The sequence below is a fragment of the Variovorax sp. GW823-FHT04F07 genome (assembly GCF_058795995.1).
On sequence record NZ_JBXAIG010000003.1, the window covers coordinates 226,050 to 280,229 of the forward strand.

Consider the following 54,180-nt stretch of genomic DNA (forward strand, 5'->3'; position numbering starts at 1 on the left):
TTCGTGCTCGACGTGCCCGGCCAGGGCACCACGCACATCTACCGCAGCCCGTTCGTGCGCAGCAGCGGCGTCGTCAACCTGCGGACCGAGCGCCTGGCGCCGGCCGAGAGCGGCGCGGGCGCGGTGGTCGTCTTCACGCGCCCGCGCGGCTACTTCGATGCACAGCGCGACACGATGAACTTCGACGGCCAGAGCCCGCCGCCCGGCGTGCCGGCCCAGGGCGCGGGGCAGTCGAACTCACGGCTGCGCATTGCGGCCGGCGCGCCGCAGCGCACGGTCAGCGCCGAGTTCAACGGCGAGCGCCTCACCGGCCAGAGCTGGCCCGCCGCGCAAGGGCACGCGACGGTGCTCGAGCTGACGTACTGAACGGCCATGAACGACACCGCCCCCTTTGTCCTGACGGCACGCGACGCGCGCGGCGTGGTCACGCTCACGCTGAACCGCCCCGCCGCCTTCAACGCGTTGTCCGAAGGCATGCTCGGCGCGCTCGAGCAGGCACTCGGTTCCATCGCCGCCGATGACACGGTGCGCGCCGTCGTCATCGCCGCGGCGGGCAAGGCCTTCTGCGCGGGCCACGACCTGAAGGAGATGCGCGCCGACCCTTCGCTCGGCTACTACCAGCAGCTGTTCGACCGGTGCGGCGCGATGATGCTGTCGATCCAGCGGCTGCCCGTGCCGGTGATCGCGCGTGTCCACGGCATCGCGACCGCGGCGGGCTGCCAGCTGGTGGCGGTGTGCGACCTCGCGGTGGCCGCCAGCGACGCGCGCTTTGCGGTCAGCGGCGTCAACGTGGGCCTCTTCTGCGCCACGCCCGGCGTCACGCTCTCGCGCAACCTCGGGCGCAAGGAAGCCTTCGAAATGCTGGTGACGGGTGAATTCATCGGCGCCGAGGAAGCGCGCGAGAAAGGCCTGGTCAACCGGGTCGCACCGCCCGAGGCGCTCGACGCCGCGGTCGAGGCACTGGTCGCCAGCATCGTCGCCAAGCCCCGCACGGCGCTCGCGCTGGGCAAGGCGCTGTTCTATCGCCAGCTCGAGACCGGCATCGAGGCCGCACTGGCCGACGCCAGCCAGACGATGGCCTGCAACATGATGGACGAGAGCGCGCTGGAGGGCGTGCAGGCCTTCATCGAGAAACGGCCGCCGGCCTGGAAGGGCTGAAAGAAAAAAGGAGGCCGAGGCCTCCTTTTTTCTTGCGTGTCGGGTGTCAGATGTCGTGCAACCGGGACGACTGCGGCAGGTGCGCCATCAAGAACTCCATCTGGTCCGCCAGGATGCGGCGGTTGCGCAGGATGAAGTCTTCCCACAGGCTCGGCACATAGGGCGCGTACAGCAGCGGCATGTTCGCCTGCTCGGGCGTGCGGCTGCTCTTGCGGTGGTTGCAGGGCTTGCAGGCCGTGACCACGTTCATCCAGGTGTCGATGCCGCGCTGCGCGAACGGAATGATGTGCTCGCGCGTGAGTTCGTCTTCGTGGAAATGGCCGCCGCAATAGGCGCAGATGTTGCGGTCGCGCGAGAACAGCTTGCTGTTGGTGAGGCCCGGGCGCTGCGCGAAGGGGTTGATGCGCGGCACGCCCTTGGTGCCGATGATGCTGTTGATCGCGATCTGCGACTGCTCGCCCGTGATCGCGTTGTGGCCGCCACGGAACACGGCCACCTGCGCGCCCACTTCCCAACGGACTTCGTCCGCTGCGTAGTGGATCACCGCCTGTTCCAGCGATATCCATGACTGGGGCAGCCCTTGGGCCGACAGCTTCAAGACCTTCACACACGCCTCCTCGAAACGAGAAAAACACGCAGAGACCAGAGACTCGGAATGCGTCGGCGACTCACGCCAACCCACCCACTGCGTCACAATATACCGGCTTTGTGACAAATCGGCCTGATTTGCCCATACGACGGGCGTCAGGCGCTATCAAAAAGATACTCTCCCATGCAGGTTTTCCGCGGCTTCCGACACCCGGGCGTAGCTCCGGCCTGCGCCCTCACGATCGGCAATTTCGACGGCGTCCACCGCGGCCATCAGGCCATGCTGGCGCTGTTGCAGACCGAGGCCCGCCATCGCGGGCTGCCCAGCTGCGTGCTGACCTTCGAGCCGCACCCGCGCGACTACTTCGCCGCCGTCACCAAGAAACCCGACCTGGCGCCGGCCCGCATCGGCACGCTGCGCGACAAGCTGACCGAGCTGGCGGCCTGCGGCGTCGACCAGACCATCGTGCTGCCCTTCGACGGCCGGCTGGCCTCCCAATCGCCCGAGGCGTTCATCCAGAACGTGCTGATCGACGGCCTGGGCGCGCGCTACGTGCTGGTGGGCGACGACTTCCGCTTCGGCGCCAAGCGCGCGGGCGACTACGCCATGCTCGACGCGGCCGGTGAAGCCCACGGTTTCGACGTCGCGCGCATGAACAGCTACGAGGTGCACGGCCTGCGGGTGTCCAGCTCGGCCGTGCGCGAGGCGCTGGCCGAAGGCCGCATGGCCGACGCCCACACGCTGCTGGGCCGCCCCTACACGATCTCGGGCCACGTGGTCCACGGCCGCAAGCTGGGCCGGGCGCTGGGCGCGTCGTCGCCGGGCAAGGACGACGGTTTTCGCACCCTCAACCTGCGCTTCAAGCACTGGAAACCGGCCGCCAGCGGCATCTTCGCGGTGCTGGTGCATGGCCTGGCCGACCAGCCGCTGCCGGGTGTCGCGAACCTCGGCGTGCGACCCTCGCTGGACGCCAACGACGTCAACGCGGGGCGCGTGCTGCTGGAGACGCATTGCCTGGAGTGGCCCTCGCATCTGGGGGCCGAAGGGGCCTACGGTAAAATCGTGCGCGTGGAACTCCTGCACAAACTGCACGACGAATTGCGCTACACCAGCCTCGAAGCCCTCACTGCGGGCATCGCGAAGGATGGCCGCGACGCACGCGCGTTCTTCGCATCGACCCACGCCGAGACCCACCGCCAGACCACGCGCGACCGAATTTAGCCCTGCACGCCCCGTGCTGCCGCCCTTCGACAAGCTCAGGGCGAACGGCTATATCTTCCGCACCGACCGCTCAATGCAGTTCGGGCTGAGCCTGTCGAAGCCCCTCTGTTTCGCCGCACCCCAACATGTCTGACGCTGCTTCCCCCAAAGATTACCGTTCCACGCTGAACCTGCCCGACACCCCCTTCCCGATGCGCGGCGACCTGCCCAAGCGCGAACCGGGCTGGGTGAAGGAATGGAACGACGAAGGCCGCTACCACCGCCTGCGCGACGCCCGCCACGGCGCGCCCAAGTTCATCCTGCACGACGGCCCGCCGTACGCCAACGGCCAGATCCACATGGGCCACGCGGTGAACAAGATCCTCAAGGACATGATCACCAAGGCGCGCCAGCTCGAAGGCTTCGACGCGCTGTACGTGCCCGGCTGGGACTGCCACGGCCTGCCGATCGAGAACGCCATCGAAAAGCAGTTCGGCCGCAACCTGAGCCGCGACGAGATGCAGGCCAAGAGCCGCGCCTACGCCACCGAGCAGATCGCCCAGCAGATGGTCGACTTCCAGCGCCTGGGCGTGCTGGGCGAGTGGGACCATCCCTACAAGACGATGGACTTCGCCAATGAAGCCGGCGAGTTGCGCGCGTTCAAGCGCGTGATCGAGCGCGGCTTCGTGTACCGGGGCCTGAAGCCCGTGTACTGGTGCTTCGACTGCGGCTCCTCGCTGGCCGAATTCGAGATCGAGTACGCCGACAAGAAGAGCCAGACCATCGACGTGGCCTTCAAGGCGCACGAGCGCGAGAAGGTGCTCAAGGCCTTCGGCACCGACCACACGATCCTGGGCGACATCTTCGCCGTGATCTGGACCACCACCGCGTGGACGATCCCCGCCAACCAGGCGATCAACCTCAACCCCGAGCTCGAGTACTCGCTGGTCGACACCGAGCGCGGCCTGCTGATCCTGGCCAACTCGCTGGTCGAGATGTGCATGACGCGCTATGCGCTCGACGGCAAGGTGCTGGCCACGGTCAAGGGCGAGGCGCTCGGCGGGCTCGAGTTCGAGCACCCACTGTACGACGTGGATGCGGGCTACCAGCGCCTGTCGCCCATCTACTTGGCCGACTACGCCACCGCCACCGACGGCACCGGCCTCGTGCACTCCTCGCCCGCCTACGGCGTGGACGACTTCAACTCCTGCATCGCCCATGGCGTGGCGTACGACGACATCCTGAACCCGGTGCAGGGCAACGGCAGCTACGCGCCCGACTTCCCGCTGTTCGGCGGCCAGAACATCTGGAAGGCCGTGCCGGTCATCATCGCCGCGCTGCGCGACGCCAACCGCCTGCTGACCACCGAGACCATCACCCACAGCTACCCGCACTGCTGGCGCCACAAGACGCCGGTGATCTACCGCGCGGCCGCGCAGTGGTTCGTGCGCATGGACGAGGGCGAAGGCGTGTTCACCAAGGACAAGGCGCCCAAGACGCTGCGCCAGACCGCGCTCGACGCCATCGAGCAGACCAGCTTCTACCCCGAGAACGGCAAGGCCCGCCTGCACGACATGATCGCCGGCCGGCCCGACTGGTGCATCAGCCGCCAGCGCAGCTGGGGCGTGCCGATCCCGTTCTTCCTGCACAAGGATTCGGGCGAGCTGCACCCGCGCACCATGGAAATCCTCGACCAGGCCGCCGACATCGTCGAGAAGGGCGGCATCGAGGCCTGGAGCCGCGTCACGGTCGAAGACATCCTGGGCGCCGAAGACGCACCAAGCTACACCAAGAGCACCGACATCCTCGAGGTGTGGTTCGACTCGGGCTCGACCTTCTCGCACGTGCTGCGCGGCACGCACCCCAACGTGCACCACGAGACCGGCCCCGAGGCCGACCTGTACCTCGAAGGCCACGACCAGCACCGCGGGTGGTTCCACTCGTCGCTGCTGATCGCCTGCATGCTGGAAGACCGCGCACCGTACAAGGGCCTGCTCACGCACGGCTTCACGGTGGATGCCAAGGGCATCAAGATGAGCAAGTCGCTCAAGAACGGCATCGACCCGCAGGAAATCAGCAACAAGCTGGGCTCGGAAATCATCCGCCTGTGGGTGGCCGCGAGCGACTACTCGGGCGACATCGCGGGCGACGACAAGATCCTCGCGCGCGTCGTCGACGCCTACCGCCGCATCCGCAACACGCTGCGCTTCCTGCTCGCGAACACCAGTGACTTCGACATCGCGAAAGACGCGGTGCCGCTCGACCAGCTGTTCGAGATCGACCGCTACGCCATGTCGCGCGCGGCGCAGTTCCAGGCCGAGATCCTCGCGCACTACCAGGTGTACGAGTTCCATCCGGTGGTGGCCAAGCTGCAGATCTACTGCTCGGAAGACCTGGGCGGCTTCTACCTCGACATCCTGAAGGACCGCCTCTACACGACGGCCCCGGGCTCGCTCGCGCGCCGCAGCGCGCAGACCGCGCTGTGGCACATCTCGCAAGCCATGCTGCGCTGGATGGCGCCGTTCCTGAGCTTCACGGCCGAAGAGGCCTGGAAGATCGTGGGCACCGGCAAGCCGGGCGAGTCGATCTTCACGCAGACCTACAGCCAGTTCGCCGCACCCGACGAAGCACTGCTCGCCAAGTGGGGGCGCATCCGCGAGATCCGCGACGGCGTCAACAAGGACATCGAGGCGGTGCGCGCCGAAGGCAAGGTTGGCTCGTCGCTGCAGGCCAACCTGCAGCTGAACGCACCGGCCGACGACCTCGCGCTGCTGGGCTCGCTGGGCGACGACCTGAAGTTCGTGTTCATCGCCTCGGCCGTGGCGCTGGCGGCGGGCGACACGCTGTCGACCGTGGTCACGCCCAGCACCGCACAGAAGTGCGAGCGCTGCTGGCACTACCGCGAGGACGTGGGCCACGACCCGGCGCACCCGACCATCTGCGGCCGCTGCACGAGCAACCTGTTCGGCGCGGGCGAATCGCGCAGCGTGGCCTGATGGCGACCGCACGCTCCGCCTCGTCGGCCTCGCGTTCGCGCGGCGCCAGCATCTGGCCCTGGCTCGGGCTGGCGACGATCATCGTGATCATCGACCAGTTCACCAAGACGCTGATCCTGGGCTACTACAAGCTCGGCGACGCGACCTACGTGACGAGCTTCTTCAACGTCGTGCGCGCGCACAACACGGGCGCCGCCTTCTCGTTCCTGGCCGACCACTCGGGCTGGCAGCGCTGGTTCTTCACGGTCATCGGCGTGGCGGCGGCGATCTTCATCGTCTGGATGCTGCGGTCGCACGCGGGCCAGAAGCTCTTCTCGTTCGCGATGGCCTGCATCTTGGGCGGCGCCATCGGCAACGTGGTCGACCGCATGATGCACGGCTACGTCGTCGACTTCCTGAGCTTCCACTGGGGCAACTGGTACTTCCCGGCGTTCAACGCGGCGGACAGCGCCATCACGCTCGGGGCGATCTGCCTGATCGTCGACGAGATCCGGCGGGTGCGCCGGGGCAAGTAAGCCAGTTCTAGACCAAAGGGGCCCACGGGCCCCTTTTTCTTTGGGCCGCACGCTGCACCAGCGGCCCCGGGGTTCTCCCCACTTCCCTGCCCTGTCATCGCGAAGTCATACTGCGGCGGTCCAATGTAATCGATTACATGAACCCCACCACGGACCCCGCACGATGAGCATCCAAGCCGTAGCCGCCCAGGCCGGGGTCTCCGTGGCCACGGTCTCGCGCGCCTTCAATTTCCCCGACAAAGTGACGCCGGCCACGCGCGAACTGGTGGAGCGCGTGGCGCGCGAACTCAACTACCTGCCCAACGCCAGCGCCCGCACCCTGCGCACCCAGCGCAGCCGCACGCTCGGCGTGGTGCTGCCCACGCTGCTGAACCCGACCTTTGCCGAATGCCTGCAGGGCATCGCGCGTGCGGCCGTCGCGGGCGGCTACGCGATCCTGCCGGTCACCACGGGCTACCGGCTCGACGAGGAAGAGCGCGCCGTCCAGCTGCTGCTGGCGGGCAACGTCGACGGGCTGATCCTCGTGGTGTCGAACCCGTCCACCTCGGCCGCGCTGCAGCGCCTGCAGGCCGCCGGCGTGCCCTACGTGCTGGCCTACAACCGGCACGCCGACCATCCCTGCGTGTCGGTCGACAGCGAAGGCGCGGTGGCCGACGCGGTCACGCGGCTCGTGCTGCTGGGCCACCGGCGCATCGCGATGGTCAGCGGCACGCTGGCCGCCTCGGACCGCGCGCAGCAGCGCTACCGCGGCTACCAGCGCGGCATGGCCGAAGCCGGCCTCGATGCGCCGCCGCTCGTCGAAGTGCCCTTCGTCGAGACCGCCGTCGATGCGCTATGCGCCGAATTGCGCCCGCGCAGCCGCCCCACGGCGCTGATGTGCTCGAACGACCTGCTCGCCATCCGCAGCATCCGCGCCGCGCACCTGAGCGGCCTGACGGTGCCCGACGACCTCAGCGTGGTCGGCTTCGACGGCATCGCGCTGGGCGAAGACCTCACGCCCGCGCTCACCACCATCGCGCAGCCCAACAGCGACATCGGCCGCCACAGCGTCGAGCTGCTGGCGCAGGCGATCGCCGGCGGCCGCGCGCTGCAGGCCGATGCGAGCCTGCTGCTGCCCCATGCCTTCCGAGACGGCGAGTCGTGCGCGAATGCGCGCGAAGACAACGACGCCGCACTGTCCTGACCTCACCACCCCTCCCAGGAGTTTTTCCATGTCCCTGCGCTTTCACCGCCTCGCCCGCCTCGGCGTGCTGGCCGCCGCCCTCGTCACCGCCGGCGGCGCCATGGCCCAGACCGCCATCTGCTACAACTGCCCGACCGAATGGGCCGACTGGGGCACCCAGCTCAAGGCCATCAAGGCCAAGACCGGCATCACCGTGCCGGCCGACAACAAGAACTCGGGCCAGTCGCTCGCGCAGCTGGTCGCCGAAAAGGCCAGCCCCGTGGCCGACGTCACCTACCTCGGCGTGACCTTCGCGGTGCAGGCCGCGAAAGACGGCGTGGTCGAGCCCTACAAGCCGGCCGCCTGGAAAGACATCCCCGACGGCCTGAAGGACCCGGCCGGCAACTGGTTCACCATCCACTCGGGCACGCTCGGCTTCATGGTCAACGTCGACGCGCTCAAGGGCAAGCCGGTGCCCAAGTCGTGGGCCGACCTGCTCAAGCCCGAATACAAGGGCCTCATCGGTTATCTCGACCCCGCCTCGGCCTTCGTGGGCTACGTGGGCGCCGTGGCGGTGAACCAGGCGCGCGGCGGCACGCTCGACAACTTCAAGCCGGCCATCGACTACTTCAAGGCGCTGCAGAAGAACGAGCCCATCGTGCCCAAGCAGACCTCGTACGCGCGCGTGCTGTCGGGCGAGATCGCGATCCTGCTCGACTACGACTTCAACGCCTACCGCGCCAAGTACAAGGACAAGGCCAACGTCGCCTTCGTCATCCCGAGCGAAGGCACGCTGGCCGTGCCCTACGTGATGAGCCTGGTCGCCAAGGCGCCGCACGCGGCCGATGCGAAGAAGGTGCTCGACTTCACGCTCTCCGACGAAGGCCAGGCGATCTGGGCCAAGGCCTACCTGCGCCCGGTGCGCGCCAGCGCCATGCCCAAGGACATCGAAGCGCAGTTCCTGCCCGCCAGCGACTACGCCCGCGCCAAGACCGTCGACTACGCCCGCATGGCCGACGCGCAGCGTGGCTTCTCCGACCAGTACCTGAAGGAAGTGCGCTGATCCGGCGCCGCGCGCGATGACACGCAGCACCACCACCTCCTCCAACGCCTGGAACCCGCGCTGGCGATTGCTGGCCTGCGTCGCGCCGGCGGCCGTCTTCTTCGCGGCCTTCTGGCTGCTGCCGGTGGTGCGCCTGCTCGCGCTGCCGGCCGACAAGGGCGCCGCCACCTACTTCGCGGTGCTGACCGACGCGCGCTACCTGCACAGCATGGCCAACACCGTCGCGCTGTCGGTGGCGGTGACACTGGCCACGCTGGTGCTGGGCGCGGCGGTGGGCATCTACCTCGCGCGCCATGCCTTCCCCGGCAAGCGGATGCTGCTGTCGCTGCTCACGCTGCCGCTGTCGTTCCCAGGCGTGATCATCGGCTTCTTCGTGATCCTGCTCGGTGGGCGCCAGGGCGTGGTGGCCGACCTGAGCGACAGCCTGTTTGGCGAACGCATCACCTTCGCCTACGGCCTGCTCGGCCTCTTCCTGGCGTACCTGTATTTCTCGCTGCCGCGCGCCATCGCCACCTACGCCGCGGCGGCCGAGTCGATGAACACGCAGCTCGAAGAAGCGGCGCGTTCGCTCGGCGCCTCGAAGCTGCGCGTGGCGCGCGACGTGTGGATGCCCGAGCTCGCGCCCACCACGCTGGCCTGCGGCGCCATCCTGTTCGCCACCTCGATGGGCGCCTTCGGCACGGCCTTCACGCTGGCCAGCAAGTTCGAGGTGATCCCCATCACCATCTACAACGAGTTCACCAACTACGCCAACTTCGCGCTCGCCGCGTCGCTGTCGATCTCGCTGGGCGTCGTGACCTGGCTGGTGCTCTTCGTGGCGCGCCGCTTCGGCGCCAACCCGGTCGCCCGATGATGAAGACCCCTTCGCAATCCCGCACCCCCTTCCTGCTCGCCATCACGGTGATCGTGAGCCTCTTCATGATCGCGCCGATGCTGCTGTCGGTGATGGCCGGCCTCGTCAACAACTACAGCGCGGGCCTCAAGAGCGGCCTCACGCTGCGCTGGCTGAGCGAGGTGTGGGAGAACTACGGCGGCACCGTCGGCTGGTCGCTCGCGCTGGCCGTGGCCTGCGTCGTGTGCACCGTGCTGATCGGCGTGCCCTGCGCCTACACGCTGGCACGCAGCCGCTCGCGTGCGGCGCGCATCTTCGAAGAGCTGCTGACCTTGCCCGTTGCGGTACCGGGCCTGGCGACGGCGCTCGCGCTCATCCTCGCCTACGGCCAGCTCACGGCCTTCCGACAGAGCTTCGCCTTCATCCTCGTGGGCCACATCGTCTTCACGCTGCCCTTCATGGTGCGCACCGTGAGCTCGGCCTTCCAGCGCGACGACCTGCTCGCGCTCGAAGAGGCCGCGCGCTCGCTGGGCGCGAACTTCCGCCAGCGCTTCATGGGCATCCTCGTGCCCGCCGTGTTTCCGGCCATCGTGGCCGGCAGCCTGATGGTGTTCACGCTGTCGGTGGGCGAGTTCAACCTCACCTGGATGCTGCACACGCCGCTCACGCGCACGCTGCCCGTGGGCCTGGCCGACAGCTATGCCTCGATGCGCATCGAGATCGGATCGGCCTACACGCTGGTCTTTTTCGCAGTGATCCTTCCCGTGCTGTGGGGCCTGCAGTACCTTGCCAACCTGATGCAGAAACGCCATGGAACTTGAACGCATCCCCGTCGACATCTCGAACTGCGCGAAGACGTATGCCGACGGCACGCGCGGCCTGCAGCCCACCAACCTCAAGGTGGAAGCCGGCGAAGTGCTCGCGCTGCTCGGCCCCTCGGGCTGCGGCAAGACCACGCTGCTGCGGCTCATCGCGGGACTCGAAGCGCCGGACGACGGCAGCCGCATCGTCTTCGGCGACCAGGACGTCACGCAGCGCCCGGTCGAGCACCGCGGCGTGGGCATGGTGTTCCAGAGCTACGCGCTCTTTCCGCAGATGACGGTGGCGGCCAACATCGGCTACGGCCTGCGCATCCGCGGCGTGTCGCCCGAGGAAGAAAAACGTGCCGTGGGCGAACTGGTCGACCTCGTGCGCCTGGGCGGCCTGGAGAACAAGCGCCCCGCCGAACTCTCGGGCGGCCAGCGCCAGCGCGTGGCCCTGGCGCGCGCCGTGGCCGTGCGCCCGCGCGTGCTGCTGCTCGACGAGCCGCTGGCCGCGCTCGACGCCAAGCTCAAGGAATCGCTGCGCGACGAGCTCGCCGAGCTGCTGCGCCGCCTGCACATCACGGCCATCCACGTCACGCACGACCAGCAGGAGGCGCTGGCCATCGCCGACCGGCTCGCGGTCATGCGCGCCGGGCGCATCGTGCAGGTCGGGCGCGGCGAAGACCTGTACCGCGCGCCCGCGCACCCCTTCGTGGCCGAGTTCCTGGGCCGGGTCAACCGGCTGGAACGCGCGGCCGACGCCATCGCGCAGGGCGTTGTCCGACTCGGAGGGTCGTCGCTGCCCTGCCCCGCGCCCTGGCAGCAGCATGCGACGCTGCTGGTGCGGCCCGAAGACATCGAGGTCGGCGCGCCCCCGCCCGGCGAGGCGCCCGGCTGGGGCCGCGCCACGGTCGAACGCCGCACCTTCCTCGGCGACCGCGTGCAGCTGCACCTGCGCCTGCAGGACCAGCCCGTGCTGGTGGCCGACGTGGGCCGCGACAACCCCTTCGGACCGGGCGACGCGGTGGGCCTGCGCATCCCGGCCGACCGCCTGATGACCTCGCAGGAAACCCGCGCATGACCACGACAACGAACCCCAACACCTTCCTGGTCCAGCTGACCGACCTGCACATCCGCGAGCCCGGCCGGCTGGCCTATGGTCGCATCGACACGGCGCCGTACCTCGCGCGCGCCGTGCAGTCGGTGCTCGCGCTGCGCCAGCCGCCCGACGCGGTGGTGATCACCGGCGACCTGACCGACTTCGGCCGGGCCGCCGAGTACGACCACCTGGCCGCCCTGCTCGCGCCGCTGACGATGCCCCTCTACCTGCTGCCCGGCAACCACGACGACCGCGACCAGCTGCGCCGCAGCTTCCCCGGCCACGCCTACCTGGGCACGGGCGCCGACACGCACGGCTTCGTGCAGTACTCGGTGCGCGTCGGCGCGCTGCGGCTGCTCACGCTCGACACCTGCGTGCCCGGCGCCAGCCACGGCACGCTGTGCGAGCGGCGCCTGGCCTGGCTCGAAGCCCAGCTCGACGCCTGCCGCCACGAGCCCGTGGTGGTCGCCATGCACCACCCGCCCTTCGAGACGCTGATCGGCCACATGGACGAGATCGGCCTGCTCGAGGGCGCCGACGCGCTCGAGGCCCTACTGCGCCGCTACACGAACGTCGAGCGCGTGATCTGCGGCCACCTGCACCGCGCCATCGACGTGCGCTTCGGCGGCACCATCGCCTCGACCTCGCCGGCGCAGGCGCACCAGGTCTGCCTCGACCTGGCGCCCGACGCCGCCTCGGCCTGGACGCTGGAGCCGCCCGCCTTCCGCGTGCACGCCTGGTCCGCAGCCGGGCGCCGGCTCGTCACCCACCTGGCGGCCTCCGGCAGCTTCGAAGGGCCTTATCCTTTCCACGACAACGGAGCCCTGATCGACTGAAGCGTCTACTTGTGGAAAATGGGGCTGAAACGAATCAAAACGAAAACAAGAGAAAGGTCAGACCCCGCCTTCCATGAAGCACCTTCTGAATCTGCTTGCGGCCGTCGCCCTGCTGGTGTGGGGCACGCACCTCGTGCGCACCGGCGTGCTGCGCGTCTTCGGCGCCAACCTGCGCAAGATCCTCGTGCAGAGCATGCGCAACCGCTTCACGGCCGCGCTCTCGGGCATCGGCGTCACGGCGCTCGTGCAGTCGAGCACGGCCACGTCGCTCATGACCTCCTCGTTCGTGGGGCAGGGCCTGGTCACGCTGCCGGCGGCGCTGGCGGTGATGCGGGGCGCCGACGTGGGCACGGCGCTGATCTCGGTGCTGTTCTCGGCCGACCTCTCGTGGCTCTCGCCGATGTTCATCTTCGTGGGGGTGGTGCTGTTCATCACACGCTCGGCCACCGTGGCGGGCCGCGTGGGGCGGGTGCTGATCGGGTTGGGGCTGATGCTGCTGGCGCTGCAGCTGGTGGTCGCGGCCACCGAGCCGCTGTTCTCGTCGCCGGCCGTGCGGGCGCTGCTGGCGTCCATCACCAGCGATGTGCTGCTGGAGATCACGCTCGGTGCCGCGCTGGCCATCGTGGCCTATTCAAGCCTGGCGGTGGTGCTGCTGGTGGCGGCCATGGCGAGTTCGAACGTGGTGCCGCTCGACGTCGCACTGGGCCTGGTGCTCGGTGCCAACCTGGGCAGCGGCCTGCTGGCGGTACTGACCACGGCGCGCTCGGCCGTGTCGGTGCGGCAGGTGACGGTGGGCAACCTGCTGTTCAAGGCGCTGGGCGTGGCGCTGGTCACGCCGTTCGTGGGGCTGTGGGTGCGCTACGTGCAGCCCCAGCTGCCGAACCAGACGCACGGCGTGGTGCTGTTCCACCTGGCGTTCAACATCGTGATCAGCGTCGGCTTCATCGGCCTCACGCAGTGGGTCGCCAAGCTGGTGACGCGCATGCTGCCCGTGCCGCCGCAGCCCGTGGGCACGAGTCGGCCGCACCACCTCGATCCTTCGGCGCTGTCGACGCCTTCTCTCGCCATTTCGAACGCGGCGCGCGAGGCGCTGCACCAGGCGGACATCGTGGAGACCATGCTCATCGGCACGCTCGACGTGATCCGCAACAACGACCTGCGGCTGGCGCAGGAGCTGCGGCAACTCGATGACACGGTGGACGAGCTGTACTCGGCGATCAAGTACTACATGACGCGCATCTCGCGCGAAGCGCTGGGCGAGGAGGAAAGCCGGCGCTGGACGGACATCATCAGCTTCACGATCAACATGGAGCAGATCGGGGACATCATCGAGCGGGTGATCATCGATATCGAGGACAAGAAGATCAAGCCGCAGCGCAACTTCTCGGAAGCGGGGATGGCGGAGATCGTCGAGCTGCATCAGCGGCTGGTTGCCAATCTGCGGTTGAGCATGAGTGTGTTCCTGAACGGCAATGTTCGCGACGCACAGAAGCTGCTGGAAGAGAAGGCGCGGTTTCGGGATCTGGAGCGGGCCTATGCAACAACCCATCTGGATCGGTTGTCGGATCGGACTACTTTGAGCATCGAGACGAGTTCGCTGCACATTGATCTGATCAGTGATTTGAAGCGGATCAATTCGCATATCTGTTCTATTGCTTATCCGATTCTGGAGTCGGCGGGGGCGTTGGCGCCTAGCCGGCTGCGGGAGTCTCGGTTGGGGAAGATCGAGGGTTAGTCGTTTGGGGGGCTGAGGCCGGGTCTCGCCCCGGCGGGCGACTCACTTTCTTTGCTTCGCCAAAGAAAGTAAGCAAAGAAAGGCGACCCTGCTGTCTGCGTCCCTCCGCTTCGCTACGGGCAACCTGCGGTGCTCACGTTTCGCGGGGTCTCGCCCAAACTCGCTTCGCTCAAACAAGGGCGAGCCCTGATCCGCGAAACGCTGCGCTCCTCGGCGCATACAGAAGGGGTGGGGATACCGGGCGGGCCTTTGCTTCGCTCGGCCTGGGAACGCGGCAGGGCTCTGCCTTGTTTACCAGAAGTCTCCTAAAAGGCCGGCAATGCTCGGGGCTTCGAAGGAGTTCGACATGACCATTGTTCTGCCGCAAAGCGCGGTCGCCGCGTCGCTCGGGGTGCAGCAGCTCGCCACGGCGTTCAGTCCGGCGTTTTCGCATCTGCGCATTCTTCGCAACCTCATCATCCCGATGCCTTCCGGTTGCGTGGTGCCCACGGCACGCATCGATGCGGTGATCGTGTGCGAGACGGGTGTCTACCTGTTCGAGATCAAGGCCTGGCGCAATGCGTTTGTCTATCGCAAGAAGTCCGACGAGGCGCCGCCGCGCTGGTTCCTGCGGCTGCATGGCTGCACGCGGGCGCGTGAAGTGAAAGACCCGGCCTGGCAGGGCGGGCGCAAGACGACGCAGTTGCGCAGCCTGCTGCCGGACGACCTGCGGCTGCAGTACTTCGTGCTGCTGCCGTGCGAAGGCGTGGAGCTGGAGGGCGTGATGCCTGCAGCGGTGATCACGCAGCAGGACCTGCCGTACATCGCGCGCCTGGTGCGCAACAACGGGCGCACGGCGCGCACGTACCCGCTGCTGGACGCGCAGGCGGTCGATCGCACGGTGCAGCGGCTGCTGGAGATCCAGGGCGACCTGTCGCTGGAGACGCATGCGCAGAACTGCCGCGAACGCATCGAACGGCCTGCGGTGGCGTGGCCGGCGGTGAACGCGATGGGGTTGCAGTAACGACTGCTCACCAACCGGCCCTGGGCGCGGGAGGGCGTCCCACATTCCTCCGACATTGGTGAAGACCATGCGGTGATGACGATTCATCCCAAGTCTCTCGCAGCCCTTGCCGCGCTGTGCCTCGCGATGGCAGCCTGCCCGGCACAGGCCGCCGACCCGTTCACCGTGCAGGACATCCGCCTCGAAGGCCTGCAGCGCGTCGAAGCGGGGACGGTGTTCGCGACCCTCGGCCTGAAGGCCGGCGACACGTACAGCGACGACCGCGGCAGCGCGGCCATCCGCGCACTGTTCGACCTGGGGCTGTTCAAGGACGTGCGCATCGACGTGAACGGCCGGGTGCTCGTGGTCATCGTCGAAGAGCGCCCCACCGTGGCCGATGTCGACTTCGCGGGCACCAAGGAGTTCGACAAGGCGGCGCTGCAGAAGGCGCTGCGCGACATCGGGCTGGCCGAAGGCCGGCCCTTCGACAAGGCACTGGCCGACCGCGCCGAGCAGGAACTCAAGCGCCAGTACATCGGCCGCAGCCTCTACAACGCGCAGGTGGTCACCACGGTCACGCCGCTGGAGCGCAACCGCGTCAACCTCACCTTCAGCGTGACCGAGGGCGAGCCGGCGCGCATCACGCGGGTGCGCGTGGTGGGCCAGCAGGCTTTCGACGAACGCACGCTGCTCGACCTGTTCGACCAGGACAGCGGTGGCTGGCTGGCGTGGTACACGAAGTCGAACCAGTACGCGCGCGCCAAGTTCGACGCCGACCTGGAAACGCTGCGCGCGTTCTATCTGACGCGCGGGTACCTCGAGTTCCGGATCGAGTCGACGCAGGTCGCGATCTCGCCCGACCGGCAGACGCTGGAACTCACGGTGAACATCAGCGAGGGCGAGAAGTTCGCGGTGGCCGGCGTGAAGCTGGCGGGCAACTACCTGGGACGCGAGGACGAGTTCAAGTCGCTCGTCACCGTGCGCCCCGGCGCGCCCTACAACGGCGAAGACGTGGCGGCCACCACCAAGGCCTTCGCCGACCACTTCGGCACCTTCGGCTACGCCTTCGCGCGCGTGAAAAGCGAGCCCGAGATCGACCGCGCCCTGCGCCGCGTCGTGATGGTGCTGAACGCCGAGCCGGGGCGGCGCGCCTATGTGCGGCGGCTGAACATCGGCGGCAATGCGCGCACGCGCGACGAGGTGATCCGGCGCGAGTTCCGCCAGTACGAAGGCGCCTGGTACGACGGCACGAAGATCAGGCTGTCGCGCGACCGCGTCGACCGGCTGGGCTTCTTCACCGACGTGAACGTCGAGACCGCCGAAGTGCCGGGAAGCAACGACCAGGTCGACCTGAACGTCACCGTGGCCGAGAAGCCCACGGGCTCGCTGCAACTCGGCGCGGGCTACTCGTCGACCGACAAGGTCTCGCTGAGCTTCGGCATCACGCAGGAGAACGTGTTCGGCTCGGGCAACTACCTGGGGCTGCAGGTCAACACCAGCTCGTACAACCGCTCGGTGTCGCTCACGGCCACCGACCCGTACTTCACGAAGGACGGCATCTCGCGCACCTTCAACCTGTTCCACACCACCACGCGGCCCTACTACGAGGCCGACGGCAACTACAAGCTCGCGAGCGACGGCGGCTCGGTGCGCTTCGGGCTGCCGGTGAACGAGCTGGACACGGTGTACCTGGGCATCGGCGTGGAGCGCTACTCGTTCACGCCGGGCACCAACGGCTCGTACACGCTGGTCAACGGCTCGTACGTCTACACGGCCACGCCGCAGGCCTACCTCGACTACTTCCAGTGCACCGGCACCGCGCCGAGCGTGGTGTGCGCGGGCAGGAACGTGGTGGGCATCCCGGCCACTGTGGGCTGGTCGCGCGACGACCGCGACAGCGCCCTGGTGCCCACGCGCGGGCGCCTGCAGAGCGCCAACCTCGAGCTGGGCGTGGGCAGCGAGTTGCGCTACCTGAAGACCAACTACCAGTACCAGCAGTACGTGCCGCTGTCCAAGCAGTACACGCTGGCCTTCAACGGCCAGCTCGGCTATGCGAAGGCGCTGGGCGGCAGCAGCTTTCCGATCTTCAAGAACTTCTACGCAGGCGGGCTGGGCTCGATCCGCGGCTTCGAGCAGAACTCGCTGGGCCCGACCGATGCGGTCACCGGCGGTTCGCTGGGCGGCACGCGCAAGGCGATCTTCAACATGGAGCTGACCACGCCCTTCCCCGGCGCGGGCAACGACAAGTCGCTGCGGCTTTACACCTTCTTCGACGCGGGCAACGTGTTCGCCGAACGCACGGCCAGCATGACCGACGCGCAGTGGAAGGCGCAGAACCGCCTGCGCGCCTCGGCCGGCCTGGGCATCAGCTGGATCTCGCCGCTGGGGCCGCTGCGCCTGGCGTACGCGGTGCCGATCGTCTACCAGAAGGAGGACACGGCCAACGGCATCGCGGCCGACCGCACGCAGCGCTTCCAGTTCCAGATCGGCACGTCCTTCTGAACCGGCCCGCACGCCCCATGAGCCGCATCCTGCTGGTGGAAGACGGACGCGAGATCGCGTCGCTGCTGCTGGGCCCGCTGCAGCGCGCAGGCCACGAGGTGGAGCAGCTGGGCGACGGCGCCGCCGCGCTCGATCGCATCCTGCATGCGCCGCCGGCGCTCACGCTGCTCGACGTGGTGCTGCCGCGCATCGACGGGCTGCAGGTGATCGCGCAGGTGCGCGCGCGCAGCGACCACCCGATCATCGTGCTGACGGCGCGCGCGCACGAGGCCGACCGGCTGCGTGGCTTCGACCTGGGCGCCGACGACTATGTCTGCAAGCCCTTCTCGCCGCGCGAGGTGGTGGCGCGCGTGCACACGGTGCTGCGCCGGCGCGCGCCGCCCGACCTGAGCGTGGGCATGGCCTCGCCGGCCGTGGCCTTCGACAGCGCGATGGGCCATGCCTGGCTGGAGGGGCGGGCCCTGGCGCTCACGCGGCGCGAGCTGCTGTTGCTGCGCGCGCTGTCGCGCGAACCGGGGCGCGTGTTCACGCGCGCCAGGCTGCTCGAAGCGGCATTTCCCGAGGCGCTCGACGTGAACGAGCGCGCGGTCGACGGGCACATCAAGAACCTGCGGCGCAAGCTCGCGGCCGTGTCGCCCTCGCACGGCTGGATCCGTTCGGTCTACGGCGTGGGGTTCAGCTTCGCGCAGCGGCCGGGCTGAGGGCGGGCCTGGCCTTGCACGGGCCGTGGCCGCGCGATGTGCTGCTTTCACTGCGCCTTTGCATGATCGGCGCCAGCGTCGACAGGCTGGCATTGCGCACGGCGGCCTGCCGCGCCTCCACGCAGGCGCCGCGTGCCGCGACGCTGATGCCCAACGCCAGGCTGCAGAACGCAAGACAGCCCGCGCAGGTGTGCGCCAGCGCGCGCATCGCGGCGCGCGGCGTCATCCGCCAATCGGCAGGTGCAGCGGACGGGAGCGGCATGCGCAGCACCGCTCAGCCTTCCGTGCGCGGCGGCACCAGCGCGCGGATGCGGGCAAGGCCCTCGGGCGTGCGCGGCCGCATCGGCCGCAGGCCGCCCGCCGGCATGGGGCCCCTGCCGGGCGGCGGCGGGCGTTCGGTCAGCGGGCGCGCGGCGGGGTCGACCACCAGCGTGAGCAGCGCGACATAGCGCCGGCCCTCCTCGCGCACCGCGCCCAGCACCGTGTCGCCGGCTCGCAGCGCGATGCCGTCGGCGCTGTTGAGCGTGTCGCGCAGCCGCGCGCGCTGGTAGCTGGAGACCTGCGTGTAGAGGAACTCGCTGAGCGCATCGGGCAAGAAGAACTGCGTCGTGAGCACGGTGCGCTCGCGGTGGTGCACCTTGACGTGGATGTGCGTGGTGCGCCCCGCATACCAGCCCGGGTAGAGCGTGGCGAACGTGGCCTGGCCGTCGCGGTCGGTGCGCTGGCTGCCGCGCAGGAAGGCCTGGCCTTCGAAGCCGCGCGTGCGGCCGTCGCCCTGCCCGCCGAAGCCGGAGTAGTTGCCCTGCGCGTCGCAGTGCCACAGGTCGGTGCGCAGGCCGCGCAGCGGGCGCCCGGCGGCATCGAGCACGCGCAGGCGCACATCGAGCGGCACGCCCTCGCGGCCGTCGGTCAGGTCGGTGCGGAAGTTCGCGAGGTCCAGGTAGTACGGGCCCTCGGTGGTCTGGGCGGTCAGCGGGAGCTTCTGCGCTGCTGAAGCGGCCTCGGGGGCGGACGCGGCCAGGCCCGCCGCACCGATCGCGGCCAGCAGGCCCCGGCGCCCGATCGCTTCATCGGCCATGGGCCACCTCCCCCGTCTTCGCCGGTGCCTGCGCGCCGGAGGCCCGGGCCTCAGCCCAAACCACGAGCAGCGTCCACACATGCGCGACGCCCCAGAACAGCGCCGCCAGCAGGAACAGCAGCAGGTCGATGTCGGTGTCGCCCGGGGGCGTGGACGGCGGCGCGGCGTGTCCCGGCGGGGCCCAGGCGAGCGCGGCGGCGGCCAGTGCGCGGAAGGCGGAGGTGGGAAGGGCGCGGTGCGTGTCCGGTGTCATGCCGGGCATCGTGCGATCCGAATCGGGAGAAATGTGGGAGAGGCACGCAAGGACGCGTCTCCCAGATTCCTCCCCAATCGGGCGCCATGATCGGCGGCTTGCCCATGCCATCCCCGCCCCCGAAACGCATGCCGCAGAATGCGGCCATGCCTCCGCCGCCGAGCCCATGCCGCGCCTGACCCTCTCCCGCAAGATCTTCCTGGCCCTGGCCGCCCTGCTGATCGTGCTGCTGCTGAGCTTCGTGGGCTTCTCGATCGTCGCGCTGCAACGGGGCCTGGGCGCCTACGTGGCCGAGATCGAGATCCGCCGCATGGACTGGCTCTCGCAGCTCCTGCTGAAGCACTACACCGCCAATGGCGACTGGAAGAAACTGCGCGACAACGACGACGCCTGGCACCGCCTGCAGCTGGGCCAGTCGGCGATGGTGATCGACGGCGCCGCCACGCCCGACGACCGGCGGCTGCCGCCCTGGTACGAGCGCCGTGCGCCCGGCACACAGGGCGACGGCGCGCCGCAGCCAGAACCGTCCAGCGGGCTCTCGCCCACCGCCTCGCCCCAGCCGCCGCAGCTCGACCTGCTGCCCCGCCGCTTCCTGATGCCGCCCCCGGGCTTCTTCCCCGGCCTGGCCGGCCCGCCCGACTCGATCTTTCGCCGCCTCGCCGTGCTCGATGCCCACGGCGCGCTCGTGGTCGGCGCGACCATCGACCCGGAGAACGCCGCGCGCCGGCCGATCCGCCACGGGCGCACCGTCGTCGGCTACCTCGCGCTCGCGCCGATGCAGGGCCTGGAGAGCGAGGCCGACCGCGCCTTCCTCGCCCGGCAGTCCGGCGTGATCGCGCTCACCGGGCTGTGCGGCCTGGCCTTTGCGCTGGTGCTGTCGTGGCTGCTGGCGCGCCGCTGGTTCCAGCCGATCGACGCGCTCACGCAGGCCGCGCAGGACGTGGCGCGCGGGCGGCTCTCGACGCGCGTCGCGGTCCACGGCTCGGACGAACTCGCGCTGCTGGGCAAGACCTTCAACGACATGGCGCAGCGCCTGGACACGGCCGAGGCCTCGCGCCGCGCCTGGCTGGCCGATGCGGCGCACGAGCTGCGCACGCCGCTGGCGGCCATGCGCGCGGAGATCGAAGCGCTGCAGGACGGCGTGCGCAGCTTCGACGAACGCACCGCGCTGCGCATGCACCGGCAGGTGATCCGCCTCGGCCAGCTGGTCGACGACCTGCGCAGCAGCATGCGCGAGCCCCAGAGCGACCTGCTGAAGGCGCCGGTGTATCCGCTGTCGCTGCTGAAGGAGGCGCTCGACCACACGCGCGACCGCTTCGCGCAGCGCGGCATCGCGCTCGACCGCGACGCCCTCGACCGCATCGCCGCCTCGGCCCAGCCGGTGATCGACGGCGACGCGCACCGGCTGCACCAGGTCTTCATGAACCTGCTGGAGAACACGCTGGCCTACACCGACGCCGGCGGCCAGCTGCGCATCGGCGTGAGCGTCGAAGGCGCATGGACCGGCCATTGCCTCACGCTGGTGTTCGACGACAGCGCACCCGGCGTGCCCGAGGAAGAGATTCCGCGCCTCTTCGACCGCCTGTTCCGCGGCGAGACCTCGCGCAGCCGCGCGCTGGGTGGCTCCGGCCTGGGCCTGTCGATCTGCCGCGCGACCCTCGAGGCGCACGGCGGCAGCATCGAGGCGGCGCCCTCGCCACTGGGCGGGCTGCGCATGACGATCACCCTTCCGCTGGCGGCTTCCGCATGACACGCATCGTGATCGTCGAAGACGAACTCGACATCGCCTCCGTGGTGCAGGACTACCTGCGCCACGCCGGCTACGACACCGAGCATTTCGCCGACGGGCAGAGCGCGCTCGAGCGCATCGTCGCCGCACCGCCCGACCTGACGCTGCTCGACATCATGCTGCCGCGCCTCGATGGCATCGAGGTGCTGCGCCGCGCGCGGGAGCACACGGCGCATCCGATCATCATGCTCACCGCGCGCATCGAGGAGGTCGACCGCCTGCTCGGCCTGGAGCTGGGCGCCGACGACTACGTGTGCAAGCCGTTTTCGCCGCGCGAGCTGGTGGCGCGGGTGCGCGCCGTGCTGCGCCGCACCGCGCCGCCCGTGGCGGTGCAGGTCGCGCCGGGCGACGCATCGGGTCTCGTGCTCGACGACGTGCACTGGCGCGCCTCGCTCGACGGTACGCCGCTGAACCTCACGCGCCGCGAGTTCGGGCTGCTGCAGGTGCTGTCGCGGCACCCGGGCCGCATCTTCTCGCGCGCCCGACTGCTGGAGCTGGCCTACGACGACACGGTGGACGTGACCGAGCGCGCCATCGACAGCCACGTGAAGAACCTGCGCCGCAAGCTCGGCGCGGTGACGCCCGCGCACGACTGGATTCGGTCGGTGTATGGCGTGGGCTTCGCGTGGGAAGCGCCGCCGCCGGCCTGAGCGGCCAGGCTAGTTTTGTCGAGGGGCTGCCGCGCGAATTTGCGTCGCCGTCTTCGCCCAGGTCTTTTCCAGCATCCGCGAAAGATAGGACGTCGACTCCCAGCCGACCTGCAGCGCGATGGACAGCACCGAGTCCCGCGTGGTCTGCAACAGGTACACGGCCCGTTCGATGCGCTGGCGCTGCAGGAACTCCAGCGGCGAGATGCCGTGCTTCGCGCGAAAGATCCGCTCCACCTGCCGGCGCGACAGCCGGTGCTGTTGCGCGAAGGCGTCGAGCGACAGGGGCTGCGCCAGATCGCGCAGCATCGTTTCGGCCAGCAGCTCAGCCACCCACAACGCCGGCGAGGCGTCGCCCTCCGACAACGGGTTGGCGCTCAGGCGCGCGGCCTCCATCACGAGCGCGCCGCACAGCACGTAGTTCTCGCTGTCGCCCGCGCGGGTCGATTCGAACATCCGCTGCGACAAGGCGCCCAGCGCGGTGCTGCCCGCGCGCATGCCTTGCGGGGGCCGCACGACGCCCTGCGCCTGCAAGGCCGTGGCCCACAGCGCCGGATCGACGTAGACCGCGACATGGCTCTGGCCGGCGGTGAGCGTGGTCGTCGAATGCGCGCTGCCCGCCGCGAACCAGACGAAGTGGCCGGGCCCGAGGCGCAGTGCCTCGCCCTGCGCATCGCCCACGCTGAAGCGGCCTGCGATGGGCACGAACAGCATGTCGCAATCGTGCACGTGCGCGTCGGTGGCGTAGTGGTCACTGGTGTTGGCGACCATCGTCGCCTGGTGAGACAGCCGTTCGACGAACAGCGATTGGCGGGGCGGCGGGTGGCTGGAAGTCAGTGGCATGGCCATTCCTTGTCGCATTCGAAGCCGCGCATGTCGCAATCGGGCGCACGCGTTGGCGCGCGCTCCACAGAATCGGAAGGACCACTCCTGCAAGAAGACCCCATGACTACTCAACCTCTGCGCCGCGCGCTCCTGGGCCTGGCCGCCGCCGGTGCCCTGTACGGGCCGACCGCCTCGTGGCCGGCCTCCGATCCGGCCTACCCGGTGAAGCCGATCACCATCATCGTACCCTTCCCCGCCGGCGGCGGAACGGACGTGATCTTCCGTTCGGTGCAGCTGCGGCTGCAGGCTGCGCTCGGTGTGTCGGTCATCATCGACAACCGCTCGGGCGCGGGCGGCACCGTCGGCACGGGCTTCGGCGCGAAGGCGAACCCCGACGGCTACACGCTGGTGGCCAGCACCACGACCACCATCGCCTCGGCCGATGCGGTGTACCCCAAGCTCCCGTACGACCCCCTCAAGGACCTGGTGCCGATCGGCACCATCGGCACCACGCCTTTCGTGCTGGTGGTCACGCCTGCGCTGGCGGCGCGCACGGTGAAGGACTTCGTCGGCTACGCCAAGGCCAACCCGCAGGCGCTCAACTACGGCAGCATCGGCAACGGCAGCCTGAGCCACCTGGCGGGCGAACTGTTCAAGCAGCGCACCGGCATCGAGATGACGCACGTGCCCTACCGCGGTGCCGCGCCCGCGCAGGCCGACCTGATGGCAGGCCAGATCCAGGCGCTGTTCGACAACCCGCCCGCGCTGCTGGCGCAGGTGCGCGGCGGCCGCATGCGGGCGCTGGCCATCAGTGAACCGTCGGCGGGTTTTGCCGACCTGCCGACCTTCGAGGCAGCCGGCATCAAGGACTTCAAGCCGCAGCTCTGGTACGGCCTGATGGCACCGGCCGCCACGCCGCAGCCGGTGGTGCAGCGCCTGCGCGCCGCACTCGACACCGCGATGAAAGACCCGGCCCTGCGCGCCGACATGCTGGCCAAGGGCGTGACGCCGTGGAGCGTGCGACCCGAGGTGTTCGAGGAGCACATCCGCAACGACATCAAGCTCTGGGGCGGCATTGCGCGCTCGGTCAACGCGAGGGCTGATTGACGATGGCTGCGATTTTTTCTGCGCCCGGTTGCCGGAACATCCGCGTGTTCGTCGGCCCCGATCCATCCGTCGGCGGCAACCCCGCGCCGGTCTGGCTCGATGCTGACGCGCTCTCCACCGCACGGATGCAAGAGCACACCCGGCTCAGCGGCCATGAGTCCGTCTTCGTGCTGAAGCCGACCACACCGGCGCACCGGCTGCGCATGCGCTACTTCGTGCCGAAGCACGAGATGGAAATGTGCGGCCACGCCACGGTCGGCGCGCTGTGGCTGCTGCACCGGCGCGGCGAATGGGACGGTGCGCCCGTCGCGATCGAAACGCTCAGCGGCACCGTCACGGGCCGGCGCGTCGATGGCACGGTGCAGATCAGCCAGCCGCGTGCCACGGTGGAAGAGGTGACGCAACAGCGGCTGGTCGAAGACATCGCGCAGTGCCTGGGCATCGAGGTCGGGCAGATCGTGGGGCCAGTGCTCAACGCCGCCACCAGCCGGGTCAAGACGCTGGTTCGCCTGGCCGACACCGCGCAGCTGCACGCCTTGCGCGTCGACTTCGCACGCGTCGAATCGCTGTGCGAACGTCTCGGGTCCACCGGGCTGTATCCCTATGCCATGTCACGGGACGAGACCGACACGGTCAGCGCGCGGCAATTTCCGAAATCTTCCGGCTACCCGGAAGACGCCGCCACGGGCATCGCCGCCGCGGCGCTGGCCTGGGGCCTGCGCCACCTCGGGCTGGTCGGCCGCGAGGCGCTGTCGGTGACCGTGCGGCAGGGAGAAGCAATGGGTTCGCCCTCCGCGATCCACGTGGGATTGCCATGGGATGCGAACACGCAGGAAGGTTGCTGGGTCGGCGGCGAGGCCTGCGATGCGCAACCCGAAGATTTCTTGCTCGACCAGCTGTGCCCACCTGAAGTGGCGCGGGCCAAGCCATCGGGTACTTACGCCACATTCGCGCAAGTGGGAAACCTGCTGCATTCGAGCGGCGTGGTGGCGCGCGAGAACGGCCAGGTGATCACAGGCCGGCTCGAAGGCCCCGACGATGTGCCGCGCGGTCAGCGGGCCGCAGTGGCTTGCGTCGGCGCCCTGCTGCGCGCGGCACAGGACGAGCTCGGCAGCCTCTCGCGCGTCGTTCGCGTCGTGGCACTGAACGGCTACCTCCAGGCTTGCGGCGACTTCAAGGACCACGCCCAGGTGATGGACGCGGCCTCGGCGGCCCTGCAACAGATCTTCCCCGATGCCGCCCTGCCGGTTCGCACCACGGTGGGCGTCGCCTCGCTGCCTCGCGGCGGCGTGGTCGAGGTGTCGATGGTGCTCGAGACGCGCGACTAGGCCCGCTCCTTCCCGGCTTTTTCCACGGGAGGCAGCGCAGCGTGCCCGCTCGTCACCACCGCCGAGGTGGCGGGCCGCTTCAGCCCCAGCGCGCCTTCGAGCATCCGCAGGATGGTCTCGCGGGCCAGGTCGAAGTCGGCTGGCTCCAGCGCCTGCTTGCCGAGCAGCATGCGCATCTGCCAGGCGAAGTCGGCGTAGGTCTGCGTCATGGCCCACAGCGTGAACAGCAGGTGCGGCACGGGCAGCGGCGCCACGTCGCCGTTCGCCATCCAGCGGTTCAGCACGGCCGCTTCGGCGCGGAAGGCTGGTACCAGCTTGGCCTCGATGTCGTCGGCGCATTGCGGCGCCTGCGAAATGATTTCCTGCGCGAACAGCCGCGAGCCCGAGGGGTGGTCGTACGAGAACTGCAGCTTCTGCGTGACGTAGCGCTCCAGCGCGGCATGCGGGTCGAGGTCGGCGTCGGCGAGGCTGTTGAGGTTCGACAGCCACGAGTCGAGCACGTCGTTGAACACGCGGCTGTACAGCGCCTTCTTCGACGGGAAGTAGTACAGCAGGCTCTGCTTGGAGATGCCCGCGTCGGCCGCGATGTCGTCGACCGACACCCCGCCGTAGCCGTGCAGCGCGAAGCGTTCCTGCGCCACTGCGAGGATGGCGCTCTCGAGGTTCTGGCGGCGGGCCTGGCGCTTCACGGCGGGAGGACGCGCCGCAGTTCGCAGGGGTGGCGCAGCGCTCATGGGTTCTTCATCCGCGCCAGGAAGCGCACCAGTCGCTCGTCGCCGCAGTGCGCGACGTTGAAGCGGTACCAGGCAAAGGGCTGCGGCATGTCGCCGAAATCGGTCGCGGCCGCGAGCGGCAAGCCCTGCTTGCGCGCCTCCTGCAGCACCGCATCACCCGATGGACGAGGCTCGCTGCCGGGCGGCCAGCCTGCGCAGAGAAAGGGGCCGCCATCGGGCACGCACAGCGCCTGCAGGCCCGCGCCGGTCAGCAGCGACAGCGTGCGCTCACCGGCGATCTTCAGCGCGGTGTTGAGCTTCTGCAGGAAGCGCGGATAGCCGGCATCGGCCAGCACCTCGCAGGCCACGCGCTCCTCGAACTCGCTCGGGCCGAGCGTGGTGTGCAGGCAGCGCAAGGCCGCACCCTCGACCCAATGCTGCGGCAGCAGCACATGTGCAAGCCGCAGCTTGGCCGACAGCGTGGTCGACACGCCACCGACCTGCGCCACGCGCTGCAACCCGTCCATCGCGGCAAGGCTGGGCGCCTGCAACGGCGAGAGCCCGCGCCAGGTGTCGAGCTCGATCACGCGCAGGTCGTGCCGCTCGGCCGCCTGCAGCGCCTGGTGCGCGCCCTGCGGGCTCATGCAGATGCCCAGCGGATTGGAAACTGCCGTCGACAGGAACAGCAGGCGCTGGCGGCTTGCCGCAGGCAACATCGCGGCATGGCTGTCGAGCGCGGCGATGTCGAGGCAACCGCCGCGCCGTGGCACTTCGAGCATGCGACGGCCCAGCGTGAGGATCAGGCTGCGCAGCTGGCGCGGTGCGGGCGACTCGACCAGCACCGCGTCGCCGGGCTCGGTCCAGGCCTGCAGCAAACACATCGTGGCGCCCAGGCTGCCCGCTGCCGTCATGACCTGCTGCGGGCCCAGTGCGGGCAATTCGGCGCGATGGCGCGCGGCGATCAGCTCGCGCAGGCGCGGCAGGCCGAAACCATGTCGCGTGCCGCTGTCCCATTCGGGGGCCGAGCGCGCCACGCGACGCATGGCTTCGCGCACCAGGTCGTCGCCCCGGTATTCGGGGGGTGGCGGGCGGTCGTGGGCCGTGGCGGTGTCGGTCATGCGCGGCGCCGCATCGGCGTCGTCGGTTGCCACGCGCGAAGGCCGGTGCAGCACGTAGTAGCCGCTGCCCGGCCGCGAGGCCAGCACCGAGCGCGCGCGCAACGCGCTGTACGACTCGGTGACGGTGAAGGTGCTGATGCCCAGCTTGCCGGCCAGCGCGCGCACCGAAGGCATCTTGGTGCCGGGCGCCAGGCGCCCGTCGATGACGCGCAGCTCAACACCCACCACGAGGCGCTGCGCCAGCCCGAGGCCGGGCGCGGCTTCGTCCATGTCGCCCATCAGGCCCTGCATCCAACCGGCACCGGCGGGCGCCGGCTGGCGCAGCGCCGACGCGTTGCTTGAACTCTGCATCACCGGGTCTCCTTGAGAAACGCATGCGGCCTGTCTGGACAGGGTTTGCCCTGGGCAACTGTGCTGGGGAGTGCACCAAACAGCATGGTCGGCAGCGGCAAACACTTTCTCGTGCGCCGCGCCAACTGTGTATGGGCGGCACCCCTCGTTTGCTGAATCATCGCGACATTCGACCACTTGGTCAAACTTCATGAGGGCTCGCTCTCTCATGTCGCACACGGTTACCCCACCACGACCTGGAGCTTGAAAGCCCATGAGCAGCACGATGAATCCCGTCGCGCCCAGCGCGCACATTGCCTCCGATGTGCGCGCCGGCCGTCTCGACCCCGCGCAGTACGCCAAGAACTTCTGCGACGCCCACCCGCCGCTGAACGTGGTGCAGGCCAACATCGAGGCCGAGCGCTGCTACTACTGTTTCGACGCGCCCTGCCAGACGGCCTGCCCCACGGGCATCGACATCCCGACCTTCATCCGCCGCATCGCCGACGGCAACCTGCGCGGCGCCGCGCGCACCATCCTCGAAGAGAACCCGCTGGGCGGCATGTGCGCCCGCGTGTGCCCGACCGAGGTGCTGTGCGAGCAGGCCTGCGTGCGCAACAGCAACGAGAGCAAGCCGGTCGAGATCGGCCTGCTGCAGCGCCATGCGACCGATGCCTTCTTCGACGCGCCCGGCGCGCCGCTGTTCGTGCGCGCGGCCGACACGGGCCAGCGCATTGCCGTCGTCGGCGCGGGCCCGGCCGGCCTGGCCTGCGCGCACCGCCTGGCGGTGCAGGGCCACCAGGTGACGCTGTTCGATGCACGCCCCAAGCTGGGCGGCCTGAACGAATACGGCCTGGCCAGCTACAAGACGGTGAACGACTTCGCGCAGCGCGAGATCGAGTGGCTGCTGTCGGTCGGCGGCATCGAGGTGCGCAACAACCAGGCACTGGGCCGCGAGCTGCACCTGGATGCGCTCGCCGCCGACTACGACGCGGTGTTCCTCGGCCTGGGCCTGGCCGGCGTGAACACGCTGGGCCTGGGCGAGCAGACCGGCGTGCGCGATGCGGTGGACTTCATCGCCGAACTGCGCCAGGCCGCCTCGCCGGCCGACGTGGCCATCGGCCGCCACGTCGTGGTGATCGGCGGCGGCATGACCGCCGTGGATGCGGCCGTGCAGTCGCGCAAGCTCGGCGCGGAAGACGTGAGCATCGTCTACCGGCGCGGCGCGGACGCCATGGGCGCCTCGGTCGACGAGCAGAGCTGGGCCAAGGAGAACGGCGTGCGCATCATCCACTGGGCCGCGCCCAAGGCCCTGCGCGCCAAGGGCGGCGTGCTGCGCGGCATCGACTTCGCGCGCACCGCGCTGGTCGACGGCAAGCTGGTCGAGACCGGCGAAGCGCTCGCGCTGCAGGCCGACATGGTGCTGTGCGCCATCGGCCAGAGCTTTGTCGCGACCGCGCTGGAAGACAGCGGCGTGCAGCTGCAGGGCGGGCGCATCAGCACCGATGCGGAATGCCGCAGCTCGCTCCCGAAGGTCTGGGCCGGCGGCGACGCGCGCTTCGGCGGGCGCGACCTCACGGTCGAGGCGGTGGAAGACGGCAAGCAGGCCGCGCTGTCCATCGACCGCCACCTGCGCGCGGCCTGACGCGACAGCGCCGATCTTCCTTTCCTCTCATTCCATCCGTGCGCGCCTTGCCGCGACAGGAGCAATTCACATGGCAGACCTGAGCATCGACTTCGTGGGCATCCGCAGCCCCAACCCTTTCTGGCTGGCCTCGGCGCCGCCGACCGACAAGGAGATCAACGTGGTCCGCGCCTTCGAGGCCGGCTGGGGCGGCGTGGTCTGGAAGACTGTGGGCGAAGACCCGAACGTCGTCAACGTGCACGGCCCGCGCTACGCCGTGTCGTATGCGGCCGACCGCCGCGTGACGGGCTTCAACAACATCGAGCTGATTTCCGACCGGCCGCTGCGCACCAACCTCGAAGAGATGACGCGCGTGAAGCGCAACTGGCCCGACCGCGCGCTGGTGGCGTCGATCATGGTGCCGTGCACCGAAGAGGCGTGGAAGAACATCCTGCCGATGGTCGAAGACACGGGCTGCGACGGCATCGAGCTGAACTTCGGCTGCCCGCACGGCATGAGCGAACGCGGCATGGGCGCGGCCGTGGGCCAGGTGCCCGAGTACATCCAGATGGTGGCCGAATGGTGCAAGCACTACTCGAAGCTGCCGGTGATCGTGAAGCTCACGCCCAACGTGGCCGACATCCGGCCCGCCGCGCGCGCCGCGAAGAAAGGCGGCGCCGACGCGGTGAGCCTCATCAACACCATCAACTCGATCATGGGCGTGGACCTGGACGCGATGGCGATGTTTCCGCACACCGATGGCAAGGGCTCGCACGGCGGCTACTGCGGCCCGGGCGCCAAGCCCATCGCGCTGCACATGGTGGCCGAGATCGCGCGCGACCCGCAGACCGCCGGCCTGCCGATTTCGGGCATCGGCGGCGTCTCGACCTGGCGCGATGCGGCCGAGTTCATCGCGCTGGGCAGCGGCTCGGTGCAGGTGTGCACTGCCGCCATGGTCTACGGCTTCAAGATCGTGCAGGACCTGTGCGACGGCCTCTCCAACTTCATGGACCAGAAGGGCTACGCCAACCTGGAACAACTGCGCGGCCGTGCGGTCGGCAGCATCACCGACTGGCAGCAGCTCAACCTGAACCACGTCGACAAGGCAGTGATTCACCAGGACCTGTGCATCCAGTGCGGCCGTTGCCATGTGGTGTGCGAAGACACCTCGCACCAGGCCATCAGCGCCACGAAAGACGGCATGCGTTTCTTCGAGGTGAAGGAAGAAGAGTGCGTCGGCTGCAACCTGTGCGTGTCGATCTGCCCGGTGCCCGGCGCGCTGTCGATGCGCACGCTGAAGGCCGGCGAGACGGACGCGCGCACCGGCCACCCGGTGGTCGGCCATTACGCCAACTGGACCACGCACCCCAACAACCCGATGCGCACCGGCAGCCCCGCCTGAACGGGATATCGAACAAGCGAGTGAGTGAGTGAGCAAGTGAATGACCAAGCCCGGCGCAGACCGGGCGGCGGCGGGAGGGGAACGACCACACGGCCAGAAGCACGACACACGTGCAGGAGAAAACCCACATGACGACCCCACAGCACGGCGGCGCACCCGCCGCAAACCTCTGGAACGAGGACCTGGCGCCCACCACGCTGGCGCAGCGAACGTGGCGCTGGTACCACTTCGCCGCGCTCTGGGTGGGCATGGTGATGTGCATCCCCGCCTACATGCTGGCGGCCAGCCTGATCGAAGGCGGCATGTCGTGGGGGCAGGCGGTGCTGACGGTGTTCCTCGGCAACGCCATCGTGCTGGTGCCGATGCTGCTCATCGGGCACGCCGGCGCTAAGTACGGCATTCCGTATGCGGTGATGGCGCGCGCCTCGTTCGGCACGCGCGGGGCGCGGCTGCCCGCCTTGCTGCGCGCCATCGTGGCCTGCGGCTGGTACGGCATCCAGACCTGGTTCGGCGGCCAGATGATCTACACGCTGGTCGGCGTGCTCATGGGCCAGCCGCTGGGCGGCGACAAGCTGCCGATGCTCGGCATCAACGGCGCGCAGCTCGTGTGCTTCCTGATCTTCTGGGCCATTCAGCTGTACTTCGTGGTGCACGGCATCGAGTCGATCCGCCGGCTCGAAACCTACACCGCCCCGCTGAAGATCATCGTGTGCATCGCCCTGCTCTACTGGGCCGTGCAGCGCGCGGGCGGCCTGGGCCCGATCTTCGACCAGCCTTCGCAGTTCGAGGCCGGCGGCAAGAAGGCCGGCATGTTCTGGGCGGTGTTCTGGCCGTCGCTCACGGCCATGGTCGGCTTCTGGGCCACGCTGGCGCTGAACATTCCCGACTTCACGCGCTTCTCGCGCTCGCAGCGCGACCAGGTGGTGGGCCAGGTCATCGGCCTGCCCGCGCCCATGGGCCTGCTCGCGATGATGGCCGTGATGGTCACCTCGGCCACGGTGGTCATCTACGGCAAGGCGCTGTGGGACCCGGTCGACCTGGCCAGCCGCATGACCGGCGCCGCGGTGCTGCTCGCGCTCATCATCCTGCTGATCGACACCGTGAGCGTGAACCTGGCGGCCAACCTCGTGGGCCCGGCCTACGATTTCTCTGCCCTCAACCCGAAGAAGATCTCGTACCGCACGGGCGGCTACATCACCGCCGGCATCGCCATCGTGATGATGCCGTGGAAGGTGTTGGAGACCACGCAGGGCTACATCTTCACTTGGCTCATCGGCTACTCGGCGCTGCTAGGGCCGGTGGCCGGCATCCTGATTGCCGACTACTACCTCATCCGCCGCAAGGAGCTGGACGTCGATGCGCTCTACCGCGAGAACGGCGCGTACAGCTACGGCAATGGCTGGAACATGGCGGCCATCGTCGCTTTCATCGTCGGCGTGCTGCCGAACATCCCCGGCTTCCTCAACGCCGCCTTTCCGTCGGCGGTGCCGTCGATGCCCGAGTTCTTCAAGACGATCTACACCTACGCCTGGTTCGTCGGCGTGGTGCTGTCGGCCGTGGTCTACATGGGGCTGATGAAGGCGCGCGCGCCACAGCTTCAGGGCATGACCCCGCCCCTCAAGAACCCCAGCTGAGACAAAACAGAAAAGGAACCCACGCCATGACCGTTCTCATTCGCGGTGGCACGGTGGTCAACGCCGATGCCGAGCACCGTGCCGACGTGCTCTGCCAGGGGGACAAGATTCTCCAGGTCGGCACCGACCTGCAGGTGCCGGCCGGCACCGAGGTGATCGACGCCGGGGGCGCCTATGTCATGCCCGGCGGCATCGACCCGCACACCCACATGCAGCTGCCCTTCATGGGCACCGTGGCGGCCGACGACTTCTTCAGCGGCACGGCGGCCGGCCTGGCCGGTGGCACCACCAGCATCATCGACTTCGTGATTCCCGATCCGCAGCAGTCGCTGATGGACGCCTTTCGCATGTGGCGCGGCTGGGCCGAGAAATCCGCCGGCGACTACAGCTTTCATGTGGCCGTGACCTGGTGGAACGACAGCGTGCACAAGGACATGGGGACGCTGGTGCACGAGCACGGCGTGAACAGCTTCAAGCACTTCATGGCCTACAAGAACGCGATCATGGCCGACGACGAGATCCTGGTGAAGAGCTTCCAGCGTTCGCTGGAACTCGGCGCCATGCCCACGGTGCATGCGGAAAACGGCGAGCTGGTCGCGATGCTTCAACAGCAGTTGCTGGCGCAGGGCATCCGCGGGCCCGAGGGGCATCCGCTGTCACGCCCGCCGATGGTCGAGGCCGAGGCGGCCAACCGCGCCATTGCCATCGCCGACGTGCTGGGCGTGCCGATCTACGTGGTGCACGTGTCGTGCGGTGAAGCGCTCGACGCCATCGCCCGCGCCCGCGCGCGCGGCCAGCGCGTGTACGGCGAGGTGCTGGCCGGCCACCTGGTGGTCGACGAGAGCGCCTACCGCGACCCCGACTTCGCGCGTGCTGCCGCCCACGTGATGAGCCCGCCCTTCCGCTCGCGCGAGAACCAGGCCATGCTGTGGCGCGGCCTGCAGGGCGGCAACCTGCACACCACGGCGACCGACCACTGCACCTTCTGCGCCGAGCAGAAGGCCGCCGGCCGCGACGACTTCACGAAGATTCCCAACGGCTGCGGCGGCGTCGAAGAGCGCATGGCCGTGCTGTGGGATGCCGGCGTCAACGCCGGCCGCCTCACGCCCTCGGAGTTCGTGCGCGTCACCTCCACCAACGCGGCGCAGCTGTTCAACCTGTACCCGCGCAAGGGCGTGATCCGGGCCGGGGCCGACGCCGACATCGTGGTGTGGGACCCGAAGGCGACCAAGACGCTGTCGGTGAAGACGCAGCACTCGAAGAGCGACTTCAACATCTTCGAAGGCCGTGAAGTCATGGGCGTGCCTAAGCACACCGTAAGTGCCGGCCGCTGGGTCTACCGCGACGGCGACCTGCGCGCCGAGCCCGGCACTGGCCGCTATCTGAAGCGCCCGGCCTTCGCGCCGATGTTCACCGCGCTCGAACGTTTCAAGCAGCAGCACGCGCCCACGGCCGTGGCGCGCTGAACCCCCAAGGAGTCATACATGAATGCAGCAGTGGACACGCAGGTGCTGACGATCAACGGCGAGCGCCTGTGGAACTCGCTGATGGAACTGGCACGCATCGGCGCCACCCCAAAGGGCGGCGTCAAGCGGCTGGCGCTGACCGACCTCGACAAGCAAGGCCGCGACCTCGTGGTGTCGTGGGGCAAGGAAGCGGGGCTGAGCATCACCGTCGACAAGATCGGCAACGTCTTCATGCGCCGCGAAGGCACCAACCCCGCGCTGCCGCCCATCGTGTCGGGCAGCCACATCGACACGCAGCCCACCGGCGGCAAGTTCGACGGCAACTACGGCGTGCTGTCGGCGCTGGAAGTGGTGCGCACGCTGAACGACCAGGGCATTCGCACCGAGGCCCCCATCGAAGTCGCGTTCTGGACCAACGAGGAAGGCTCGCGCTTCGTGCCGGTGATGATGGGCTCGGGTGTGTTCTGCGGCGCCTTCAGCCTTGAGCATGCCTACGCCGCGAAAGACACGGAAGGCAAGACGGTGCGCGAAGAGCTGGAACGCATCGGCTACATCGGCGACCAGACGCCGGGCGACCACCCCATCGGCGCCTACTTCGAGGCGCACATCGAACAGGGACCGGTGCTGGAAGATGCGGACAAGGTCATCGGCGTGGTGCCGGCGGTGCTCGGCCTCTCCTGGTACGACTGCGTCGTCACCGGCATGGAGGCGCATGCCGGCCCCACGCCGATGCACCTGCGCCGCGATGCGCTGCAGGTGGCGACGCGGATCATGCAGGAGGTGGTGGCCATCGGGCTGCGCTACCCACCCTACGGGCGCGGCACGGTCGGCATGGTGCAGGTGCACCCGAACAGCCGCAACGTGATTCCGGGCGAGGTGAAGTTCTCGGTCGACCTGCGCAACGTGAGCGGGGAACTGCTCGACCGCATGCACGGCGAGATCCTCGCCTTCGTCGAACGCACGGGGCGCGAGACCGAGTTGGGCGTGACGATCGAGCGCGTGTCGTACTTTCCACCTTGCCCATTTCACCCCGATTGCGTGGATGCGGTGCGCCGCGCGACCGAACGGCTCGGCTACTCGGCCATGGACGTGGTGTCGGGAGCGGGCCACGACGCGATCTATGCCGCGCGGCTGGCACCGGCCGGCATGATCTTCGTGCCCTGCAAGGACGGCATCAGCCACAACGAGATCGAGGACGCGCAGCCCGACCATCTGACGGCCGGCTGCAACGTCTTGCTGCACGCCATGCTGGAGCGCGCGAAGCGCGTCGACTGACGCGCTCGCGGCGGCGTTGCCGTTACTGGTACGCCGCCAGCTCCTGCTTCGCGATCGCGTTGCGGTGCACCTCGTCGGGTCCGTCGGCCACGCGCAGGTGGCGCTCGTAGGCGTAGAAGTGCGTGAGCAGCGTGTCCTGGCTCAGGCCCATGGCGCCGAAGGCCTGCATGGCCCAGTCGATCACCTTCACGCAGTTGTTCGGCGTGAGCACCTTGATCATGGCGATCTCTTTCGCCGCCACCTTGTTGCCCACGGTGTCCATGCGGTAGGCCGCATTCAGCACCATCCAGCGCGACTGCTCGATGAGCATGCGCGACTCGGCAATGCGCTCGCGCCACACGCCCTGCTCCGACAGCGGCTTGTGGAAGGCGACGCGCGACACCAAGCGCTGGCACATCATCTCCAGTGCGGCCTCGGCCATGCCGATGGCGCGCATGCAGTGGTGGATGCGTCCGGGGCCGAGGCGGCCTTGCGCAATCTCGAAGCCGCGGCCCTCGCCCAGCAGGATGTTCTCGACCGGCACGCGCACGTTGTCGAACACGATCTCGGGGTGGCCGAAGGGCGGGTCGTACATGCCCAGCAGCTGCATGTCGCGCACGATGGTGATGCCGGGCGTGTTCTTGGGCACGAGCACCATCGACTGCTGCTTGTGGCGGTCGGCGTTGTCGGGGTCGGTCTTGCCCATCAGCACGAAGATTTCGCAGCGCTCGTTCATGGCGCCGGTGATGTACCACTTGCGCCCGTTGATGACGTACTCGTCGCCCTCGCGGCGGATGCTGCAGCGGATGTTGGTGGCGTCGCTCGATGCCACCTCGGGCTCGGTCATGGCGAACGACGAGCGGATCTCGCCGGCCAGCAGCGGCGTGAGCCAGCGTTCCTGCTGCGCCTTGGTGCCATAGCGCGCCAGCACTTCCATGTTGCCGGTGTCGGGTGCGGAGCAGTTGAAAATTTCGGCGCTCCAGTAGCGGCGCCCCATGATCTCGCACAGCGGCGCGTACTCGACGTTGCTCAGGCCGGGGCCGTGCTCCGACTCGGGCAGGAACAGGTTCCACAGGCCGCGCTCGCGCGCCTTGGCCTTGAGGCCGGCCATCATCGGCAGCTCGGCATACGGGCGGCCGGCGCGGGCGTTGGCGGCCAGCTCTTCCTCGCGGCGCTTCTCGTTCGGATAGACGTGCTCGTCCATGAACTTGAGCAGCTCGGCGCGCAGCGCGAGCACCCGGGGCGTGAATTCGAATTGCATGTCGTCTCGTCCTTCTTCCAATGTGCGGTCGAAGATACGTCGCGATGCGGATCGGGACGGTCGTTCGCGCGACAGCACGAACGCCGCCCTGGGCAGGTCAACGTGGCGTGGGCAACGCGGTCGCCAGTGCGGCCAGCGCCGCCACCACCTTCTGCACCGACTGCGCGGCGCGCGCGTCCTTCAGTGCGCCGTCGGCATCGAAGGCCTCGTTCGCGCGACCGAGCGCGAACTGCTGCGGCGCCACCAGCATGGCGAAGGCCATCTGCAGGTACTGGCGCAGGAAGTTCATCGAGCGCAGCGCGCCCAGCGGTCCGGGCGAGGCCGACAGCAGCGCGGCCGGCTTGTTGGCCGTGGCGGCCAAGCCACCCGCATGGCCCTCGCCGGGCGGGATGCGCGACAGCCAGCTGAAAGCGTTGATGACCAGCGGCGTGGGAAAGCCGTTGTACTCGGGCGTGACGATCAGCACGCCGTCGGTCGCCGCGATGGCGCTGCGCAGTTCGTGCGCGCCGGCCGGCACGCCCGAGGCGGCCTCAAGGTCGCCGTCGTACACGGGCAGCGCCAGCGCGCGCAGGTCCATCTCCGTCACCTGCAGGCCCGCCGCGCGCGCGGTGGCCGCGGCCACGGCCGCCAGCCGGCGGTTGAGCGAGCCGTCGCGGGCGCTGCCGGGAATGATCAGGATGCGGGGACTGTCCATGCGGGGCTCCTTGCCGTGCGTTGAAAGAAGAAGGAAAGCCGCGCCGCACGTTTCGCGTGCGGCGCGGCGTTCGTCAGTGTCGCACCCGGAAGATCAGGCGCGCTGCGAATCCAGCTGCTCGCTGTTCGTCACCACCTCCTGCGCCTTCATGTAGCTCTCGATCAGCAGCTGGTAGGGCGGGAACACGGCGCTGTAGGCCTCGGCCCATTGCGCGGCGTCGTCGCGGTGCCAGGTCTTCTGCACTTCGGAGCACACGCCCGCGGTGTCGATCGGCACCACGCCGGCCTGCACCACGCGCGCCAGCGTGATCTCCTGCGCCATCTTCGAGTAGGTGCCCGAGGCGTCGATCACCGCGAACACGCGGTAGCCCTCGTGCACCGCCGCAATGCTCGGGAAGGCCATGCACACGCTGGTGATGGTGCCGGCGATGATCAGCGTGCCGCGCCCGGTGGCCTTCACGGCGGCCACGAACTCGGGGTTGTCCCAGGCGTTGATCTCGCCCTTGCGCGCCACGTACTGCGCATGCGGTGCGTACTTGTGCACTTCGGGAATCAGCGGGCCGTTCGGGCCCTGCGGCACCGAGGCGGTGGTGATGACCGGGATCTTCGCCAGCGTCGCGACCTTGGCCAGCGTGGTGACGTTGGAGCGCAGCTCGGTCATCGGCATGTCCTTCACGGTCTGGAACAGCCCGCTCTGGTGGTCGATGAGCAGCATCACGGCGTCGTCCGGGTCGATGACGGGCTTGGCGCCGTTGAAGTTGGCGACGGTGTTCGGTGTGGTCATGGGGTGCTCACTTTCCTTGGGTCAGTTGCGTGTAGCTGGTGATGAGGTTGCGGTAGTCGGGGATGTGGTTGGAGAACAGCGTGCCCAGGCCCTCGATGTCGTTGCGCCAGTCGCGGTGCAGCTCGCAGGCCACGCCGAACCACGACATCAGCTGCGCGCCGGCGGCCGACATGCGGTCCCACGCGGCCTGGCGCGTCACGTCGTTGAAGGTGCCCGACGCATCGGTGACGACGAACACGTCGAAGCCCTCGGCCAGCGCCGACAGCGCCGGGAAAGCCACGCAGACCTCGGTGACCACGCCGGCGATCAGCAGCTGCTTCTTGCCCGTGGCCTCCACGGCCTTGACGAAGTCCTCGTTGTCCCAGGCATTGATCTGGCCGGGGCGCGGGATGTAGGGCGCGTCGGGGAACTGGGCCTTCAGCTCGGGCACCAGCGGGCCGTTGGGGCCGTTCTCGAAGCTGGTGGTCAGCACCGTGGGCAGCTTGAAGTAGCTGGCGATGTCGGCCAGGGCCAGCACGTTGTTCTTGAACTTGTCGGGGTCGATGTCGCGCACCAGCGAGAGCAGGCCGGTCTGGTGGTCGACCAGCAGCACGGCGACATCGTTCTTGTCGAGACGGGTGTAAGGCTTGGACATGAGAGGCTTCCTTTGCGAGGTTGAATGCCGGGGAAAAATGGCCCCCGATGCATGTCCGTCAGCGTAAAAGCGCACCCGAAAGTCCGGTAGTCGGCGAAATTTGCCTGCAGCGTTCCACCCGATGGACGATGGCAACACCCGTGCGCGCAGGTCGGATGAATTCGTGCCCGCCGGAGCCGATCCCTCGCGGCGGGTAAAATACCCCTACATGTCCCGCTGGTTTGCCGCTACCGTCCTCGCTTTCATGCTGTCCTGCTACGGCTTCGCCGTGCTCGCGCACGGGCTGGTCGGCGGCCACCATGTGACGTCGTCGTCCGGCGAACGCCAGACCGTCGCGACGCTCGCCGCCTCGCTGGCCGATGGCGGCGACAAGGACATCGGCAAGACCTCGTCCGAAGACCCGTCCGCCATGGACGAAGCGGGCTCCGAGCACGCCGAACTGGTCGATGCGCGTCCCCACGCACGCAACCTGCTGGTGCTGTCCGCGCAACCGCCGCGGCTGGGCTCCACCTCGGTGCTCTCGCCGCTGCTCGACCGGCCCAAGCGGCCACCCCGGCCCCACGCCCTCCTCGCCGCCTGAGGCCGCGCGGCGGCGAGCGAACGCCTGAGGACTGTTGCAGTCCGGGCGTTTGCGCTCATCCGATCCGGCCCGTCGCCCTTTTCGCGCGACGCCCCTGCCCCTTCTTTTTCAGCCGTCTGACGGCCCCGCCGCACGTGTCATGCGACCCGTCCGGCCCTCTCTCTTTTTTCAGGATTTTTCGATGAACTCCAGCCAATCGGCCTACCCCTCCAGCTTCGGCGCACCGTTGGCCTCGGTCCAGGAACGCAACCGCGTTCTGCGCAACACCTACTGGCTGCTCGCGCTGTCGATGGTGCCCACCGTGCTGGGCGCCTGGCTCGGCGTGGCCACCGGCCTCACGCGCGCCATGTCGCCGGGCATCGGCCTCATGGTGTTCCTCGGCGGCGCCTTCGGCTTCATGTACGCCATCGAGAAGACCAAGAACTCCGCCGCCGGCGTGCCCGTGCTGCTGGCCTTCACCTTCTTCATGGGTCTGATGCTGTCGCGCCTGGTCGGCAGCGTGCTCGGCCTGTCCAACGGCGCCAGCCTGGTCATGACCGCCTTCGCCGGCACCGGCGGCATCTTCCTGGGCATGGCCATGCTCTCGACGGTCATCAAGCGCGACATCTCGGCCATGGGCAAGTGGCTCTTCGTGGGCGCCATCGGCCTGCTCGTGGTGGGCATCGCCAACGTCTTCATCCAGTCGAGCGCGCTGATGATGACGCTGTCGGTCGCCGCCATCGGCATCTTCTCGGCCTTCATCCTGCATGACCTGAAGCGCGTGAAGGACGGCCTCGAAACCAACTACATCTCGGCCACGCTGGGCGTGTACCTGAGCCTCTACAACGTGTTCCAGTCGCTGCTGGCCCTGCTGGGCATCGCCGGCGGCCGCGACGAGTAAGCGCACACAGAACGACAAGCAAGGAAGGAAATACCATGCGCCTCACCACCAAGGGCCGCTTCGCGGTCACCGCGATGATCGACATCGCCCTGCACGGCCGCTCGGGCCCCGTCACGCTGGCCTCGATCAGCCTGCGCCAGCAGGTCTCGCTGTCGTACCTGGAACTGCTGTTCGCCAAGCTGCGCCGCAACGGGCTGGTCGAATCCACCCGCGGCCCCGGCGGCGGCTACTCGCTCAGCCGCAAGGCCGCGGAGATCACGGTGGCCGACATCGTGCTCACCATCGAGGACCTGGGCGCCAGCAAGATCCGCCCGCGCGCCGCCGGCTCGGCCGATGAACCCGGCCGCTGCGAGATCGACGACCTGTGGGCCTCCGTGAACCTGCGCGCCGTCGAGTTCCTGCGCTCGATCTCGCTGCAGAGCCTGGTCGACGAACAGAAGGCCAAGGGCGTGCAGCCCGCCACCAGCGCGGCCGCGCGCCGCACCACGGCCGTGGTCGGCTCGCCGGTGCGCAAGCCCTTCGTGGTCGACGCGCCGAACTCGGTGTTCGCACTGGGCCGGCGCCACAGCACGAGCAGCTGACGGCGATCGGCGCGGCCGCTGCGCCGCGCCTTGAAAGACCGGGCCGCGCGACCTAGACTGGGCACTGAGGGCACCCGCGGTGCCGGGGGCCAAGGAGCCTGCCATGTACAAGCGTGTTCTCGTCGCAACCGACGGCTCTTCGCTGTCGGACAAGGCGGTGGCCGCGGCCATCGACCTCGCGTTGCTGACCGGCGCCGAGCTGGTGAGCGTCAACGTCGCGCACATCCAGCCCTATGGCTACTTCGAAGGCTCGATGCTGCTGAACCAGACGGATTTCGAGGCCAACCAGAAACACGTCGAGCAGGCGGCCCAGCGCGTGGCCGATGCGGTGCGCGACACCGCCCTGGCCAAGGGCGTGCGCCGCGCCGACGCGGTGGTCATGAAGTCGAACCAGGTGGCCGAAGCCATCATCCACGCCGCCAAGAACCAGGACTGCGACCTGATCGTGATGGCCTCGCACGGGCGCCGCAGCCTCGCCCGGCTGCTGCTGGGCAGCGAGACGCTGCACGTGCTGACGCACTCGCACATTCCGGTGCTGGTGCTGCGCTGAACTGAACGAACGAGGCCCCGCGCACGCGGTGCGCGGGGTTATCTCGTCGCTGCGGACTCGACGGTCTCGACGACCGTGCGACCGGCCGGCGGGCACGACGGCCCGGCATCGCGGCCGAAGCAGCGCGCGGCCTGCGTACGCGCCTGGGCTTCCTGCGCGTGGCGCGCTTGCGCGGCATCGACCTGGTAGTCGAGCAGCCACTTCATGAGCAACAGCATCGCAATGACCAACCCAAGCGCCACACCCAGCAGGGTCGTGCGCCAGTTGCGCGGTCGCGCCGCAGACGGCGCGCGGGCCGGTGCGCTGCTCTCCATCGCGGTGAAGCCCGCAAGGCTGCGGGACGCACCACCGTCATGGATGCGGCGGCGGGGTGGTTCGGGGGTCGCGGAACGCGCGGACACCGAGGTCTGCGCGCGCTTCACGCGCGGCGCATGGGCAGTGTCCGAAGGCAGGTGGCGGGCAGGCATGACGGGGGCGATTATGAACGCCTTGCGCCCCCGGTCCGTGCGTCAGGCACCGACGCCGAACGCCGCGTGGTACCGCACCTCGCCGACCGGCCACGCGCCGTGGAACGACACGGCCTGAAAGTATTCCGGCGGCACGCCCGGCAACACCAGCCCGGGCCGCACGACGAAGCCGAAGCGGCCATAGAAAGCCGGGTCGCCCAGCAGCACGCAGCCTTGCGCGCCGGCGTCGCGCAGGCCCGCCAGCGCGGCGTCCATCAGCAGCCGGCCGATGCCCTGCCCCTGGCGCGCGGGCGCCACCGAGATCGGGCCCAGGCCATGCCAGCCAGTCGTACCGTCCGAGATCGCCACGGGCGACAGCGCGACATGGCCGACGATCTCGCCGCCTTCCTCGACCACGAGCGACAGCGTGAGCTGCCCGGCCGCGCGCAAGGCGTCGACGATGAGGTGTTCGGTGCCGTCGGCATGCGGTGCCTCGGCAAACGCCGCCACCGTCAGTTGCCGGATCGCGGCCTCGTCGCCCGGTTGCTCGGGGCGAACCACCAGCCCCGACTCCGCCCGTCGCGCAGCCTCCACCTTCTTCTGCGTGTCGGCATCCACCAGCGCCCGCATGGCACGGAACAGCGGCCGGCTGCCGGTGTGCTTCTGGCCGTAGCCGAGGTTGAATTCGTAGTCGAAGTCCGGCGGGTTTGCGCCCTGGTTGTGCTGCAGCAGGGTCTCGAGCTTGTCGAGCGCCTTCACCGCCTGCGCTTCGGGCGTTTCGGCCTTTTCGTACTCGTCCCACAGCGCCAGGATGCCCGCGCGCAGCGGCGCGTCGAGCGTGCGCGTGAGCACCTGCAGGTCTTCGCGCTCCTGCGCGCTCTTGTCGGGATGCGCGCCTTGCACGATGGCAGGAATGTCGCCGTGGATCGCCTCGCCCAGGTCGTGCACCACGCACATCTTCAGCACCTTGAGCAGGTCGAGGTCGGCCAGCTCGTCCTCGAAGGCCATGGCCATGAGGCACAGGCGCCAGCTGTGCTCGGCCGTGCTCTCGGTGCGGCCCGAGGCCGTGTGCGCGCTGCGCAGCACGCTCTTGAGGCGCTCGGCCTCGCGAAGGAAGTCCAGCCTTCCCCTGATCTGATCGATGTCCATCTCGCCGTCTCGTTCGTCCTGAAGGGTGTCAGGCCGAGCCTACGCGATCCGGACGCAGGCCGTCGTTACAGCGCCGGCCCCAGCCCGATCGGCGCGGGCACCGCGTTGACGATGCGCGTGAAGAGCGACGCATACACCTCGTCGGGCGCGGGGTGGTTGGAGAACAGGTCGCGGTTTTCGCCGAAGGCCGCATCGAGCTCGCGCCAGTCGTCGGCGCTGAGCACGCGCTCGGCCAGCGGCAGGATCTCGCGTTCCTCGTGCGCCATGTGCTCCAGGTAGAAGTTCACGTACTCGTTCATCGCCTGCTCGAAGGCCAGGCGGCGCGGCTCGCCGAGCATCTCGAAGGCGAGCAGCGCGTGCTCGACGTGGCGGATCTTGCGCTCGCCCCAGGCATGGTCGTTGTCCAGCTTGTCCATCAGGTCGCGCGAGATCGGCGTGCACGCGCGCAGCCGGGGAAAGAGCAACTCGGTCTCCTTCGGGTGGTGGCGCTTCTCGGGAAACTCGTCCACGTAGAACAGCATCGCGCGCAGCGTCGCGAAGTCGGGCATCGTGCCCTTGCGGCGGTGCTGGTCGAGCAGCATCACGATGGAACGCAGCATGGCCGCCAGCGCGGCGTGCTCCTGGCGAATGATCCGGACGGCGGCATGGGTCATGGCGGGGTCTCCTTCTTTCGAAGGCCCCAAGGGTCGCAAGTCCGACGCGGCCCAGGCTTGTTCCAGATCAAGGCCCGTGCACGCAGCCAGGCACAGACTGGCATGGCATCTCCTCTTTCTCATCAACGCACCCTGGAGGTTCCACACCATGTACCAACGCATCCTGGTTCCCGTCGACGGCAGTTCCACCTCCGCCGAAGGCCTGGCCGAAGCCATCCGCCTGGCCAAGCTCACCGGTGGCCGCCTGCGCATCGTCCACATCCTCGATGAACTCTCGTTCGCGCTCGGCATGGACGTCTACGCCGGCCATTCGGGCGACTGGCTCGGGGCGCTGCGCGCCAACGCCGTGACGCTGCTCGAGAAGGCCCGCGCCCAGGCGCAGGACGCGGGTGTCGAGGCCGAGGTCGTGCTGCGCGACGGCTTCAAGGCCGGCGCGGTCCACGACCAGGTGGTGACCGAAGCCATCGCCTCGAAGGCCGACCTGATCGTGCTCGGCACGCACGGGCGGCGCGGCCTGAGCCGCTGGGCCATGGGCAGCAGCGCGGAGCACATCCTGCGGGTGGCGCCCGTGCCGGTGCTGCTGATCCGCGCGCCCGAAGCCGCGGCCAAGGTGGAGTTCGAGCGCTTCAGCCTGCCGGACGGGCAGGTCGCGAACCAGTAGGCCGGTCGCCCGCAGCCGGTTTGACGGGGCCCGGCACCGCGCCCAGAATGGCCTGCTCCGCTCGCGGCTTCTTTCGCGCAAGAGCCGCCCGCCCGTTCCCCGTTTCAAGGAGCAGCGCCATGAGCTCACCCCAGCACATCCGGCAGTCCATGGACACCCTCGCGAGCCACTTCGCGACGCATCCCCAGGACGCCCTGACCCAGGACAAGCCGGCCACGGCCACGCTGGTGTCGGGCCTGCACTTTCGCGTGACCGGTCCCACGGGGGAATCCATCGCGACCGACATGCCGAAGGCCATCGGAGGCAAGGCTGAAGCGCCATCCCCCGGCTGGTTCATGCGCGCCGCCCTGGCCAGTTGCGAAACGACCGTGATCGCCATGCGGGCCGCGCAGCTCGGCATCGCATTGACGACCCTCGAAGTGGTCGTCGGCAGCCAGTCGGACAGCCGCGGCCTGCTCGGCGAGCCGGCCTCCGTGCCCGCCGGCCCCAGCCGCATGCACGTCGCGGTGCGGATCGCCGCGGAGGGCGTGCCGGAGCAGGCGTTGCGTGACCTCGTGCACTGGGCCGAGGCCCACTCCCCGGTGGGCAGTGCGCTGCGCCGGGCCGTGCCGCTCGATGTGGCGGTGCAGGTCGAGCAACCCTGACGGCACCCGCGAAAGCCGTCTTCAGGCGTAGGAACGCAGCCGCACCGCAAAGGCCGCCAGCGGCGCGATGCCGCTGGCTTCGGCGCGCTCGCACCAGTCCTGCAGCCGCTTCACGAGCTGTTCGCCAGTGGCGCCCGAGCGGCTCCACAGCGCCGTGAGCTCGCGCCGCATCGCGTACATCGTTTCCAGTGCCTGCGAAGCCACCAGCGCTTGCGTGAGCTGCGCATGGCGCGTGGCGTCGAGCGCCTTCTCTTCCTTGCCGAGCCAGGGCCGCGCGGCGCGCAAGGCACGCGCCTTGTTCGGCGCGAGCGCATGCACGCGCGCCAGCTCCTCGGTGCAGGCCTGCTTCAGCGAGCGCGAGTAGTTCGACAGCACGTCGTAGTGGTGCCGGATCACCGCCTGCACCGTGAGCAGGTCGACGGTGGCGCGCGGCGTGGTGAGGCGCGGCTTCGGCGCCAGGTGCTTCACCTTCGCCAGCCCCAGCGCCTGCAACGCGCGGATGTAGACCCAGCCGATGTCGAACTCGAACCACTTGTTCGACAGCTTGGCCGAGGTCGGGAACGCATGGTGGTTGTTGTGCAGCTCCTCGCCGCCGATCAGGAGGCCGATGGGAAAGATGTTCGTGCTCGCGTCCGACGCGGGCCAGTTGCGGTAGCCCCAGAAGTGGCCGATGCCGTTGACCACGCCGGCGGCCCAGAACGGAATCCACGCGATCTGCACGAGCAGCACCAGCGCGCCCGGCAGCACGCCGAACAGCGCCATGTCGATCAGGCCCATGCAGGTGATGCCCAGCGTCTGGTAGCGCGTGTACAGCCGCCGCTCGAGCCAGTCGTCGGGCGTGCCGTGGCCGTAGCGGCTCAGCGTCTCGGGGTTGCGCGCCTCGGCCACGTACAGCAGCACGCCGCCCCAGAGCACGCGCTTCAGGCCCACCACCTGCGGGCTGTGCGGGTCGTCGGGCGTGTCGCACTTGGCGTGGTGCTTGCGGTGCACCGCGGCCCATTGCTTGGTGACCATGCCCGTCGTCATCCAGAGCCAGAAGCGGAAGAAGTGGCTGGCAATGGGATGCAGGTCGAGCGCGCGGTGCGCCTGGTGGCGGTGCAGGAAGATGGTGACCGAGGCGATGGTGACGTGCGTCAGCGCCAGCGCGGCCAGCAGCACGCCCCACCACGGGAGATCGAGCGCGCCCGAGAAAAGAAAAGATGCCATTCGTTCGTACCTTCTGGACCCTGTGGACAACGGGCGCGATTCTCGGAAGCGCCCCGCCCGCGCGCCTTGCGCCAGATCAACGGCGGGCGCTGCGGCTGCCAGAGCGGCGCCTTGCGTGCTACGCTTCCCGGCTCCCTGCGCCCTTCCCCGTGGCGCTGGCGTTTTTTCTCCCAGCCCCCGCATGACTTCTGCCCCCCACATCGCGGTGCTCGACGACGAGGTCGACATCACGCTGCTGCTGGCCAACTACCTCCAGGGCCACGGCTACCGCGTCACCCAGATCCACGACGGCGCGGCGCTGCGCTCGCTCATGGCCGCCGACCCGGCCGACCTCGTGCTGCTGGACCTCGGCCTGCCCGGCGAAGACGGCTTTTCCATCGCCCGCCACATGCGCGAGAACTGGCGCTGCGGCCTCGTGATCGTCACCGGCCGCGGCGACCCGGTGGACAAGGTCGTGGGCCTCGAAGTGGGCGCCGACGACTACGTGACCAAGCCCTTCGACCTGCGCGAGCTGGCGGCGCGCGTCAAGGCCGTGCTGCGGCGCCTGACGCCCGACGCGTCGGCGGCCGCCGCCGCGCCCACGCCGCCCGAGCGCCTGCGCTTCGCCGGCTGGCGCCTGGACACCGCCGCGCGCAGCCTCAGCAACGCGCAGGGCGAGGCCGTGGCGCTGACCACGGGCGAGTTCGACCTGCTGTGCGCCTTCGCCCGGCACCCGGGCCGCGTGCTCTCGCGCGACTTCCTGCTCGAGCAGACGCGCGGACGCGAAGCGGCCCCTTTCGACCGCACGATCGACGTGCAGGTCGGCCGGCTGCGCAAGAAGATCGAGGCCAACGCCGACGATCCGCAGCTCATCAAGTCGGTGCGCGGCGCGGGCTACATCCTGGTGCCGCCGGTCACCCATGGCTGACGGCAACGCCCCCTCGATTCCCGGCCTGCCCTCGGGCGTCGAGGAAGGCAGCGTGTTCCGCTCGCTGTTCGCCGCGTATCCCGATTCGCTGCTGGTGGTGGACCAGTCGGGCCGCATCGTGCTGGCCAACCCCTCGGCCGCCGCCATGCTCGGCTACGCGGCCGACGAGCTCGTGGGCCTGAGCGTGGAAGCGCTCGTGCCCGACAGCATCCGCCCGCGTCACGCCGCATTCCGCGAAGCCTACGGCCGCGCGCCGCGCCCGCGCCCGATGGGCACCGACATGGAACTCGTCGCCAAGCGCAAGGACGGCAGCGAGGTGATGGTCGAGATCGCGCTGAGCCCGCTGCAGAACCAGGGCCTGCCCTTCGTGGTGGCCGCGATCCGCGACATCGGCGCCTACCCGCGCGTGAAGCAGGCGCTGCAGCGCGCGCGCTACAGCGAACACCTGGCGCAGCTGGGCCGCCTGGCGGTCGACACGCGCGACCTGCAGGTGGTGCTGGCGCAGGTGCCCGACATCGTCGCGACCGCATTGCAGGTCGAGGTGGCGATGGTGTGGCTGCTCGACGGCAGCCAGCGCGAGTTCCGCCTGGCCAGCGGCGTGGGCCTGGTCGCCGACGAGAGCGTGGGCCTGCGCATCGCCAACCGGCCCGACACCCAACCCGGCTACGTGCTCTCGCAAGGCTGCCCCGTCGTCGTGACCGACTACCGCGAGGAGCGCCGCTTCACCGTGCCGCCCGCCTACCTCGAGGCCGGGCTGGTCAGCGCGCTGGCCGTGCCGCTGTCCGACCGGGGCCGCGTGACCGGCATGCTGTCGGTGCGCGCCACCGCCGCGCGGCGCTTCGGGGACGAGGAGATCCGCTTTCTCGAATCGGTGGCGAGCCTGCTGGCCACCAGCCTGCAGCGCGTGCAGACCGAAGAGGCGCTGAACCACGCGCAGCGCCTGGAGAGCGTGGGCCAGCTCACCGGCGGCATCGCGCACGACTTCAACAACCTGCTCACCATCATCCAGGGCAACCTGCAGGTGCTCGAAGAACTGCCGCAGCTCGCGGCCGACGGCTATGCGCAGCAGCTCGTGGCCGCCGCCGCGCGCGCCAGCCGGCGCGGCGCCGAACTCACGGGCAAGCTGCTGGCCTTCTCGCGGCGCCAGATGCTGCAGCCCGACGCGGTCGACGTGCGGCAGATGCTGCACTCGCTCACCGACATGCTGCGCCGCACGCTCGATCAGCGCATCCAGATCGAGATCGACGCCGACGACCCCTGCCCCGCCGTGCGCGCCGACCCGGGCCAGCTCGAATCGGCGCTGCTGAACATCGCCATCAACGCGCGCGACGCCATGCCCGAGGGCGGGCGCCTGCACTTTCGCGCCGAGGCCTGCGACGCCCTGCCCGCCACCGTGCGCCAGGAACTGAGCGACGCCGACGCCGGCCGCCGCTTTGTCGCGCTCTCCATCGCCGACAGCGGCACCGGCATGACCGACGCGGTCATGGAACACCTCTTCGAGCCCTTCTTCACCACCAAGGAAGCCGGGCGCGGCACCGGCCTGGGCCTGAGCACGGTGTACGGCTTCGTGAAGCAGTCGCGCGGCGCCATCGCCATCGACAGCAAGCTCAACGCCGGCACCACCGTGACGCTCTACCTGCCGCAGGTCGAGGCCGATGCGACGAGCGCTGCAGCACCCGCCGATGAAGACCCCATGGAGATCGAAGCCGAGGCCACGCTGGCCCCAGGCCTGCGCGTGATGCTCGTCGAAGACGACGCCGAGGTGCGCCAGGTGGTCCACACCTTCCTCACCACGCTGGGCTGCGAGGTCGCGACCGCGGCCAACGCCGAACAGGCACTGCCTGCCATGGCCGCCGAGGCCACGCCCTTCGACCTGCTGCTGAGCGACATCGCGCTCGGCCCCGGCATGCGCGGCACGCGGCTGGCCGCCGAGGCGGTGCAACGCCAACCGCGGCTCGCGGTGCTGCTGATGTCGGGGTTCTCGGCGGAGCTGCTCGACGCCGACCGCGAAGCGCCCCCGGGCTGGGAGCTGCTGCGCAAACCGTATTCGCGCAGCGAGCTCGCACGCGCGATGGCGCGGGCGCTGCTGGCCGCGCGCGAGTGAGCGAAACCTCCTCTTACTGAAGCATCGCGGGCGCCGGCGCCAGGCAGCGCTGCACGAAGGCCGAGAGCGCGCCCACGTCGGGAATCTGCACCTCGCGCCGGCCCTTGGTGGCAAAGCCGATGACCTTGTCGCGCGCCAGCCGCGAGAGTGCGCGGCTCACGCTTTCGAGCGTCATGCCCAGGTAGTTGCCGATCTCGGCGCGCGTCATGCGCAGCGTGATCTCGTCGGTGCGCATACCGCGGTCGGCCAGCGACTCGGCCCAGTAGCGCAGGAAGTCGGCCACGCGCGCGTCGGCCGGCAAGGTGCACACCGACATCAGCGAGTCGCGGTCGTGCGCGATCTCGCGGCTCATCGCGGCGTGCAGCATCTGCAGCAGCGCGGGGTGCGTGGTGCAGGCGGCCAGCAGCGATTCGTAGGGCACGACCCAGACCTCGCCCGTGTCCATCGCCACGGCGTCGCACACGTAGCGCTGGCCCGCGATGCCGTCGAAGCCCAGCCAGTCGCCGCGGAACTTCAGGCCCACCACCTGCTCGCGGCCGTCGGCCGAGAGGTTCACGATCTTGAAGAAGCCCGAGTTCAGGATGTAGAGGTTGCCGAAGCGCTCGCCGGCCTGGTAGATCACGTCGCCCGTGTGCACCATGCGGCGCTGCGGCTGCAGCTGTTCGGCCAGCAGGCGCAGGCGCTCGGCCGTGCGGCGGCCCGCGTCTTCCTTCTGCACCGTCGGAAGGGGCCGACGCGGGAGGATGGGGTTGGGGCGGGCACTCGTGAGCATGGGGATTCCTCGGCGTTCTGTCTGTCTTGTGTAGCGTTGCCTGCGATCAGGCGATGTCTCGATGCTAGGAAGCGCGAGGCCCCGCAGTGACAACGGCCCGCATCGGTGCGTAACGTCGGGTGAATGCTCTGTGTCCGGCGTGTAACAGCGGCGCGCTCCTTGATGTGCGTCAAGGCCGGCGCGGCCTGGGTGGCTAGCCTCCGCGAGACACATGTCGAACCTTGCCATGCACCCTTCCACCGCCGCGCTGTCGCCCCAGAGAGAGGCCAGCCTGCTCGGCCGCGCCCGGCTGCTCCAGCGCGCCGCGCTCGACGGCGCCGCGCCGCCGCGGCTGCTGCGCGGCAAGAACCTCGGCCTGCTCAGCGAGACCGGCGACAGCGCCGCCCTCGCCCTGCTGCGCCAGGCCGCCGAGGAACTGGGCGCGCAGGTCGCGACCATGCGCTCCAGCCTGTCGACCGACACGCCGGTGCAGGAGCTGCAGCACACGGCGCGCATGCTCGGGCGGCTCTATGACGCGGTCGCCTGCGAGGGCATCGATGCCGCGCTGGTGCGCCAGATCGGCCAGCACGCGGGCATTCCGGTGCACGACGGCGCCGCAGCCGACAGCCACCCCACGGCCGCGCTCGCGGGGCTGCTCGGCGAGCGCACGGCGGCGGCGGACAACCGGCGGTTCGTGTTGCAGGCGTTGCTGATCGAGAGCATCGCCTGATTCGGTGGCGCGGCTGTGCTTCAGCCGCACCAGTCGGCGATGCGGTGGCTCAGGTCCATCCACAGCGCCTGCAGCGCCACAGCTGCCAACAGCACACCGGCCAGCCGCGCACCCCAGGCCTGGCGCGTGCCGCTGTCGCCCCACCCGCGCAAGCGCTGCCACAGCCACGGCGCGGCGAGCAGCGACACGCTGCTGCCCAGCGCGAACAGCGCCATCGTCGAGGCGCCCTGCATCGGCCCGTTGCCCAGCGCGGCCAGCATGAGCGCCGAATAGAGCAAGCCGCAGGGCATGGCGACCCAGAGCGTGCCCGTGGCCAGCACGCCCAGCAGCGAGCCGCCGGCCATCGGCCGCAGCCGCGCTTCGAACGCGCGCCCGGCACGCTGCGCCCACAGCGGCTGGCGGCCCGCGACGGCGAGCACCACGCCCCAGGCGAGCACGAACACATGCAGCATCACCCACAGCGGACGCCAGGCCGCGACCTGCGCGCTGGCCGCGCCCAGGCCGTGCAGGCTCGCGGCGGCGATGGCGCCGGCGGCTGCGTAGCTCGCCATGCGGCCGAGATGGAAGGCGGCCGGTGCCATGGGATGCACGGCCTGCGAGGGCCCGCCCGCCGGCACGATGCGGATCACCGCGGACGACACCGCGCCGCACATCGCTACGCAGTGCGGCCCGCCCGCGAGCCCCATCAGCAATGCGGCGCCGGCGAGTGCGGGAGAACTCATGCCTTCCTAAACCACGCGCGAAAAGCGCGTGCGCGTCGCAGCGCAGTAGCGGTCGAACACCATCGCCACGGCGCGCACGAGGAACCAGCCGGCTTCCGTGACTTCGATGGCGCGCGGCGACAGACGCACCAGCCCCTGCTCGGCCATCGGCACCAGCGCGGCACGCTCGGGGGCGAAGTAATCCGCGAAGGCGATGCCGTGCGCGGCCTCGACGGCGTCGAAGTCCACGCGGCCCCGGCACATCAGCGCCATGATGACCTCGCGGCGCAGCACGTCGTCGTCCGACAGCGCGAGCCCCTTGAGCACGGGCAGGCGGCCCTGGTCGAGCAGCGCGTAGTAGTCCTCCAGCGTCTTCGCGTTCTGGCTGTAGGTGGCGCCCACGCGGCCGATGGCCGACACGCCGAGCGCGACGAGGTCGCCGTCGGGCTGCGTGCTGTAGCCCTGGAAGTCGCGGTGCAGCCGGCCTTCGCGCTTGGCCACGGCCAGCGGATCGTCGGGCAGCGCGAAGTGGTCCATGCCGATGTAGACGTAGCCGGCCTCGGTGAGCGCCGCGATCGCGCGACCGAGCATGCGCACGCGCGTGGGGGCGTCGGGCAGCTCGTCGGCCGCGATGCGCCGCTGCGGCTTGAAGCGCTCCGGCAGGTGGGCGTAGGCATACAGCGCAATGCGGTCGGGCCGCAGCTCGCGGATCTGCGCGAGCGTGCGCTCGAACGAGGCATCGTTCTGGCGCGGCAGGCCGTAGATCAGGTCGACGTTGATCGATTTGAAACCCAGCGTGCGCGCCGCATCCATCAGCGCGAAGACCTGCGCCGCCGGCTGGATGCGGTGCACGGCCTCTTGCACGGCGGGGTCGAAGTCCTGCACGCCGAAGCTCAGGCGGTTGAAGCCGAGCGCGGCCAGCGCCCCGAGGCGCTTCGCATCGACCGTGCGCGGATCGATCTCGATCGACTGCTCGCCGCCCGGCACGAAGGCGAACGCGCGGCGCAGCAGGGCCACCAGTTCGCCCAGTTCTTCGTCGTCGAGAAAGGTCGGCGTGCCGCCGCCCAGGTGCAGCTGGCCGACCGGCGCACCGGGCCCGAGCTGCGCGACCTGCAGCGCCACTTCGCGCGCCAGGTAGTCGAGGTACTGCCGCCCGCGCTCGCGGTGCTTGGTGACGACCTTGTTGCAGGCGCAGTAGTAGCACAGCGATTCGCAGAACGGGATGTGCACGTACAGCGACAACGGCTCGCCGGCCGCATCCGCATCGCGCCGCAGGTGCAGCGCCTGCGCGTAGTCGCCAGCGCCGAAGGTCTCGACGAAACGGTCGGCCGTCGGGTACGAGGTGTAGCGCGGGCCGGGCACGTCGAAGCGGCGCAGCAGCTCGACGGGCAGCACGGACGGGGTCTCGGGAACGCAGGCCAGGGGCAGGCTCATGAAGCAGTCTCTTTCTCGGACGGCAGCGCCAGCAGCGTGGTGCACGCGCTCGAGGCCGCCGCCATCAGCCAGAACACGAAGAAGGACACGGTGTAGATGCCCTGGCGCGACATGCGCAGCGCATCGGCGCCGCAGTACGAGTGGATCGGATCGATCATCGCGAACACCAGCACCTCCATGCCGCAGGCCACGAGGAACGACGGCCACAGGATGCCGGCGATGCGGCGCATGGCACTCACTGCGCGCCCCTCCGGGGCACCGGCACATCGTCCTCGGGCGTGGCCGCGTGGTTGCGCCCGGCCTGCGCCGGCATGCGCTTCTTGTCGGCCAGCGTGCGGTTGATCTCGATGCCTTCGCGGTAGTAGTCCTCCGACACCAGCACCTCGGGCGTGCGCAGCGCCAGCCACACGGTCGCGATGCTGGCCAGCACCACGGCGGCGGGCCCCGCGATCACCAGCCAGACCAGCGGGTAGCGCCACCAGGGGCCGGAGGTCGCGGGCGCGTTCATCGGCAGGGCATCGTTCATGGGAAGACCTTTCAGCGCGGCACCAGGAAGACCGCTTTTTCGGAAACCTGCGCCGCGCCATCCGCCTGCCGGATGTCGAAGTGCACCGTGTGCGAACCGGCCGGCGCGGCGCCATAAGGCACCTGCAGCCGCACCGCCACCCAGCGCGCCTGCGCGGGCTCGACCTCGATGGCCTCGTCGGGCGAGGCCACGCTCAACCCGTCGATGCCGCGCGCGGCGATGCGGTAGTGCTGCGTGCGCTCGGTCGCGTTCATGATCTGCAGCCGGTAGACGTTCTCCAGCCGCCCGCCCTCGACGATGCGGGCCAGCGAGGCGCGGTCGCGCACCACGTCGACCTTCAGCGGCGTGCGCGCGACCAGGCTGGCGAGCAGGCCCGCCACCAGCAGCGCGAGCAACGCGGTGTAGACCAGCACGCGCGGTCGCAGCACGCGGCGCCACAGCTGGCGGCGCGACCAGCCGGCCTCCATGCCGTTCTGCGTGTCGTAGCGGATGAGGCGCGGCGCGTAGCCCATCTTGTCCATCACGCTGTCGCAGGCGTCCACGCACAGGCCGCAGCCGATGCACTCGTACTGCAGGCCCTGGCGGATGTCGATGCCGGTGGGGCACACCTGCACGCACAGGCTGCAGTCGATGCAGTCGCCCAAGGCGGCGCTGCGCGGGTCGACGTTCTTGCGGCGCGGTGCGCGCGGCTCGCCGCGCCCCGGGTCGTAGCTGACGATGAGCGTGTCGCGGTCGAACATCGCGCTCTGGAAGCGCGCGTAGGGGCACATGTACTTGCACACCTGCTCGCGCATGAAGCCGGCGTTGCCGTACGTGGCAAAGCCGTAGAAGAACACCCAGAACACTTCCCACGAGCCCATCTGCGTCTGCAGGAAGGCCATGCCCAGCTCGCGGATGGGCGTGAAGTAGCCCACGAAGGTGAAGCCGGTCCACAGCGCGATGCCGATCCAGACGAGGTGCTTGAAGGCCTTCTTCACCAGCTTCTCGAGCGAGAACGCGCCGGCATCGAGCCGGATGCGCGCGCTGCGGTTGCCTTCGATGCGCTGCTCCACCCACAAGAACATCTCGGTGTAGACGGTCTGCGGGCAGGCATAGCCGCACCACAGGCGCCCGGCCACGGCCGTGAAGAGAAAGAGGGAGAGCGCGCTGATCACCAGCAGGCCCGACAGGTAGATCAGGTCCTGCGGATACAGCACCAGCCCGAAGATGTAGAAGCGCCGCGCGGCCAGGTCGAACAGCACCATCTGCCGCTCGCCCCATTCGACCCAGGGCATGCCGTAGAACACCAGCTGCGTGAGAAAGACCATGGCCCAGCGCCAGCGCGCGAACAGGCCCTGCACGCTGCGCGGGTAGATCTTCTTCGTCGCCTCGTACAGGCCGACCTCCGGCGCGGCGGCGGGCGGCGCACTGACGATCGGGATGACCGTCTTTCGCGTCATGGCGTCCCGGTCGCAGGGTTGGACATGCCCCACACGTAGGAGGCCAGCAGCTTGATCTGGGCCTCGGTCAGGCGGCCTTCCTGCGCGGGCATGGCGCTGTGCTTGCCCTCGTTGATGATCTGCAC

General features: G+C 69.4%; 55 protein-coding genes and 1 pseudogene (2 of these 56 running past the window's edge). 33 read left to right on the forward strand and 23 right to left on the reverse strand.

What is annotated here, in order from left to right:
* Positions 1-366: the end of an alpha/beta fold hydrolase gene (locus AC1RAA_RS16355; RefSeq protein WP_492731262.1), read on the forward strand. Its footprint begins 993 nt before the window's first position; the window shows 366 of its 1,359 coding nt (coding positions 994-1,359); the start codon falls outside the window, past its left edge; it ends in the stop codon at positions 364-366.
* A 6-nt stretch (positions 367-372) separates the two neighbouring features.
* The gene (locus AC1RAA_RS16360) at positions 373-1,158 is read left to right on the forward strand and encodes an enoyl-CoA hydratase (RefSeq protein WP_492731260.1); all 786 of its coding nucleotides are present in this window, start codon (positions 373-375) and stop codon (positions 1,156-1,158) included.
* Positions 1,159-1,204: 46 nt separating this feature from the next.
* Here the strand turns inward: AC1RAA_RS16360 and AC1RAA_RS16365 are convergent, their stop codons facing one another.
* Positions 1,205-1,765 (reverse strand): HNH endonuclease, encoded by a 561-nt coding sequence (locus tag AC1RAA_RS16365; protein WP_062480919.1) that lies wholly within the window; start codon positions 1,763-1,765, stop codon positions 1,205-1,207.
* Between the two features lie 165 nt (positions 1,766-1,930).
* Between AC1RAA_RS16365 and AC1RAA_RS16370 the strand changes: the two genes are divergently transcribed.
* From AC1RAA_RS16370 to AC1RAA_RS16430, 13 genes are all read left to right on the forward strand, one after another.
* Positions 1,931-2,968, forward strand: a complete 1,038-nt coding sequence (locus AC1RAA_RS16370) for a bifunctional riboflavin kinase/FAD synthetase (protein ID WP_062480918.1) — start codon at positions 1,931-1,933, stop codon at positions 2,966-2,968.
* Between the two features lie 125 nt (positions 2,969-3,093).
* Positions 3,094-5,943: an isoleucine--tRNA ligase gene (ileS, locus tag AC1RAA_RS16375; protein ID WP_070062279.1), complete on the forward strand. Its 2,850-nt coding sequence runs from the start codon at positions 3,094-3,096 to the stop codon at positions 5,941-5,943.
* Positions 5,943-6,458: a signal peptidase II gene (gene lspA, locus AC1RAA_RS16380; protein WP_153282350.1), complete on the forward strand. Its 516-nt coding sequence runs from the start codon at positions 5,943-5,945 to the stop codon at positions 6,456-6,458. The genes ileS and lspA overlap by 1 nt, the downstream gene beginning before the upstream one ends.
* A 163-nt stretch (positions 6,459-6,621) precedes the next feature.
* Positions 6,622-7,641 (forward strand): LacI family DNA-binding transcriptional regulator, encoded by a 1,020-nt coding sequence (locus AC1RAA_RS16385; protein WP_492731258.1) that lies wholly within the window; start codon positions 6,622-6,624, stop codon positions 7,639-7,641.
* A gap of 28 nt (positions 7,642-7,669) precedes the next feature.
* Complete coding sequence (locus AC1RAA_RS16390; RefSeq protein ID WP_492731257.1) at positions 7,670-8,683, forward strand: ABC transporter substrate-binding protein; 1,014 nt, start codon at positions 7,670-7,672, stop codon at positions 8,681-8,683.
* Positions 8,684-8,699: 16 nt separating this feature from the next.
* Positions 8,700-9,536: an ABC transporter permease gene (locus AC1RAA_RS16395; RefSeq protein WP_139703301.1), complete on the forward strand. Its 837-nt coding sequence runs from the start codon at positions 8,700-8,702 to the stop codon at positions 9,534-9,536.
* Positions 9,536-10,336, forward strand: coding sequence for an ABC transporter permease (locus tag AC1RAA_RS16400; RefSeq protein ID WP_492731317.1), 801 nt, complete (start codon positions 9,536-9,538; stop codon positions 10,334-10,336). The genes AC1RAA_RS16395 and AC1RAA_RS16400 overlap by 1 nt, the downstream gene beginning before the upstream one ends.
* Positions 10,326-11,399 (forward strand): ABC transporter ATP-binding protein, encoded by a 1,074-nt coding sequence (locus tag AC1RAA_RS16405; RefSeq protein ID WP_070062132.1) that lies wholly within the window; start codon positions 10,326-10,328, stop codon positions 11,397-11,399. The genes AC1RAA_RS16400 and AC1RAA_RS16405 overlap by 11 nt, the downstream gene beginning before the upstream one ends.
* Positions 11,396-12,253 (forward strand): phosphodiesterase, encoded by an 858-nt coding sequence (locus AC1RAA_RS16410; protein ID WP_492731254.1) that lies wholly within the window; start codon positions 11,396-11,398, stop codon positions 12,251-12,253. Before AC1RAA_RS16405 ends, AC1RAA_RS16410 begins: the two co-directional genes overlap by 4 nt.
* Before the next feature lie 73 nt (positions 12,254-12,326).
* Complete coding sequence (locus tag AC1RAA_RS16415; protein WP_062480901.1) at positions 12,327-13,988, forward strand: Na/Pi cotransporter family protein; 1,662 nt, start codon at positions 12,327-12,329, stop codon at positions 13,986-13,988.
* Positions 13,989-14,334: 346 nt separating this feature from the next.
* A complete protein-coding gene (locus AC1RAA_RS16420) occupies positions 14,335-14,991 on the forward strand; it encodes a nuclease-related domain-containing protein (protein WP_492731252.1) in 657 nt (218 codons plus the stop codon).
* Between the two features lie 75 nt (positions 14,992-15,066).
* Positions 15,067-17,472: an outer membrane protein assembly factor BamA gene (gene bamA, locus AC1RAA_RS16425; protein ID WP_492731250.1), complete on the forward strand. Its 2,406-nt coding sequence runs from the start codon at positions 15,067-15,069 to the stop codon at positions 17,470-17,472.
* A gap of 17 nt (positions 17,473-17,489) precedes the next feature.
* The gene (locus tag AC1RAA_RS16430) at positions 17,490-18,173 is read left to right on the forward strand and encodes a response regulator (protein WP_492731248.1); all 684 of its coding nucleotides are present in this window, start codon (positions 17,490-17,492) and stop codon (positions 18,171-18,173) included.
* Here the strand turns inward: AC1RAA_RS16430 and AC1RAA_RS16435 are convergent.
* The 3 genes from AC1RAA_RS16435 to AC1RAA_RS16445 are packed head-to-tail and all read right to left on the reverse strand — an operon-like array spanning position 18,148 to position 19,504.
* The gene (locus AC1RAA_RS16435; protein ID WP_492740606.1) at positions 18,148-18,435 is read right to left on the reverse strand and encodes a hypothetical protein; all 288 of its coding nucleotides are present in this window, start codon (positions 18,433-18,435) and stop codon (positions 18,148-18,150) included. The two genes, AC1RAA_RS16430 and AC1RAA_RS16435, sit on opposite strands and share 26 nt — an antisense overlap.
* A gap of 12 nt (positions 18,436-18,447) precedes the next feature.
* Positions 18,448-19,251 carry a dioxygenase family protein gene (locus tag AC1RAA_RS16440; protein ID WP_492731244.1) on the reverse strand — a complete coding sequence of 268 codons (804 nt, stop codon included), beginning with the start codon at positions 19,249-19,251 and terminating at the stop codon, positions 18,448-18,450.
* A complete protein-coding gene (locus AC1RAA_RS16445) occupies positions 19,241-19,504 on the reverse strand; it encodes a hypothetical protein (RefSeq protein WP_492740608.1) in 264 nt (87 codons plus the stop codon). Before AC1RAA_RS16445 ends, AC1RAA_RS16440 begins: the two co-directional genes overlap by 11 nt.
* Before the next feature lie 166 nt (positions 19,505-19,670).
* Here AC1RAA_RS16445 and AC1RAA_RS16450 point away from each other — a divergent pair, with 166 nt between their 5' ends.
* Together AC1RAA_RS16450 and AC1RAA_RS16455 are read left to right on the forward strand one after the other, a co-directional pair.
* On the forward strand, positions 19,671-21,254 hold the full coding sequence (locus AC1RAA_RS16450) for an ATP-binding protein (RefSeq protein ID WP_492731240.1): 1,584 nt from the start codon (positions 19,671-19,673) through the stop codon (positions 21,252-21,254).
* Positions 21,251-21,943, forward strand: a complete 693-nt coding sequence (locus AC1RAA_RS16455) for a response regulator (protein ID WP_492731238.1) — start codon at positions 21,251-21,253, stop codon at positions 21,941-21,943. Before AC1RAA_RS16450 ends, AC1RAA_RS16455 begins: the two co-directional genes overlap by 4 nt.
* Before the next feature lie 9 nt (positions 21,944-21,952).
* Here AC1RAA_RS16455 and AC1RAA_RS16460 read toward each other — a convergent pair whose 3' ends face one another.
* The gene (locus tag AC1RAA_RS16460; protein ID WP_492731236.1) at positions 21,953-22,783 is read right to left on the reverse strand and encodes a helix-turn-helix domain-containing protein; all 831 of its coding nucleotides are present in this window, start codon (positions 22,781-22,783) and stop codon (positions 21,953-21,955) included.
* A gap of 102 nt (positions 22,784-22,885) precedes the next feature.
* On the opposite strand from AC1RAA_RS16460, the gene AC1RAA_RS16465 reads away from it, so the two are divergent.
* Positions 22,886-23,872: a Bug family tripartite tricarboxylate transporter substrate binding protein gene (locus AC1RAA_RS16465; protein WP_172438342.1), complete on the forward strand. Its 987-nt coding sequence runs from the start codon at positions 22,886-22,888 to the stop codon at positions 23,870-23,872.
* Between the two features lie 2 nt (positions 23,873-23,874).
* A complete protein-coding gene (locus tag AC1RAA_RS16470; protein ID WP_492731233.1) occupies positions 23,875-25,200 on the forward strand; it encodes a PhzF family phenazine biosynthesis isomerase in 1,326 nt (441 codons plus the stop codon).
* Here the strand turns inward: AC1RAA_RS16470 and AC1RAA_RS16475 are convergent.
* Together AC1RAA_RS16475 and AC1RAA_RS16480 are read right to left on the reverse strand one after the other, a co-directional pair.
* Positions 25,197-25,934, reverse strand: coding sequence for a TetR family transcriptional regulator C-terminal domain-containing protein (locus AC1RAA_RS16475; protein ID WP_139702566.1), 738 nt, complete (start codon positions 25,932-25,934; stop codon positions 25,197-25,199). The two genes, AC1RAA_RS16470 and AC1RAA_RS16475, sit on opposite strands and share 4 nt — an antisense overlap.
* Positions 25,931-27,382 carry an aminotransferase-like domain-containing protein gene (locus tag AC1RAA_RS16480; protein WP_492731231.1) on the reverse strand — a complete coding sequence of 484 codons (1,452 nt, stop codon included), beginning with the start codon at positions 27,380-27,382 and terminating at the stop codon, positions 25,931-25,933. The genes AC1RAA_RS16475 and AC1RAA_RS16480 overlap by 4 nt, the downstream gene beginning before the upstream one ends.
* A gap of 253 nt (positions 27,383-27,635) precedes the next feature.
* Between AC1RAA_RS16480 and AC1RAA_RS16485 the strand changes: the two genes are divergently transcribed.
* The 5 genes from AC1RAA_RS16485 (at position 27,636) to AC1RAA_RS16505 (ending at position 34,762) form a co-directional block, all read left to right on the forward strand.
* A complete protein-coding gene (locus AC1RAA_RS16485) occupies positions 27,636-29,006 on the forward strand; it encodes an NAD(P)-dependent oxidoreductase (RefSeq protein WP_492731229.1) in 1,371 nt (456 codons plus the stop codon).
* A gap of 70 nt (positions 29,007-29,076) precedes the next feature.
* The gene (preA, locus tag AC1RAA_RS16490; protein WP_062479945.1) at positions 29,077-30,387 is read left to right on the forward strand and encodes an NAD-dependent dihydropyrimidine dehydrogenase subunit PreA; all 1,311 of its coding nucleotides are present in this window, start codon (positions 29,077-29,079) and stop codon (positions 30,385-30,387) included.
* Between the two features lie 128 nt (positions 30,388-30,515).
* Positions 30,516-32,021, forward strand: coding sequence for an NCS1 family nucleobase:cation symporter-1 (locus AC1RAA_RS16495; RefSeq protein ID WP_492731227.1), 1,506 nt, complete (start codon positions 30,516-30,518; stop codon positions 32,019-32,021).
* A 26-nt stretch (positions 32,022-32,047) separates the two neighbouring features.
* Positions 32,048-33,487: a dihydropyrimidinase gene (gene hydA / locus AC1RAA_RS16500; RefSeq protein ID WP_492731222.1), complete on the forward strand. Its 1,440-nt coding sequence runs from the start codon at positions 32,048-32,050 to the stop codon at positions 33,485-33,487.
* An 18-nt stretch (positions 33,488-33,505) separates the two neighbouring features.
* A complete protein-coding gene (locus AC1RAA_RS16505; protein ID WP_492731220.1) occupies positions 33,506-34,762 on the forward strand; it encodes a Zn-dependent hydrolase in 1,257 nt (418 codons plus the stop codon).
* A gap of 22 nt (positions 34,763-34,784) precedes the next feature.
* On the opposite strand, the gene AC1RAA_RS16510 is transcribed toward AC1RAA_RS16505, so the two are convergent.
* The 4 genes from AC1RAA_RS16510 to ycaC all read right to left on the reverse strand — a co-directional run bounded on the left by AC1RAA_RS16510 (position 34,785) and on the right by ycaC (position 38,113).
* On the reverse strand, positions 34,785-36,002 hold the full coding sequence (locus AC1RAA_RS16510; RefSeq protein ID WP_095746577.1) for an acyl-CoA dehydrogenase family protein: 1,218 nt from the start codon (positions 36,000-36,002) through the stop codon (positions 34,785-34,787).
* Between the two features lie 97 nt (positions 36,003-36,099).
* Complete coding sequence (locus AC1RAA_RS16515; RefSeq protein ID WP_492731219.1) at positions 36,100-36,696, reverse strand: NADPH-dependent FMN reductase; 597 nt, start codon at positions 36,694-36,696, stop codon at positions 36,100-36,102.
* Between the two features lie 93 nt (positions 36,697-36,789).
* Positions 36,790-37,479, reverse strand: a complete 690-nt coding sequence (locus AC1RAA_RS16520) for an isochorismatase family protein (protein WP_062479955.1) — start codon at positions 37,477-37,479, stop codon at positions 36,790-36,792.
* A 7-nt stretch (positions 37,480-37,486) separates the two neighbouring features.
* Positions 37,487-38,113, reverse strand: a complete 627-nt coding sequence (ycaC, locus tag AC1RAA_RS16525) for an isochorismate family cysteine hydrolase YcaC (RefSeq protein WP_492731217.1) — start codon at positions 38,111-38,113, stop codon at positions 37,487-37,489.
* Positions 38,114-38,357: 244 nt separating this feature from the next.
* On the opposite strand from ycaC, the gene AC1RAA_RS16530 reads away from it, so the two are divergent.
* The 4 genes from AC1RAA_RS16530 to AC1RAA_RS16545 all read left to right on the forward strand — a co-directional run bounded on the left by AC1RAA_RS16530 (position 38,358) and on the right by AC1RAA_RS16545 (position 40,704).
* Positions 38,358-38,693: a hypothetical protein gene (locus AC1RAA_RS16530; RefSeq protein ID WP_062479977.1), complete on the forward strand. Its 336-nt coding sequence runs from the start codon at positions 38,358-38,360 to the stop codon at positions 38,691-38,693.
* 181 nt (positions 38,694-38,874) lie between these two features.
* Complete coding sequence (locus AC1RAA_RS16535; protein WP_492731215.1) at positions 38,875-39,573, forward strand: Bax inhibitor-1/YccA family protein; 699 nt, start codon at positions 38,875-38,877, stop codon at positions 39,571-39,573.
* Positions 39,574-39,608: 35 nt separating this feature from the next.
* Positions 39,609-40,154 carry an Rrf2 family transcriptional regulator gene (locus tag AC1RAA_RS16540; RefSeq protein ID WP_062479961.1) on the forward strand — a complete coding sequence of 182 codons (546 nt, stop codon included), beginning with the start codon at positions 39,609-39,611 and terminating at the stop codon, positions 40,152-40,154.
* A 103-nt stretch (positions 40,155-40,257) separates the two neighbouring features.
* Positions 40,258-40,704: a universal stress protein gene (locus AC1RAA_RS16545; RefSeq protein WP_062479963.1), complete on the forward strand. Its 447-nt coding sequence runs from the start codon at positions 40,258-40,260 to the stop codon at positions 40,702-40,704.
* A gap of 38 nt (positions 40,705-40,742) precedes the next feature.
* Here the strand turns inward: AC1RAA_RS16545 and AC1RAA_RS16550 are convergent, their stop codons facing one another.
* From AC1RAA_RS16550 to AC1RAA_RS16565, 4 genes and pseudogenes are all read right to left on the reverse strand, one after another.
* Positions 40,743-41,171, reverse strand: a complete 429-nt coding sequence (locus AC1RAA_RS16550) for a hypothetical protein (RefSeq protein ID WP_062479965.1) — start codon at positions 41,169-41,171, stop codon at positions 40,743-40,745.
* A 42-nt stretch (positions 41,172-41,213) separates the two neighbouring features.
* Entirely contained in the window at positions 41,214-41,714 is a 501-nt protein-coding gene (locus tag AC1RAA_RS16555; protein ID WP_492731315.1) for a GNAT family N-acetyltransferase, read from the reverse strand.
* 21 nt (positions 41,715-41,735) lie between these two features.
* A pseudogene (locus AC1RAA_RS16560) lies at positions 41,736-42,299 on the reverse strand (HD domain-containing protein); the annotation flags it as partial.
* Between the two features lie 65 nt (positions 42,300-42,364).
* The gene (locus AC1RAA_RS16565; protein ID WP_492731213.1) at positions 42,365-42,952 is read right to left on the reverse strand and encodes a hemerythrin domain-containing protein; all 588 of its coding nucleotides are present in this window, start codon (positions 42,950-42,952) and stop codon (positions 42,365-42,367) included.
* Positions 42,953-43,100: 148 nt separating this feature from the next.
* Here AC1RAA_RS16565 and AC1RAA_RS16570 point away from each other — a divergent pair, with 148 nt between their 5' ends.
* On the forward strand, positions 43,101-43,613 hold the full coding sequence (locus tag AC1RAA_RS16570; RefSeq protein ID WP_492731211.1) for a universal stress protein: 513 nt from the start codon (positions 43,101-43,103) through the stop codon (positions 43,611-43,613).
* Positions 43,614-43,732: 119 nt separating this feature from the next.
* Positions 43,733-44,257 carry an OsmC family protein gene (locus AC1RAA_RS16575; RefSeq protein ID WP_492731208.1) on the forward strand — a complete coding sequence of 175 codons (525 nt, stop codon included), beginning with the start codon at positions 43,733-43,735 and terminating at the stop codon, positions 44,255-44,257.
* 21 nt (positions 44,258-44,278) lie between these two features.
* On the opposite strand, the gene AC1RAA_RS16580 is transcribed toward AC1RAA_RS16575, so the two are convergent.
* Positions 44,279-45,463 carry a DesA family fatty acid desaturase gene (locus tag AC1RAA_RS16580; RefSeq protein ID WP_070062100.1) on the reverse strand — a complete coding sequence of 395 codons (1,185 nt, stop codon included), beginning with the start codon at positions 45,461-45,463 and terminating at the stop codon, positions 44,279-44,281.
* Between the two features lie 181 nt (positions 45,464-45,644).
* Here AC1RAA_RS16580 and AC1RAA_RS16585 point away from each other — a divergent pair, with 181 nt between their 5' ends.
* A complete protein-coding gene (locus AC1RAA_RS16585; protein WP_070062099.1) occupies positions 45,645-46,370 on the forward strand; it encodes a winged helix-turn-helix domain-containing protein in 726 nt (241 codons plus the stop codon).
* Positions 46,363-48,474, forward strand: a complete 2,112-nt coding sequence (locus tag AC1RAA_RS16590; RefSeq protein ID WP_492731206.1) for a PAS domain S-box protein — start codon at positions 46,363-46,365, stop codon at positions 48,472-48,474. Before AC1RAA_RS16585 ends, AC1RAA_RS16590 begins: the two co-directional genes overlap by 8 nt.
* A 13-nt stretch (positions 48,475-48,487) precedes the next feature.
* Here AC1RAA_RS16590 and AC1RAA_RS16595 read toward each other — a convergent pair whose 3' ends face one another.
* Positions 48,488-49,246: a Crp/Fnr family transcriptional regulator gene (locus tag AC1RAA_RS16595; RefSeq protein ID WP_492731204.1), complete on the reverse strand. Its 759-nt coding sequence runs from the start codon at positions 49,244-49,246 to the stop codon at positions 48,488-48,490.
* 226 nt (positions 49,247-49,472) lie between these two features.
* On the opposite strand from AC1RAA_RS16595, the gene AC1RAA_RS16600 reads away from it, so the two are divergent.
* Positions 49,473-49,955 carry a Rossmann-fold NAD(P)-binding domain-containing protein gene (locus AC1RAA_RS16600; RefSeq protein ID WP_223301389.1) on the forward strand — a complete coding sequence of 161 codons (483 nt, stop codon included), beginning with the start codon at positions 49,473-49,475 and terminating at the stop codon, positions 49,953-49,955.
* Positions 49,956-49,975: 20 nt separating this feature from the next.
* Here the strand turns inward: AC1RAA_RS16600 and AC1RAA_RS16605 are convergent, their stop codons facing one another.
* The 6 genes in view from AC1RAA_RS16605 to ccoP are tightly spaced (at most 11 nt apart) and all read right to left on the reverse strand, a layout consistent with a single transcriptional unit that may run on beyond the window.
* A complete protein-coding gene (locus AC1RAA_RS16605) occupies positions 49,976-50,677 on the reverse strand; it encodes a sulfite exporter TauE/SafE family protein (RefSeq protein WP_492731202.1) in 702 nt (233 codons plus the stop codon).
* Between the two features lie 6 nt (positions 50,678-50,683).
* The gene (hemN, locus tag AC1RAA_RS16610; RefSeq protein ID WP_492731200.1) at positions 50,684-52,090 is read right to left on the reverse strand and encodes an oxygen-independent coproporphyrinogen III oxidase; all 1,407 of its coding nucleotides are present in this window, start codon (positions 52,088-52,090) and stop codon (positions 50,684-50,686) included.
* Positions 52,087-52,320 carry a hypothetical protein gene (locus AC1RAA_RS16615; RefSeq protein ID WP_223301390.1) on the reverse strand — a complete coding sequence of 78 codons (234 nt, stop codon included), beginning with the start codon at positions 52,318-52,320 and terminating at the stop codon, positions 52,087-52,089. Before AC1RAA_RS16615 ends, hemN begins: the two co-directional genes overlap by 4 nt.
* Before the next feature lie 5 nt (positions 52,321-52,325).
* A complete protein-coding gene (locus AC1RAA_RS16620; RefSeq protein ID WP_070062094.1) occupies positions 52,326-52,616 on the reverse strand; it encodes a FixH family protein in 291 nt (96 codons plus the stop codon).
* Between the two features lie 11 nt (positions 52,617-52,627).
* Positions 52,628-54,055 carry a cytochrome c oxidase accessory protein CcoG gene (ccoG, locus tag AC1RAA_RS16625; RefSeq protein WP_492731198.1) on the reverse strand — a complete coding sequence of 476 codons (1,428 nt, stop codon included), beginning with the start codon at positions 54,053-54,055 and terminating at the stop codon, positions 52,628-52,630.
* On the reverse strand, positions 54,052-54,180 hold the 3' portion of the coding sequence (gene ccoP, locus AC1RAA_RS16630; RefSeq protein WP_159273071.1) for a cytochrome-c oxidase, cbb3-type subunit III. Its footprint extends 786 nt past the window's final position; 129 of the gene's 915 nt are visible here — the last part of the coding sequence; its start codon lies off the right edge, out of view — the gene reads right to left on this strand; its stop codon occupies positions 54,052-54,054. The genes ccoG and ccoP overlap by 4 nt, the downstream gene beginning before the upstream one ends.

Excerpts from the sequence above, each read along its gene's own strand:
- AC1RAA_RS16400 (WP_492731317.1), top strand. The coding sequence starts at position 9,536 with ATGAAGACCCCTTCGCAATCCCGCACCCCCTTCCTGCTCGCCATCACG.
- AC1RAA_RS16600 (WP_223301389.1), top strand. The coding sequence starts at position 49,473 with ATGCACCCTTCCACCGCCGCGCTGTCGCCCCAGAGAGAGGCCAGCCTG.
- AC1RAA_RS16440 (WP_492731244.1), bottom strand. The coding sequence starts at position 19,251 with ATGGCCGATGAAGCGATCGGGCGCCGGGGCCTGCTGGCCGCGATCGGT.
- AC1RAA_RS16470 (WP_492731233.1), top strand. The coding sequence starts at position 23,875 with ATGGCTGCGATTTTTTCTGCGCCCGGTTGCCGGAACATCCGCGTGTTC.
- AC1RAA_RS16550 (WP_062479965.1), bottom strand. The coding sequence starts at position 41,171 with ATGCCTGCCCGCCACCTGCCTTCGGACACTGCCCATGCGCCGCGCGTG.
- AC1RAA_RS16545 (WP_062479963.1), top strand. The coding sequence starts at position 40,258 with ATGTACAAGCGTGTTCTCGTCGCAACCGACGGCTCTTCGCTGTCGGAC.
- AC1RAA_RS16485 (WP_492731229.1), top strand. The coding sequence starts at position 27,636 with ATGAGCAGCACGATGAATCCCGTCGCGCCCAGCGCGCACATTGCCTCC.
- AC1RAA_RS16405 (WP_070062132.1), top strand. The coding sequence starts at position 10,326 with ATGGAACTTGAACGCATCCCCGTCGACATCTCGAACTGCGCGAAGACG.
- AC1RAA_RS16390 (WP_492731257.1), top strand. The coding sequence starts at position 7,670 with ATGTCCCTGCGCTTTCACCGCCTCGCCCGCCTCGGCGTGCTGGCCGCC.
- AC1RAA_RS16605 (WP_492731202.1), bottom strand. The coding sequence starts at position 50,677 with ATGAGTTCTCCCGCACTCGCCGGCGCCGCATTGCTGATGGGGCTCGCG.
- lspA (WP_153282350.1), top strand. The coding sequence starts at position 5,943 with ATGGCGACCGCACGCTCCGCCTCGTCGGCCTCGCGTTCGCGCGGCGCC.
- AC1RAA_RS16395 (WP_139703301.1), top strand. The coding sequence starts at position 8,700 with ATGACACGCAGCACCACCACCTCCTCCAACGCCTGGAACCCGCGCTGG.
- AC1RAA_RS16465 (WP_172438342.1), top strand. The coding sequence starts at position 22,886 with ATGACTACTCAACCTCTGCGCCGCGCGCTCCTGGGCCTGGCCGCCGCC.
- AC1RAA_RS16435 (WP_492740606.1), bottom strand. The coding sequence starts at position 18,435 with ATGCCGCTCCCGTCCGCTGCACCTGCCGATTGGCGGATGACGCCGCGC.
- AC1RAA_RS16445 (WP_492740608.1), bottom strand. The coding sequence starts at position 19,504 with ATGACACCGGACACGCACCGCGCCCTTCCCACCTCCGCCTTCCGCGCA.
- AC1RAA_RS16530 (WP_062479977.1), top strand. The coding sequence starts at position 38,358 with ATGCTGTCCTGCTACGGCTTCGCCGTGCTCGCGCACGGGCTGGTCGGC.
- AC1RAA_RS16480 (WP_492731231.1), bottom strand. The coding sequence starts at position 27,382 with ATGCAGAGTTCAAGCAACGCGTCGGCGCTGCGCCAGCCGGCGCCCGCC.
- preA (WP_062479945.1), top strand. The coding sequence starts at position 29,077 with ATGGCAGACCTGAGCATCGACTTCGTGGGCATCCGCAGCCCCAACCCT.
- AC1RAA_RS16495 (WP_492731227.1), top strand. The coding sequence starts at position 30,516 with ATGACGACCCCACAGCACGGCGGCGCACCCGCCGCAAACCTCTGGAAC.
- AC1RAA_RS16565 (WP_492731213.1), bottom strand. The coding sequence starts at position 42,952 with ATGACCCATGCCGCCGTCCGGATCATTCGCCAGGAGCACGCCGCGCTG.
- AC1RAA_RS16620 (WP_070062094.1), bottom strand. The coding sequence starts at position 52,616 with ATGAACGATGCCCTGCCGATGAACGCGCCCGCGACCTCCGGCCCCTGG.
- AC1RAA_RS16450 (WP_492731240.1), top strand. The coding sequence starts at position 19,671 with ATGCCGCGCCTGACCCTCTCCCGCAAGATCTTCCTGGCCCTGGCCGCC.
- AC1RAA_RS16520 (WP_062479955.1), bottom strand. The coding sequence starts at position 37,479 with ATGACCACACCGAACACCGTCGCCAACTTCAACGGCGCCAAGCCCGTC.
- AC1RAA_RS16505 (WP_492731220.1), top strand. The coding sequence starts at position 33,506 with ATGAATGCAGCAGTGGACACGCAGGTGCTGACGATCAACGGCGAGCGC.
- AC1RAA_RS16510 (WP_095746577.1), bottom strand. The coding sequence starts at position 36,002 with ATGCAATTCGAATTCACGCCCCGGGTGCTCGCGCTGCGCGCCGAGCTG.
- AC1RAA_RS16360 (WP_492731260.1), top strand. The coding sequence starts at position 373 with ATGAACGACACCGCCCCCTTTGTCCTGACGGCACGCGACGCGCGCGGC.
- AC1RAA_RS16415 (WP_062480901.1), top strand. The coding sequence starts at position 12,327 with ATGAAGCACCTTCTGAATCTGCTTGCGGCCGTCGCCCTGCTGGTGTGG.
- AC1RAA_RS16615 (WP_223301390.1), bottom strand. The coding sequence starts at position 52,320 with ATGCGCCGCATCGCCGGCATCCTGTGGCCGTCGTTCCTCGTGGCCTGC.
- AC1RAA_RS16385 (WP_492731258.1), top strand. The coding sequence starts at position 6,622 with ATGAGCATCCAAGCCGTAGCCGCCCAGGCCGGGGTCTCCGTGGCCACG.
- AC1RAA_RS16595 (WP_492731204.1), bottom strand. The coding sequence starts at position 49,246 with ATGCTCACGAGTGCCCGCCCCAACCCCATCCTCCCGCGTCGGCCCCTT.
- ccoG (WP_492731198.1), bottom strand. The coding sequence starts at position 54,055 with ATGACGCGAAAGACGGTCATCCCGATCGTCAGTGCGCCGCCCGCCGCC.
- AC1RAA_RS16410 (WP_492731254.1), top strand. The coding sequence starts at position 11,396 with ATGACCACGACAACGAACCCCAACACCTTCCTGGTCCAGCTGACCGAC.
- ycaC (WP_492731217.1), bottom strand. The coding sequence starts at position 38,113 with ATGTCCAAGCCTTACACCCGTCTCGACAAGAACGATGTCGCCGTGCTG.
- AC1RAA_RS16430 (WP_492731248.1), top strand. The coding sequence starts at position 17,490 with ATGAGCCGCATCCTGCTGGTGGAAGACGGACGCGAGATCGCGTCGCTG.
- AC1RAA_RS16455 (WP_492731238.1), top strand. The coding sequence starts at position 21,251 with ATGACACGCATCGTGATCGTCGAAGACGAACTCGACATCGCCTCCGTG.
- hydA (WP_492731222.1), top strand. The coding sequence starts at position 32,048 with ATGACCGTTCTCATTCGCGGTGGCACGGTGGTCAACGCCGATGCCGAG.
- AC1RAA_RS16535 (WP_492731215.1), top strand. The coding sequence starts at position 38,875 with ATGAACTCCAGCCAATCGGCCTACCCCTCCAGCTTCGGCGCACCGTTG.
- AC1RAA_RS16420 (WP_492731252.1), top strand. The coding sequence starts at position 14,335 with ATGACCATTGTTCTGCCGCAAAGCGCGGTCGCCGCGTCGCTCGGGGTG.
- AC1RAA_RS16475 (WP_139702566.1), bottom strand. The coding sequence starts at position 25,934 with ATGAGCGCTGCGCCACCCCTGCGAACTGCGGCGCGTCCTCCCGCCGTG.
- ileS (WP_070062279.1), top strand. The coding sequence starts at position 3,094 with ATGTCTGACGCTGCTTCCCCCAAAGATTACCGTTCCACGCTGAACCTG.
- AC1RAA_RS16460 (WP_492731236.1), bottom strand. The coding sequence starts at position 22,783 with ATGCCACTGACTTCCAGCCACCCGCCGCCCCGCCAATCGCTGTTCGTC.
- AC1RAA_RS16540 (WP_062479961.1), top strand. The coding sequence starts at position 39,609 with ATGCGCCTCACCACCAAGGGCCGCTTCGCGGTCACCGCGATGATCGAC.
- AC1RAA_RS16580 (WP_070062100.1), bottom strand. The coding sequence starts at position 45,463 with ATGGCATCTTTTCTTTTCTCGGGCGCGCTCGATCTCCCGTGGTGGGGC.
- AC1RAA_RS16585 (WP_070062099.1), top strand. The coding sequence starts at position 45,645 with ATGACTTCTGCCCCCCACATCGCGGTGCTCGACGACGAGGTCGACATC.
- AC1RAA_RS16515 (WP_492731219.1), bottom strand. The coding sequence starts at position 36,696 with ATGGACAGTCCCCGCATCCTGATCATTCCCGGCAGCGCCCGCGACGGC.
- AC1RAA_RS16575 (WP_492731208.1), top strand. The coding sequence starts at position 43,733 with ATGAGCTCACCCCAGCACATCCGGCAGTCCATGGACACCCTCGCGAGC.
- AC1RAA_RS16370 (WP_062480918.1), top strand. The coding sequence starts at position 1,931 with ATGCAGGTTTTCCGCGGCTTCCGACACCCGGGCGTAGCTCCGGCCTGC.
- hemN (WP_492731200.1), bottom strand. The coding sequence starts at position 52,090 with ATGAGCCTGCCCCTGGCCTGCGTTCCCGAGACCCCGTCCGTGCTGCCC.
- AC1RAA_RS16590 (WP_492731206.1), top strand. The coding sequence starts at position 46,363 with ATGGCTGACGGCAACGCCCCCTCGATTCCCGGCCTGCCCTCGGGCGTC.
- bamA (WP_492731250.1), top strand. The coding sequence starts at position 15,067 with ATGACGATTCATCCCAAGTCTCTCGCAGCCCTTGCCGCGCTGTGCCTC.
- AC1RAA_RS16570 (WP_492731211.1), top strand. The coding sequence starts at position 43,101 with ATGTACCAACGCATCCTGGTTCCCGTCGACGGCAGTTCCACCTCCGCC.